Source organism: Citricoccus alkalitolerans (assembly GCF_039528175.1).
Taxonomy (GTDB): domain Bacteria; phylum Actinomycetota; class Actinomycetes; order Actinomycetales; family Micrococcaceae; genus Citricoccus; species Citricoccus alkalitolerans.
Window position 1 is genome coordinate 18,289 of sequence record NZ_BAAALH010000002.1, and the last position, 53,319, is coordinate 71,607.

The window sequence follows — 53,319 nt, forward strand, 5'->3', positions numbered from 1 at the left end:
CCACCACGGAGTCAAGGCAGTGCTCGAGCATGGTGTGCCCGTCACTGAGCGTGACCATGGCCTTGGGGACGCCGGCCTGGAGCCGTGATCCCGAGCCTGCGGCCACCATCAGGACCGTTGTTAGCATCAGGCGGCGAGGGTCTCGTCCAGCAGCAGGGCGGCGTCATCCTCAGAGGTCTTCTGGGCCAGGGCCAGCTCGGACACGAGTACCTGGCGGGCCTTGGAGAGCATGCGCTTCTCCCCGGCGGACAGGCCGCGGTCCTGGTCTCGACGCCACAGGTCACGGACCACCTCGGCCACCTTGATGACGTCACCCGAGGCAAGCTTCTCCAGGTTCGCCTTGTAGCGGCGTGACCAGTTGGTGGGCTCTTCCGTGAACTCGGCCTGCAGCACACCGAAAACGCGTTCCAGGCCCTCCTGGTCCACGACGTCCCGTACGCCGACCAGGTCAACGTTCTCCGCCGGCACTTCGATCGTCAAGTCGCCCTGGGCCACTTTGAGCTTGAGGTACATCTTCTCTTCGCCCTTGACCGTGCGCATCTTGATCTCTTCGATCTTCGCCGCACCGTGGTGGGGGTAGACGACTGTTTCTCCGACCTCAAAAACCATGTGAATGGCCCCTTTCCCTCCGCAAGAGTTTACCACGTCACATTTACGTGACCTGTGTCGTTACTTGAACCCGCGGCCGGAAACGACATAATGTGCCTCCCTCACATCCCGCTCCCCGGCACGGCGTCGCAGACGGCCTGCACGCGGGTGCATACGGTAGTCTCGAGTCAGCACCGCGCCGTGTGATCACCCGTGTCCGCACACCGGTTGAGGCACGGCGCCTGACGTTCGCACCGAGGAGAACCCACCGTGAAGTTCGCCGCTTCCAAGGCCACCACCCGCAACGCCGCCGTGGCCGGCCTGGCCGCCGTCGCCCTGCTGGGCGCCACCGGCTGCAGTGCCGTCAACATGCAGGCCACCACGCTGCAGTACGCGCCGTCCGACGGGATCGTGGCCAACGTGGGCGACGCCCAGCTGCGCAACATCGCCTTGATCACCGCAGACCCCGAAGCGGAGGCCCGCTACATCGGCAGCCTGGCCTCGGCGTCCGGCGAGCCGCTCGAGGTCAGCATCACCGTGGACGGCACCCAGACTCGCTTCTCCGTGCCGGGAGATGACGCCCTGGAGTTGGAGGATCCGGCCAACGAGCAGATCATCCCCGGCGCCGGCCGTCCCGGCACCCTGGTGGACGCCACCGTCGAGGTCGACGGGGTCTCCGAAACCGTGGGCATCACCATCCTGGACGGCACCCTGGAGGAGTACCGGCCCTTCGTGCCCGGCGGCGCCGAGCCCTCCGTGGACGAACACCTGTACGCCACGCCGGCTGCCGAAGAGGGCGGCCACTGAGGCAGCCCCTCACCACGGCATCACGGCGAAGGGCCGGCACCCACTGCGGTGCCGGCCCTTCGTACGTCCGCTCGTTGACTGGCTGACGGCCTACGGCTCGAACTTGTAGCCCAGGCCACGGACCGTCACCAGGTAGCGTGGGTTGGACGGGTCCGGTTCGATCTTGCCGCGCAGGCGCTTGACGTGGACGTCGAGGGTCTTGGTGTCCCCCACATAGTCCGAGCCCCACACGCGGTCGATGAGCTGGCCACGGGTCAGTACCCGGCCGGAGTTGCGCAAGAGCATCTCCAGCAGCTCGAACTCCTTGAGCGGCAGGGACACCTGCTCGCCGCCCACCGAGACCACATGGCGTTCGATGTCCATCCTCACCGGCCCGGCCTGGACCGTGGAGCTGATCAACTCCTCTGGTTCTCCCTGACGTCGAAGCACGGCGCGGATGCGGGCCACGAGCTCCCGGGAGGAATAGGGCTTGGTGACGTAGTCGTCAGCCCCGAGCTCCAGGCCCACCACCTTGTCGATCTCCGAGTCCTTGGCCGTGAGCATGATGACGGGCACGCTGGAGCGCTGCCGAAGCTGCCGGCAGACCTCCGTGCCGGACTGGCCCGGCAGCTGCAGATCGAGCAGCACCAGGTCGGCACCCGCCCGGTCGAATTCCACCACGGCATCGTTGCCGTCGGCCACGACCTCGACCTCGAACCCCTCCTTGCCGAGCAGATAGGACAACGGGTCGCTGAACGACTCCTCGTCCTCCACGATCAGAATGCGGCTCATGATTGGGCTCCTTCCCCGCCTGCCGGGGCCGCGATGCCCCGTTGGTTCACTGGTTGTGCGTGCTGCCCGGCATCGGGCTCCATCTCCGGCAACCGGACCGTGAAGGTCGAGCCGCGTCCCAGCTGGGACCAGACCGTCACTTCCCCGCCGTGGTTCGAGATGACGTGTTTGACGATCGAGAGACCCAGCCCGGTGCCGCCGGTCTGGCGGGACCGGGCGGCGTCGATCCGGTAGAATCGCTCGAAGATCCGGTCCTGCTCCTCCTCGGGAATGCCCACCCCCTGGTCCGTGACGGACACCTGGGCCAGGCCGCGCACCGATCTCAGGCCCACCCCCACGGTGGTGCCGTCCGGCGAATAGCGCACCGCGTTGTCGATCAGGTTGCGCAGCGCCGTCATCAGCTGGTCGTGATCGCCGAACACGGTCGCAGAGACCTCACCCGCCACCCGGATGTCAATGTCCCGGGCCTCGGCCTGCATGCGGGAACGGTCCACGGCCTCGTTGACGATCTTGGTCAGGTCCACCGGCTGTCCGGCCCGGACCGTGTCCTTGCCCTGGAGCCGGGAGAGCTCGATGATGTCCTGCACCAGCGCGGCCAGCCGGGCGGACTCGATGCTCATGCGGCCTGCGAAACGGCGGACGGCGTCCTCGTCGTCAGCGGCGTCGTCCAGCGCCTCGGCCAGCAGCGAGATCGCGCCGACCGGGGTCTTCAGCTCGTGGGAGACGTTCGCCACGAAGTCGTGCCGCATGGCCTCCGTCCGGGTGATCTCCGTACGATCGTCCGCCAGCAGCAGGATGTACTCATCGGCCAGCGGGGCCACCCTCAGCTGGACCACCAGGGTGCTTTGGCCCAGGGGGCCGCGGGGCAGCTCGTACTTGCGGTCCACAATGATCCCGTCCGAGCGCACCCGGTCCGTCAGGTTCAGCAGGTCCTCATGGACGAGATGATGACCACGGACCAGGCCGAAGGCATAGGCGGAGGGGTTGGCCCGGACCACGCCGTTGACGGCGTCCACCAGCACATAGGCGCGGCCGATCACGGAGAGCACTTCAGCTGCACCATCCGGAACGGACGGCTCGCCCACGGTGAGGTGGACCGCACGGCTGCGCTCGGAGGCCCGGAATGCCAGCATGGCGAGCACCCCGAGGATCAAGCCGATGAGGCCGCACACCACGCCTACGACTACGGGATCCGTCACGCAGATCAGACTACCCATCACGGCGCACGGCGTCGTCAGGTGTCGAGGGCCGGCCCGGTGAGACCACCGCCACCTTCACCGCCGGAACCCAGACGTTGGGCGGGGTTCCGGCTCGCCGGGCTGTCCTCAGGGCATAATGTGCACGGGAACGTTCCCGCGGTTCAGACCGCGTTCACCTTGGTCCGCCAGGATGATCGCGGATCCGTGCCTGAAGAGCAGGAACGGCCCGTGGCCACCTGCACCCGGTGGCCCCATCACCGACCAGCCGGATTGAGGATTCATCCATGCGAGAACTGTTCCACGCCGATCTGAAGTCGTTGGGCGACCAGCTCACCGAGATCGCCGGTCTGGTGCGTGAGGCCATGGACAAGGCCCGCGTGTCCTTCGAGGAGGCCGACGTGGAGCTGGCCGAGACGGTCATCACGAATGACGCCCGCATCGACTACCTGCAGACCACCCTCGACGAGAAGGCCATCGAGCTGCTCGCCCTGCAGGGGCCCGTGGCCGCTGACCTGCGCACCGTCGTCGCCGCCCTGCGCATGAGCTCCTCGCTCGAGCGCATGGGGGACCTGGCCCGCCACATCGCCCAACTGGCCCGCCGCCGGTTCCCGGACCTGGTGGTCCCCGCCTCCGTCCGGGAGGACTTCCGCTCAATGGCCGAGCACGCCGTGGAGGTCGCCACCGAGGTGGAGAAGCTGCTCGCGACCCACGACCTCTCTCATGGCTCGACGATCGTGCGGCTCAACGCCACCATCAACGAGCTGCACGCCAAGAACTTCACCTCGGTCGCCGACCCGTCATGGGATGCCTCCGCTGCCACCACCGCGGATGTCACCCTGGCATCGCGCTTCCTCGAGCGCTTCGCCGACCACGGGGTGTCCGTGGCCCGCAAGGTCACCTACCTCGCCACCGGCGAGTGGGAGCCGGTCATCGCGATCGACTGAACCACCCGCCATCAACGACGTCGGGCCGTCACCTTCCGCTGTGGAGGTGACGGCCCGACGTCGTTGTCTGGGGGCTGCGGGCCGCGGGGCTATTTGGAGCCCTGGGCGGCCACCGCGGCTGCGCCGGCGGCCGCGGCCTCCGGGTCCAGGTAGCGGCCGTTCGCGGTCACCGGCTTCAAGCGCTCGTCCAGCTCGTAGTACAGCGGGATGCCGGTGGGGATGTTCACCCCGGCGATGTCCTCGTCCGAGATGCCGTCCAGGTGCTTGACCAGGGCGCGCAGAGAGTTGCCGTGGGCGGCGATCAGCACGGTCTTGCCGGCCTTCAGGTCCGGCACGATCTCGGTCTCCCAGTACGGCAGCAGCCGCGTGACGACGTCCTGGAGGCATTCGGTGCGCGGCAATCCCTCACCGAGGCCGGCATAGCGGGGGTCCTCGGCCTGTGACCACTCGGAGGAGTCGTCCAGCGCGGGCGGCGGGGTGTCATAGGAGCGGCGCCAGACCATGAACTGTTCCTCGCCGAACTCGTCCCGGATCTGGGCCTTGTCCTTGCCCTGCAGGGCGCCGTAGTGGCGCTCGTTCAGGCGCCAGTCCCGCTTGACCGGGATCCACTGCCGATCGGCCGCTTCGAGGGCCAGGTTGGCGGTGGTGATGGCCCGCTTCAGCACGGAGGTGTGCAGGACGTCCGGCAGCAGCCCCTCGGCGGCGAGCAGCTCCCCGCCCCGGGCGGCCTCCTCGCGGCCCTTGGCGGTCAGCGGCACATCCACCCAACCGGTGAACAGGTTCTTCTCATTCCAGTCGCTCTGGCCGTGCCGCAGCAGGACGAGCTTGTAGGGTGTCTCAGCCATGGCCACATCCTAACGGGACGCGGCCGCCCGGCCCGCTGTGCGACGAACTCCTGTCAGTACCCGTAGGGGCGCGAACCGCCGCTGCCGAAGAGCTTCAGCTCGCCGCGCGGGCCGGCCAGGTACACGGCGGCCACGCACAGGGCGGCGATCTGGAACAGGCTGAACCCGGCACCCAGGCTTCCGATGGCCCCGGCCATGGACACCAGGCCCACGAACGCCGCCACCCCGGTGAGGAGCAGCCAGAAGGTCTTGGTCTTCTGCCCGGCCCGTTCGAACTGGTCCTTGCCACGGGTCAGGCAGTCACCGAAGGCCCAGACGGCCAGCACGACCGCCACCAGGGACAGGGCGACGTAGAGCCAGTTCTCGATGGTCGTGACCAGAATCCACGGGTACATGGGGTCAGCCTACCGCCGTGGCCTGCATCCCCGACTGCAGGTCCTCCCACAAGTCGTCCACGTGTTCGATTCCCACGCTCAGCCGCAGCAGCCCGGCCGGAACGGTGGCCGGTTCACCGTCGAAACGCCGGCGGCGCTCGACCAGCGACTCCACGCCTCCCAGAGACGTGGCGGGGACCCAGTGGCGCAGGTTCTGGACCACGGCATCAGCTGCCGCCGCCCCACCCTGCATCACGAGGGTCAGCACGGAGCCGAAGCCGCCCTGCATCTGCACTGCGGCCAGGGCGTGCTGTGGGTGGTCCGGCAGTCCCGGGTAGGTCACGGCGGCCACCGGCAGGGCACCCTCGCGCCGGGCCGCGTCAAGACGGCGGGCCAGCTCGGCCGCGTTGGACTGCGAGCGTTCGAGGCGCAGGGCCAGGGTGCGCATGCCGCGCAGCGCCAGGAACGCCTCCATGGGACCGGCGATTGCCCCGTGCAGCGTGCGGTGGCCGTGCAGCCGGCGGTGCAGGCCGGCGTCGTCCGTCACGGCGGCACCCAGCACCACGTCCGAGTGCCCGGCCAGGTACTTGGTCACCGAGTGGACCACGACGTCGGCGCCCAGCTCGAGCGGCCGCTGGACCAAGGGCGTGGCGAAAGTGTTGTCCACCACCACGAGGGCGCCGGCCGCGTGGGCCGCCTCGGTGAGTGCGGAGAGATCCGCCACCTCCAGCATGGGGTTGGTGGGCGATTCGAGCCAGAGGATGCTGGCAGGATCGCCCGTGCCTCGCACGGCCCGGAGGACGGCCTCCGCGTCCGTGACGTCCACCCGTTCCACGGCCAGCCGTCCGGTCTGCTGCAGCGAGTCCAGCAGGGACAGCCCTCCCTGGTAGGCGTGCTGCGGGGCCACGATGCGGCCACCGTTCGGGGCCAGGTGCAGCGCGGCCGAGATGGCGGCCATGCCGGAGGAGAACAACAGGGCGGGCCGCTTGGCCGGGTCCTCCACGCCCTCCAGGGCCGCCAGCAGCTGCTCCGGACCGTCCCAGGTGGGATTGGACATGCGCCCGTAGAGCCGGCGCTGCCCCGCGGCATCGGGCTCCCAGCCGACGAACGTGGAGGTGAAATGCACCGGATCGTTGACCGGGGCATCCACCTCCCGGGCGGGACGGGCGGCACTGACCAACAGGGTTTCGGGATGCATCCTGAAATCGTACGTCCGGCGGGGGTCCGGGACTGTGGATCGTTGCCGGTTGTGACGGTGCGGGCCGTTAGGCTGGACCGGTGATCGAGCAGCCTTCCTCCTCCGCCGGACCCGTCCTCTCGCCGACCGGTCCGCAGGGGCTCTTCATCGCCTTCGAGGGCGGGGACGGCTCCGGCAAGTCCACTCAGGCTCGGCTGCTCGCCGAACGGCTGACGGCCGAAGGACTCGAGGTGCTGCTGACACGGGAGCCGGGCGGGACGGACATCGGCGAACAGCTGCGCTCCCTCGTGCTGGAGCCGGCCCACGCCCCCATCGACCCGGTGACCGAGGCCCTGATCTTCGCCGCCGCCCGATCGGCTCACGTCCGCCAGCTGATCGTCCCGGCCCTGAGCTCCGGCCGCACCGTGGTGACCGACCGCTACGTAGACTCCTCCGTGGCCTACCAAGGCGCCGGCCGAGACCTCGGCACGGACACCGTGGCCGGCCTCAACGAATGGGCCACCGGCGGGCTGCGCCCAGACCTGACCGTCCTGCTGGACGTGGACACCGGCACGGCCGCCACCCGGCGTGCCGGCCGGGAACAGGCTGCCGGCGGGACCGGACCTGACCGCCTGGAGTCCGAGCCCGAGCCCTTCCACCAGCGCATCCGCACCGCCTTCACGGACCGTGCCGCCCAGGCCCCGGAGCGCTACCTGGTGATCGACGCCGGCCGGCCCGCCGCCGAGATCGCCGCAGAGGTGTGGGGCCGGGTCGCCCCCGTGGTGGCCGGCCGATGAGCGCCACCGCCGTGGCACCCGCGTGGGCCGAGCTCGCGGGCCAGGAGGCCGCCGTCGGGCAATTGTCCCGAGCTGCGACCATGGACTCCCCCACGCACGCCTGGCTCTTCACCGGTCCACCCGGCTCCGGACGGTCCAATGCCGCGCGGGCGTTCGCCCAGGCACTCCAGTGCGAGGTGACAGACCCGGCGCAGCGCGGCTGCGGACAGTGCCACGCGTGCTTGACCGTGCATGCGGGGACGCACGCGGACGTGAAGGTCATGGCCACTGAGAACGTCACCTACAAGATCGACGAGATCCGCGAGCTGATCTCCCTCGCCCAGGACCGTCCCTCCTCCGGGCGGTGGCGGATCTTCATCATCGAGGACGCGGACCGCATGACGGAGCGCGCCACGAACGTGCTGCTCAAGGCGATCGAGGAGCCGCCGGCCCGGACCATCTGGATGCTGTGCGCGCCCTCCCCCGCGGACGTGCTGGTGACCATCCGCTCCCGTTGCCGTCCCGTGGGATTGCGCATCCCCTCGGTGCAGTCGGTCGCGGACCTGTTGGTGGACCGCGATGGCCTGGATCCGGCACTGGCGCTGTTCGCCGCCCGCGCCTCCCAGTCCCACGTGGGCATGGCCCGGCGGCTGGCGCGGGACGAGGGGGCCAGGCAGCGCCGTGAAGCCGTGGTCCACCTGCCCCTGCGGATCCAGGCGACCTCGGATGCGGTGGCCCTGGCCAAGGAACTGGTGGAGGTCACCCAGGAGGAGGCGAAGTCCTCGGCCGAGGTCCGCAATGCCGAGGAGAAGGCTGGTCTGCTGCGCGCACTGGGCCTGGGTGAGGACGAGAAGGTCCCCCCCAAGCTGCGCCACCATGTCAAGCGCCTCGAGGACAGCCAGACGGCACGCAACAAGCGCTCCGTGCATGACACCCTCGACCGCGCGATGATCGACCTGACGGGGCTGTTCCGGGACGTGCTGGCCCTGCAGCTGGGAACCGGGGCCGAGCTGGTCAACGAGCACCTGCGGGACGACCTCGGTTCCTACGCCCACGGGGCCACCGCCGAGCGGACCGTGGCCCGGATCGACGCCGTGGCCACCGCCCGCCGGCGCCTGTCCGGCAACGTGCCCCCATTGCTGGCTCTCGAGGCCATGATGATGAGTTTCCTGCCAGACCGCATCCTGGACCGCCGTCCGGGCGAGCAGGTCTGACCCACTGACCACCGCCTGACCACCGTCCCGAAAGGACACCGCGTGCGCCTGCACCCCCTCCCGTCCAACTCCGGTGCCATCGCCGCCGTCTTCGCGACCGTCCTGGTGCTCACCGGCTGCACTGCGGACGGTGGGCCGGACGCCGGAGGTGCCGAGCCGACATCCGGCACCGCCGCCGTCCCGGCAGGACTGGAGGACCTCTATGCGCAGGAGCCCGCCTGGCAGTCCTGCGAGCAGGATGCCGGCGACTTCGAGTGCGCCACCGTTGAGGCCCCGCTGGACTATGCGGATGCGGAGGGTGAGCGGATCGAACTGGCCCTGGTCCGGACGGGCGGAGCCGAGGATGGTGCCCCGCACCTGCTGCTGAACCCTGGCGGACCAGGAGCGTCCGGGGTGGACATGGTGGTGGACTCCCTGGACTACGTGGTCTCCGGAGCCGTCCAGGACCACTACGCCGTGGTCGGTTTCGATCCGCGCGGCGTGTCCCGCTCGGCGCCGGTGGAGTGTCTGTCCGATGAGGAGATGGATGCGGCCCGCGAGGAGCACATCGATCCCTCCACGGACGACGGCCTGGACCAGGTCCGCGACTCCGCCCGCGAGTATGCGCAGGCCTGCGATGAGAACACCGGTGAGGTCCTCGGCCACGTGGACACCGACTCGGCGGCCCGGGACATGGACCTGATGCGGGCCGTGCTGGGCGATGAGCAGCTGAACTACCTCGGCTTCTCCTACGGCACCGCCCTGGGGGCCTCCTACGCCGAGCAGTTTCCCGCCAACGTGGGCCGGATGGTGCTGGACGGGGCCATGGACCCGTCACTCGACGAGTTCGAGGTCAGCCTGGGCCAGGCCGAGGCGTTCGAGAAGGCCATCACGGCATGGGCCGAATCCTGCCTCGCCGGCCCGGACTGTCCCCTGTCCGGGACTGCTCAGGACGGCGTGCAGCAGCTCCGCGAGTTGCTCGCACAGGTGGAGCAGTCCCCGCTGACGTCCTCCGACGGGCGGCAGGTCCCGGCCGCCACCTTCGTCGCGGGGCTGATCACCCCGCTGTACGCGGACGAGAACTGGCCGATGCTCACCCAGGCCGTCGCCGATGCCATGAACGGCAACCCCGACCTGATGCTCTACCTCGCGGACCTGAACGCCGGACGGGACGAGGACGGCGAGTACAGTTCCAACATCAACGACGCCTTCACGGCCATCAACTGCCTCGACTCCTCCGCGGCCTCCGACACCGATACGCTCCGGAGCCAGGCCGAGCAGCTGGACGAGGCCTCCCCGACCATTGGCCGGTTCCTGGCCTACGGCGGGGCGAATTGTGCCGAGTGGCCCGAGAAGCCAGTGGACGAGCCCGCTCCCGCCAGCGCTCCCGGGGCAGCGCCGATCGTGGTCATCGGCACCCAGGGCGACCCCGCCACCCCGTACGAGTGGGCCCCGGCGCTGGCCGACCAGCTCGAGTCCGGAGTCCTCGTCTCCTGGAACGGTCAGGGCCACACCGCCTACGGCCGGGCCGGGGAGTGCATCGGGGCCGCCGTGGACGGGTACCTGATCGACGGTGTGGTGCCCGAGGACGGGCTGACCTGCGACTGAGGCGTTCTGGCCCGCGGGCCGGTGGGTCAGCAGCCCGCGCGGGTCACCAGGGCCGGGACGTCCCTGATGGAGGGCACGACGGCGGCCGCACCGGCACCGCTGAGCACAGCCTCATCGTGGTAACCGGTCAGCACTCCCACGGTCAGCCCGGCGCCGGCCCGCTGGCCGGCCCGGATGTCCCCGGCCGTGTCCCCGACCGTCATGACGGAGCGGACATCCTCGAGGTCCAGGGCCAGCAGTGCCGTGAGGATCATGTCCGGGTACGGCGCGCCGCGGCCGGCGTCCGAGGGGCACAGGCTGAGGTCAGAGACGCCCATCCAGTCCAGTGACTCCAGGATCATGTTCTGGGTGTGCCGGGCGAAGCCTGTGGTCAGCACGATCTTCATGCCCGCCTCCCGGAGCGCGGCCACCGCCTCCGCGGCACCATCCACCGGGCGGACGCCGCGTTCGGCCAGCAATCGGTCATAGGTGGCCTCGAAGCACGCATTGGCGCGGCGGGCCGCCACCGGGTCCTCAGCGAAGATCGAGCGGAAGATCTCGTGGCGGGAGGTGCCGCGGGCCTCGCGGAAGTACCCCACCATCGCGTCCGATCGGGACCCGCCGGGTTCGATGCCCTCCTGCAGGATCGCGGTGTTGAAGGCCTCGTCCTGGAGACCTCCCTCATCCACGGTGGTGCCGGACATGTCCAGGACGGCCAGCTTCAGCGGACGCCGCGAACGGACATCCCGGTGGGGTTGGGCGTTGGCAGGCATCATCACAACTGTCCTCCCGTAGACAGACGGCCCAGCGGGTGCCGGGCCTGTCATCATATTCGGACCACTCCACCGCAGCGACCTGTCCTGCGGTTGGACGTGAAGTGAACGTCATCTGTGGGTTGTGAACGCCGTGCGCTTCCCCTGATTTTGCCCGGCGGGGCACCGGCCCGCTATCATCGATAGCCGTGGCACCCCCGGGTGTCAGCGTTCGCCTCCTTAGCTCAGCTGGCCAGAGCAGCTCCCTCGTAAAGAGCAGGTCACCGGTTCGAATCCGGTAGGGGGCTCAGAGAGGCCTCCCTGATCCGGCGTCGCGCCGACGGGGAGGTTTTTTGCGCAACGGTGGTGCCGCCCGTCAGTCGGAAGCCACCGCCCGCACCGGCACGTCCGGGCGGGAGACCTCCTGCCATCCCGTGAACGGCGCTTCGTGTCGGTTCGGGACGGTGTTGAGGATGGCCGGCTCGGAGAACCGCTTCCCCGCGATCAGCTGGCGCGCGGCGGCCAGGTGCGCCGAGGTGCACTCCCCGCCGTAGCCCACCGTGTATTCCCTCGAGTCGCGCTGGGCGCCCATCACGTCTGCCATGCAGTCGGCAAGGTGTTCGACGCCGTTGTCGTTGCCGTAGACGCGGTTCAGGTCCCGGTCCATCACGCTCAGCTGCCCGTTCCGATCGGTGGCGTCCAGGTAGCCGTAGGCTCGATACTGCAGCAGGTGCGCGCACTCGTGGAGCTGGATGGCGCGAGAGGAGACGTGGTTGGGATCCGCGATCATCCCAGTGATCTGGAGGCCCTCCTCTTTCTCCACGAGGATCCGGTCGCCGGAAGCTTGGTACCGGAGACGCATGTTGGCATAGGACGTCCGCCCGGAGATCACTGAGATCTGCGGCTTCCAGCACCACGGCGCGATGTTGTTGGCCACTTTCTGCTCGAAACTGCCGTCCCGCGGGTAGGGCTTCGCGGCGGTCCCCGGCTGGCCCGTGCTGAGCATGCCCTTGTTCACCCAGCCTGTTCTGCCACCGACCCGCACCTGCGCCAGGCCGGAGGAGTCCCGGACCCATTCCAGGCCGGTCTGCGCCGGCAGGGTTGACAGCACGGGGGCCGCCCGCCAATCATCCTGCGCATACAGGTTGACGGCAGTCTCGGTCCACAGGGACAGCCCCGGACGGTCTTTGACCACGCCGTTCACCAGGTACAGGAACTTGGAGGTCTCGCCTCTCGTGACATCACGGCCGGCCCGGAAGGTGCCGTCGCTGTAACCCGTCACGCCGAGGGAGCGCATCCAGTGGGCGGGACCGTAGTAGTAGGCGCGCTGCTGCCCAGCCAGATCTGGGAACGGCGCGGGCACCGAAACGGCGGGACGGCCCGCATAGCGGTGCATGAACGCCGCCAGCTCGCCACGGGTGATCTGCCCGGACGGCTCGAAGGTCCCGTCCGCATAGCCGGTGGTGATCCCCCGGGTGGTGGCCCACAGGATGGCATTACGGTGGACGGTGCCGGCCGTGACGTCGCTGAAGCTGCGTGGCGCCCCGCCGGTGTAGCTCTCCCCGGACATCCGATAAAGGAAGGCCGCCACCTCTGCGCGACTGATGGCGCGGCCCGCACGGAAGGTCCCGTCCGCGTACCCGGTGGTCACACATTGGCGGACCATCCACTCCACGGAGTTCCCGAAGCTCGCCAGATCATCCGCGAAGTTCGCCCCGGAGGCCCCAGCCGGGCAGGCCGCCTCAGAGGTGACCGCTTGCGGGGCGGCGTCGGCAGCGGGAGCCGCCAGGGCCGGCATCGGGAACAGGCTAGCTACCAGCAGCGGACTCAGCATCAGTGCCAGTACGCCAGTCAACAGGGCGCGCACGGAACGGCGCCGGGCGGGGTGCACCACGGACGATGGGCGGGCAGAGACAGGGGGCATGCGGGGTGAACCTCTCGGCGGGCGGTGTGGGGGCCGCCGGGCCGCGTCCCTGCCCATATCCTAAGCTCCGAGCGTTTCCGCGGCGGCCTCCTCGGCCTCCTGCACGGCGGCCACGACCTTCTCGGCACGCCGTCCCACCGAGTGCAGGGAGGCCTGACCCAGCCGGAACAATGCCGCGGCCTGGGCGGTGGTCGCCAGGTCGTTCGCGGCCCGGGACAAGATGCGGTGCACGTCGCTGCCCGAGGCAGGCACCTGCAGGCCGGTCTCGGGGTGCTGGCGGTGGGCTTCCACGCACAGGTGACGCACCCGTGGCGCCAGCTCGGCCAGTACGTTGCCAGCGTTGACCAGCCCGTTCAACTCGTCCTCGGGGATCTTGCCCTCGGCGCGGGCCTCCTGGACGACCTGCCAGTACCGGTCCAGCGAACGGATGAACCAGTCATGGCTCCGGCGCCAGAGTTCGGTTCCGAGCTCCGTCTCATCCTTCTTGGCCTGCCGGCGCCGCGCGAACGGTCCGGCCATCAAGGCCTCTCCTCGGTCACCAGGAGGATCTTGCCCGTCCGGTCCGCCTCTTCGAAGCGGTCCTGAGCTGCCGCCACGTCTTCCAGGGCGAACACCGCGTCCGTGGTGGTGCGGATGGCTCCGGAGGTCACCAACGGCCAGACGTGGTCGGCCACCTCCCGCATGATCGCCGCCTTCTCCTCCACTGGCCGTGGACGCAGCATCGTCCCGGTCACCACGGCATTCTTGCCCATGACCTTGCCGATCGGCAGGGTTCCGGAGGCTCCGCCCTGCAGACCGATCACGACCAACCGCCCGCCGCGTGCCAGCGCGGCCACGTTCTTCTCCAGGTACTTCGCACCCATCACGTCCAGGATCACATCCGCGCCATGGCCACCGGTGATCTCCTCCATCCGGGCCACGAAGTCCTCCTCGCGGTGGTTGATGGCCGCCTCGGCACCCAGCTCAAGACTCCGCTGCACCTTCTCCGTGCTGCCGGCGGTCGCCACCGGACGGGCGCCCAGCACCTTCAACAGTTGCAGAGCGAACGAGCCGATGCCGCCGGTGCCGCCGTGCACGAGCACCCAGTCGCCTCGGCCCACAGCGGCCTGCTGGATCAGGTTGGACCAACAGGTGGCCGCTACTTCCGGGAGGCCGGCCGCATCGGTGAGGGAGACGCCGTCGGGCACCGGGACCACCTGTCCGGCGGGGACCACCACGTACTCCGCATAGCCGCCGCCGGCCAGCAGGGCACACACCGGCGTGCCGAAATCCCAGTTCCCGACGCCGGCCCCGGTCTCCTCGATCGTTCCGGAGACCTCCAGTCCGGGCACCTCTGAGGCCCCCTCTGGGACCGGATAGTTGCCCGCCCGCTGGAGTAGGTCCGCGCGATTGATGCCTGCGGCCGTCACCTTGATGAGGACCTCACCGGGCCCTGGGACAGGGAGGGCGACATCCTCAACGGACAGGACCTCGCGACCGCCGGCGCCGGTGTACGTCACGGCCCGCATGGTGTGGTGATGAAGCTCCTGGGACATGGTCCTCCCCTTGTCTGGTGGCTGGCCAACGACTTTCTCAGCGTTGCTTCTAGGCTACTCGCGTGGCTTGGTTGCATGGATGCGCGCGCTGTTTCCCGACGCAACGTTGACCTCAGCGCCGATCCCCTACTCCGTGGCGTCGCTCTTGGACGCATCGAGCCGGTTGGCGAACCGACTGGCACCTCGTTGGAGGTGTTGTCCGGCAGGGTGGCGGTCACCGCGGTGTTCGTGGAGCAGGCGATCACCCGTGACTGTCCAGGCGCTCTCAGCGGTGGTTCTGCCGGTGAAGGTCCTGTCGATGCGTGTTCTGGCTCCGGTGGTGGGGTGAGGGGCCGGGGGTGATTGGTGTACTCATGACCGGTGGGGGTGGTGACGCGGAGTTCGTCGGCGGAGGCGTGGTGGGTCCAGCCGGGGTTCTCTTTGGTGTGGTTGCAGCGCACGCACAGCCCGGAGGCGTTGTCCCAGGCGGTGCGCCCGCCGTCACGGTGGGGTGTGGCGTGGTCGATGTGCCGGATCGGGGCATCGCAGTAGGGGGTGCGGCAGATCCCGTCCCGCAGGAGCACCATGTGCCGCAGCAGTCCGGAGAAGACGCGGCGGTGGGAGTCCATCGCGACGAGCTGACCGGTGGCAGGTGCGGTATAGAGCCGGCGGATGAAGACCTCGGCCTCGGTGTCCGTGATCGTCCGGCGTGCCACAGGTGCGGGAATCGGACCGTGACCGGGCAACCACGCCGGGAGATCGGCATTGGCGCCGGCGCTCGCTTCGGTCCCCGCCTCTGAGTCCTCACCGACTGATCCGCTTGCGTTGCCGGTGGCCTTGAGAAGGGCGGTGTCGGTCATGATCAGTTGAATCTCGACGGGGACGGCTTCGGCGGTGGCCTGTCCGGTGAGGCGTTGAACGAAGAGGTCGGTGAGGACCTGCTGTGGACTCCTCTCAACGGCGTCACCTTCGGCGATGGTACTGGCGGCGGCCGTGGTGAGGTTTTGATAGCAGGCGGCAGCCTGGGCGATCGGGAGCAGGGCGGTGAGGTAGGCCATGCCCGGGTTGGTCTCGGCGGGTTTCAAGCTCAGGTGCCGTTCGCGGCAGGATTGTTCTTGGCGTTGCAGGGCAGTGGCGGGGTCTTGTCCTTGGGCGGCGGCTTGGGCTTCCTGGACGAGTTCGCGGCGGCCGAGGAACTCGATCCGGTCGGCCAAGGCGGAATCTGCGGTCTGGCGTTGGCGTGGGGTGAGCCAGTGGGTTTGGTGGTCGATCGCGGCGGCTTGATCCTCGCTGATGCGCCCAGTGGTCAGAGCCTCCAGGGTGTGGGGCAGGTCCGCCACCAGGTTCAGGGCCAGTCGGAGGTGTTTGGAACCCCGGGCCCCGGTGCGTCGGGCCAGGCCGACCTCACCAGGCAGGCCACGACCCCGACGAGCCTCGGGGATACCCTGGGCGGCTTCGGACTGGGTGCGGCGGGAATGCAGGGCGGCGGTCTCACGGGCCTGGGCGGCAGCACAGGCTGACTTCAGTGCTTCCAGAGCCTGGATCCGGTCAATGGCCTCGGCCTCAGGCCCATCCGGAGACGCAATAGCCGGACGCGTATATAGGGCGTCAGGGGTGGGTCCCGCAGCAGGGGCCATCAGGGCCAGGGCGTGGCGCAGGCCGATGAGGTCGAGCGCGTTGACCGGCACCGCGATGACCGGCACCCGCGCACCGGCAGATCCCGCAATGGTGGTAGCCGGGGTATTGGTGTGGGTGTACGCAACTGGGGCGCGACTGGGACCGGCGGCTGCAACGCTGCCGTTGGCCCCGCCGTCGGGCTGGGGCATGTCACCTTCGTTCCACTGGCTCCGCCGATCTTCGAACATGTGTACTACTCTACGAAGGTGGTCGGACACGATAAGCAGGGGCGACCCGAATTGTGGATGGCGTTTGGACGAGGCCCGCCTGTGCAGGACGGGGGCACTGGGGCACGCGCGGGTCAGGCCCCGCCATGGAATGACGCGGGACCGGTAGGCTGATCGAGGCCTTTAGAATGGTCCCCCTGGGATGGTTGTCCGAGCGGCCGAAGGAGCTGGTCTTGAAAACCAGTGTGCGGTAACCCCGTACCAAGAGTTCGAATCTCTTACCATCCGCGTGAATAAAGGGAAGCGGTCCCACTGAGTGGGGCCGTTTCCGCGTTGCCGGGGACCGTCTAGGTCCGATTTGTGGCCGGACTGTGGCCATTGGTCCTGGACGCCGCCCGGGGAATCATGCCGGCGCGCTGCTCTGCAGCCGCCTCCCCGACGCCCGGCAGCAGGTGGCCGTAGGTGTCCACGGTGAGCTTGATCGTGCTGTGCCTCAACACCTTGGACACCACGGCGACGTCCACGCCGGCCGCGATCATCAGCGACGCGGTGCCGTGCCGCAGATCGTGCAGCCGGACGCGCCGCAGTGGCTTCTGAGCGCCTTGGGGCTTCTGTGGGCCCACCGGCACAGTCACGCCGTCCTGCAGGAGACCACCCGATGAACACAATGCAGGTAGACCTCAACAATCTCCGCCCCGTCGTCGCTGCCATGGTCCGCCAGTACGGCGGACCCATCCAAGACATCGACGCCCTGTTGCAAGAGACCTGGCTGTCCCTTCAGAGCGTGAGGTTCGACCCGACCCGCGGCGACTGGCCCACGCTATGCCGCGTAGTGGCCCGACGCCGAGCCCATGACTACTACCGGAAGACCGCGAACAACGGATCACAATGCAACGGAGGCAAAGCTGACAGCCTCGAAGCCATCACCGCTACTCGAGGAGACCCACACTTCGGCGGCAGCGTGGACGACGACACCAGGCGCGTGGACGACGCCGACGAACTCCGGCACGTGCTCGAAGTCCTACACCTCGTCCAGAACGCGCTCGGAATGGACGAGGGACGGGTCCAGACCTTCCTGCGCCTGCACCTGATCTACGACGGAGACACCACGGCGGCCAGCACAGACCTCGGCATCTCAGCCAATGCCCTCCGGGCATCCTCTCGGGACGTCATCGCCTTGGCCCAGGTCGTCCGCGCAGCTCTGGACTCCACCGACCGGACCCCGTCCATAGTCGCCACGGTGGCCAGTGTGCCCAGCGCGATCGGCCGGCATGCTCCGGCATATCTCAGCACAGCGCAGAGGGCCGGTGGCGTCACCGCGGTGGATGCGCACACGCTGGCCAAGGCCACCGGGTCGCCGTTCAACACCGTCCGCCAGTACTGGGCTCGGCTCCGGGAACTCTCGCGGGCGGCGGCGTGGACCTTCGAATACCAAGGCCGGCCCGCCATGGACCATGACCAGCTGTTCCCCGGGGGCCTGTGATGCTCCGCCGGTTCCGTCGGTCCCTACGGGTCTCTGGCCGTCGCATCCGTAGGGCCCGCAGGGTATGGGTCCGTCAGTCCGTGGACGCCAACCTGCCCGATGCTGTGACAAGCCGCGTGCCCGGGTGGGCGTCCAATGCCCGGGGGCGGGTCGTGCTGTCCGTGCTGGCCGTCGTCGTACTGCTCGGCTGGCTTCTGCTGATGCTGCTCATCACCCTGTAGACCCCCACAGGCATCTAGTCACCAGACCTCAGAAGGCACCGACCGACGCCCCGAACATGACTCCCAGCCCTGCCCCTAAAAGCCGGACCTGCGGCCCTACTTTTAGCAGGCACCACCAACACCAAGATTATTCAGCACACGTCTGGCACCAAGGTGCACTCCGTCTCGTTTTGTCCGCGACGGTGTAACGGGTGCCCGTTACGGAAGGACCCCATGGCCAAGGCCCGCCGCTCCTCTCCCCGTCGTCCTCTCGCCGTCCGCTGCGCGTGGTGTGACGAGCCATTGCCCGACCCGTCCATGGGCCGCCGGTACTGCTCCGACGCACACCGCCAAGCGGCGTACCGGGCCCGACGCCGGTCCGTCCTCCAGGGATCCGAAGTGGACCAGCTGCGGGCACAGCTCCGGTCCCTAGAGGACGACCGGCGCCTGTTAGAGCTCCAGCTGCAGGGCGCCGAGTCAAGGGCGGCAGAGGCGGCCAGAGACGCGGAGCAGTACGCCACCATATGGGAGGGAGTGGTGCGGTCAAACGGCCAGCTGGTGTCCTCCCTCGCGGCCTCGGAAGAGCAAGCCGAGAAGCTACGGACAGAACTGGAGACGTCGGGCGTCCGGCACGCCTACCGCTACGGATACGAGAAAGGGCACATGGACGCTGGGAAGCAAATGTCCCGGCGGGAGGACGTGGACGACCTGACCGCCTACGCGCAGCTGGCCGGACATGTGGAAGGGTACGAGGACGGATCCCATGGGCGGCCGAAACTGACAATCAAGGACATGCTCCCAAGAGGCTAGAGCGGCTGCCGCAGGGGGCGTAAGCGTAACCTCTCGCTACGGGCCGCAACACCACAAGAGGGAAACTGCCCTCGGTCAACCGGCATGTCTCGGCATTGACCGAACCTACGGAAAAACGATACCTACCCGGTGGTCACCGAGACACTGAGCTGCCGGGCACACCCAGCGCGATGATCGCGTCATTTGCGTCTCCCGTGGGCACCAATCACGCTCAATTGCTCGCTTCTAGGAAGCCCAATGTCGGAAGACGGCTTGGACCTCCGCATGCCACGGCCTGTCCCCGTCCTGCCAGCCTTGACCAGGTGCGCCCGTGCTTTGATTAACGACCAGGGCGGCAAGCGAATGCTCGTTGCGAAACTCGCAGTCGGCGGACAGGGCGTCGAGGATGTGGCGCATCTCGTTGCGTAGCGCGATGCCGTCGATGCCGAGGGCCTTCCCGAGCTCCTTGTAGGTCACGATGGAGCGCCGCATCGCGGCAACAATTAGAGCCGCTCGTGCCTGCTGCACGACTTCCGTTCTGTCCTTCTTAGCCATGAGCACACTATGCCCGACCACAGCCCGTCGGGGCGAAAGCGCCGCCACGAGCGGAAGGATGCGCTCAGCCGCGTGAACGCGCGCCAGGCAACTCAGCTCGCCCCGTACGAGGAACCCCTCCCGGTCCGACGATGGCCAAGACACAGTTCTCCAGGACCGGCCCGGCGAGGGATCGTCTTCCGCGTCTTTTCTTCTCCGGTCCTCTGTAGATCGTGGGTGAGGCCCATCGGCATTTCAGTTGGCCATCGGGAGAATCGCTTCGTCGTATACGGCTCGATGGATGGACCATCCTTGGGCGATGTTGTAGCGCACCACCGTCACGTTCCTCAGTGTGCCTTCGCCACGGAATACATAGGCGTCCAGCCAAAGGTCGGTGAGCCCCGCTGGCAATGCCATCGGGGTTGAGGGCAAGGCGTCGGCGAGGGTCGAGTACAGGAAGTCGTCGTCTTTACCTCGCCCCCAGAGGTAAAGGTGAGTTTCAGCGGCGTTCACTGCGCGTAGTTTATTCAGGTTTGGTTCCATCCATGGTTCGGCAAGTCGCTTCGACAGTAGCTCTACAAGCTTGTTCAGGTTGACGGAGCCGCTGTGATGGGTAGTCTCACCGCGACGCCGGGCACGCACTTCGGCACCGATCTCCTTAGAGGCCTCACCTGCGGTGACTTCGAGGGCGGCCCGGCGACCATCCGGATAAGTCCAGAGCCCGTCCACCATGCCGTCCCCACTTCCGGCATCGGCGTGCTCCACGCTGATCCCGAGGACCTGGCCAACGACGGCGAAGGCGATTGCCTCATCGCTGCGAGGGGGTTTGCCGTGGGGATTACCCATGGATCGTCTTCACCTCCCGTCCCGGATGAGGCCAAACCCGACAAAGGAGCTCCGTGAGTCTGACCGATCGGGTGCGAATGTCGGCTTCTGTCCAGCCAGCGGGGTGGTCATCGATGATGTCCCGGCTCAGGAGCAACACGCTGTATTTGTTGAGCAAGGATCGCTTTCCAAGCCCCCGGTTCCCGCCCGTGGTCTTCAGCCCGGCGGTCTCCGCATCAGTCCAAGGCCGATGCGACAACGTGCCATTGAGCTCAGAGGTAACCAGTGTGAGATTACCGAGGGTGTTGACGAGCTTGTCGCGTTCAGCTGCTTCCTCGACGGGGAGCCTGGGCTCGGGATCCCAGTGACTTCGCCAGGCTTGCGGCATGACATGCTCCACCGACAGCTTGGGCGGGACGGTAACCGCTTCGTGGCGCTGAGTGCGCATCTGGAGCTCGATGGCTTCCAGGACGACCCGGAGCCGGGACTGACGGACGTTGCCATACAGCCTGGTCGTCGGCAGCCCTTCCAGCATCTCGGCATCGGTAGGCCATAAACGTGCATCGGAGGACTGCCCGACCAGGTAGTCACGGACAGCCACTCCCACATTCTCGACGGGAGTCCCCTCGAGGGTCGCCAAGACGGCAACCATCATCTTGTTAACATCCTTCATCGTGCTGCGCAACAAAGTGCGCCGCACCACCCAACTCTCCAACGCGCCCAGGGCGATAGCGATCTGATCCCCGGGCACCTTGTGGTTCTTCGACAGCATCCACAACAGTAGCGGCGTCGTCGAGGCCTGCTCCAGGGCTTCGACCACACGCCCGTAGAACCTGCCTTCGACCGTGTCCTTGGACAGCTGGGCGAAGTTCCGGAAGGTATCGGCGTCCTGACGGAGCTCACCGAGCAGCCTCTCGGCCGATGCGGCATCGGCCATCAACGGCTTCGCATAGGCAACAAACACGCGGAAGACCTCGTCGGTCAGGACCTCCTCGCGCCGGCGCATCGTCAACCAGTACTGCAGGAAGATATCGATCCGGGAACGAGTGTGCCGCCCCTGGGTGATCTCATCCCTCCACCAGGCCTCGTCGAAGTCGGCCCAGTACTGCTCCGGCCAGGACTCCACATCGGCGTGGACCTGCTCGCCGATCTGGAAGATCCAGTTTTTAATCAGGTCGGCCTTCAGCAGCGGGGTTCCCCGGTCGTTGAGGGTCTCGAAAATGACCTGGTCGTCGTCATGGCCGGCCAAGTTGATCGCGACAACATAGAGCCGAGACTGGACCACGTCGGCCAAGGCCGAGACGCGCGCCTTCTGGTCGCCTACGACATCCTCTCCCTCGTCGAGAACGCCGTCGAGCCACTTGCCGACTTCGGTACGGAAGAAGCCATGAGCCTCAACAATTAGATGCTCGCCCGGGGGCGGTTCCTTGCCGTCCATGGCGGATTCGAAGGCCACCCGGTCCGCCCGCGACGGCCAGAGCTTAAACCGTTCCGGCTTGCCGGCAAAGCGCTTGGCCTGGTTGAGAATCAGTTCTTCGATGGCCTCCGCTTCCTCCTCGTGGCCTCGCTCGAAGATAGCCTCGTGAACGGCATCGAGCATGATCTGCAACGTGGTGCTGCGTTGTTGGCCATCGATGACCGACTGGCGCGTCACGTCTCCAGCAGCCGCGGACTTGAGTTTGAACACCACAGCCCCCAGGAAGTGCCCACCCAGCCCGTCGAGTGCTGCTTCATCATTTTCGGCGCGGATAACCTTCTCAGCTATGCGTCGCACGTCCTGCCACAGGGGTTGCCACTGTTCCTCCCGCGTCCAGACGTAAGGACGCTGAAATGCCGGAATCTCGTAATGCACGGTGGTTCCGAACAACTCCCGCGGGTTTAACGCATCAGCCTTCATCGACCAGTCCCTTCGCCCATAGCATTCAGGCCAGACTAGTCAGCACGTAGCGACTAATGGGAACGCGGATCCAGAAGGATACCGGTGCCCGGCCGAGGAACGGCGTACGGTCCCGCCTCCTTTAGGCAGGCGAACGCGGCGTGTGTGACAGTTCTTGCCCGCAAGCGGATCGACAAGGGGAACGTGCACACAGAGATCTCCGTCGCGATCTACATAAAAAAAGCTCCAAGGGGCTCGATTCCGACGTGATCGCGTGCCGATGACGCGAAGGGTGACTTCACTGCTTGCACCGTTACCGGTCCAGATCGCAGACGCGCTCTAGGACAGAGTCCGGACATCCCAAGAGGCGCAGAGCCTGTGCGCGCACGATGCGCTCGAGCACCCGAACCGCCTCATTGAGGTCGTAAGCGTCGAAGCCCTTGTTGCCGTGTGCCAGATCATTGCGGACTCGACTCAGCGCGTATGCGACGCGCTGTATCTCTGGGCCCTGGGCCTCGGACAGGTACTCCGCCAACAGATTGCAGTCGGATAGACGCGGAGTCAGATCCACAGGCAATCTCCCCAGCAGGTGGCGCAGCGCTTCGTCGAGCCCGCGCAGCGGCTGCTTGGCCAAGTTCCTCTTGACGAATTTCAATTGACGAGAATCCAAAGTGTCGGCACCCTTGAGCGCCTCGATCAGCGCCTTGCGTTCCTCGGTGTGACGTTCCTTTCGCTCGGCGTAAGCAGCAGCGGTCTCATGCCCGTGCAGCCCCTCCAATGCCTGTATCAGTAAAAGGAAGCGGGAGCGGGGGTGCTCGTCGGTCGCCGATAGCATCGCCCCGTAGGTCTCGATGAGCGGATGGTGATCGTCTTCAAGTTTTTGCCAACGTCTGATCATGTCGAGCAGGGATAGGCCATCGACGGCGATATGCACTGATGTCGAAGCCTTGCGCACCGATGTTTGGTCGGACTGATACGGCTTCTGCGTGATTCCGGACCCGTAGACCTGGCGACCACGGTGTTTCCGTGTACCGCGTACATCACCGCTGGTCGGATGGACCGCCAGATAGGTCAGCGGTTGCGCATCCCCCGTTGCGATCGAAGCGATACGTCGAAGAGGAACGATCCACCGGTCCACCCATTCGCGCACCGAGAGTGCCTCTCGCGACTCGATCCGCACGACCGGGCTCACGACGAACCTGAACGCATATGGGTTACCGATGCTGACGCCTGCAACGTACTCCAGCAAAACGGTGACATCGTCATCTCTCCACTCCTGAGACGATTCAGGATTGCCAGACACGGTCCACTCACCGGCCAGGTGTCGAGCCTCGCTATCTTTCGGAAACGTCCACCCTGAGAAGGGCGAGGCGCCTGCAACTGCATCGAGCGCGCCAACCTGCGCGGTCACACGCGTGTAGGTCGGGACCACGGATTGGTTAGCTGCTTGCTCCTCATCCCGCGGATCCCCACCGAAGTTCCAACCGAATCCTTGGGACCCCGAGGGCACGCCAACAGTGGCCGAGCCCGCGTTGATGCGGCCATGCTCCGCAGACCAATAAGTGATCGAGACATCGACCAGGTCCACGTCGTAACCATTGGCGAGACGAGCACGTAGATGGGGCAGCTGGACTTCCTGAGGGAAGCCGGCACTACGCCGCCCCGCATCAGTCTCGGTCCAACGAATCGGGAGGTCTCCGTGAACCGAACCAGTGGGGGGACGATCCCCCTGGAGATCAAGAGCCCCGGCGCACTCGCTTTCGACCTCGCCAAGGCCAGGCAGTAGCCATGTGCACAGGTACTCGTCAGGCTCCACGAGTAGTTTTAAGGGCGGCTTCTCTTCTACCATCCGGTTATCTTAAGAGCCCCACGGCTGTGCCCCTCTGTGCTTCCTCGAGGCAGAACTTTGCAATCCGATCGTCTACGTCGTGATCGCTCGCGTTCAAATGCGAAAACAAGGGGCACCAAATCGGGGCCACTTTGGTGTGAGGAGCAGATCCAGACCGATTTCAACTGACTCTGCGCCCACTGGTCGACACCCACGGTGAATCCCTGGTCGAAGGCAGCGCATCCGGGACACTAGGAGTTCATAAGACGCCTTGATCCGGCAGGACTATAAACCTGACGGTTGCACAACGAAAGTAGATCTAGCACTAATGGGTTTTTTTCTGTTTCGCCCGCGGCCGTCAGTTCTTCATCTGCAGAGAGCAGTACAGGACCTAGAAAGAGCCGCATCCGAGCTGGATAGCGCCAAACAGGCCTTTATCGACGCAACGCCTAAGCCAGTCGCAAAGATGAGCTGGTGGTGGGGAGTGGCAACTTTTGCCGTGTTCGGGGGAGCCATTATCTTAATGGGCCATGTCCTAGGGGGAGTGCCGCCCATTTTAGGAATCAATCTCGGCTACGAGGCAGCTGGCGCTTGGCTTGGCCTGCCCTTTGCGTTCGTGGGCATCATGGCTGCTATCTTCGATATCTTCCACACGCAGGCTCCTCACCGAGTGCCCGCTGTCCTGCCCAAACTAGTCCTATACGTTGCCGCACTGGTCGGATTGATCCAATTGGTCGTCGCTGCAATTTTGGGTGAAGCTTAGACAGCGGGGTGACGCTGGGAAAATAGCCTTCAAAGCGTAAGCGTCGCTGAGTATTTCACGACGACACTTTTAGCATTTTCATGACTTTTCGTCGGGTCAAGTGCGAACGCTCACCGGACACACCCGCAGCCAACATGAATGAACGTAGGCACGCCACTAGGGGCGTCCCGTATTCCCCGTTCGATGGCCCGTCTCGAGACGGGAGGGTATACGGCACCCTGGACCTGTCGGCCGTAGCTGCCGCTCCACCTACCGAATGGTTCATCAGCTGATCCTGCTCCCACCCTGTCCGGCGATGTTCCATGTACGCAGCTTGCGTGCAGCGGTCTGCGTAGTAAGCCCGGGTCGACCGCTCGACGGGCCTTGGTTATGGGTCCTATCATAACGGGCACCTGTTACACCGTCGCGGATAATACGAGACGGAGTGCAACTTGGTGCCAGAGGTGTGACGACTGATCTGGTGTTCCGGCACTTCGCGCAGACTGGGACGTCTGAGTCATCCGGCTGCGATCTCACCGAGGTTCAGGCTGACGGTGACCGAGAGTGAACCATGTATTGGCCCGCTGACTCGCATGGCCGATCCTGAAGACGCCCGGTTGCCCATTTCTACAAAGCGCGGCCCCGAGCTGGGTTGCACCGTTGCCGCAGCGGCACCAGTGGCGAGTCGACGGGCCGAGTAAGACGACGTGAAAGAGTCACCATAGGGCGTCCAGTTCCACTCACACGTTCTCGACACAGCCTGTCCGCCGTCATTTTTCCCACACGCTCGGGGACATTTGAGAGCAGCGCTACCGCGGCTGAGGTGCGGATTCGGTCCATTGATTTGTGGCCGGACTCGCCGCGCCGAGAAAATCCATGCAGTACTGCCGTCCGTGATCGGCGTACGTCACCGAGCGATCCAAACGTCTGGCGCAAGCCGTCAACCAACGGTTGGCAGATAGGGGCTGGCCTCCTTGTTCCACGAGATCGCCAACATGTCGCGCGCGCGGGTGGCACCCACGTAGAGGAGCGATCGTTCCCGCAGACCGCTCTGCTCGCGGGCCTGCTCGTCATAAGTGCTGCCGTCGAAGAACTTGGGGATCGAGCTCTCGCTGACACCGAAGAGCACCACGCGGGAGAACTCGGTGCCCTTGGCCCGATGCAGCGTCATGACCGCCGGTGTGGAGTCCGGGACATCCTGTTTGTCCACCGGCGCGACGGCGACGCCGCGCTCACCCATGGCCCGCACAAAGTCGTCGCGCTCCCTCTTGGTGCGGGTGAGGATACCGAGTGTGCCGGCTTTCAGCCCGACCTCTTCCACTTCGGTGATCCAGGTCTTCAGCAGGCCGGCCACCAGGCCGTACTCCTGGGCCAGATCCGGGGCCGGAAGAAGAAGCGGCCGAGGACCGCTTCGGCTGGAGATGTAGCGGTCGCTATCGCGCTCGATGGGGCGCTCCGGATGGTCGCCCTCGGCCTCGTCGAGGTCGTAGGAACCCCCGGTAAGCACCTTCAAGGCCAACTGCAAGTTCTGCTCGGTCGTGCGGTAATTCAGGCGGAGGCGGCGGGATCGACCCACGATCCTGATGCCGTAGTGTCCGAGCACGATGCGGTTGCCGTAGATGCGTTGGTTCGAGTCTTCCGCGATGAACAGGTCGTCAGGTCCCTCGGCCACGACCGCCCGGGCCAGCAGCCACCGCGCAGGCGTGAAGTCCTGCCCCTCGTCGATGAGGACGTGGTCGGCCGGAAGAGTGCCCTTTTCGATGGTGAGCAGTTCGGCTGCGACCGTTGCGGCCTCGTCCCAGTCGATTGCCTGGGCGACCAGGCCGTCATCACGGTATTGAGTGACGGCCTGCCAGACGGCGCGGCGCTGGTTGCGGCCCAGGCGGGACCCTCGGCCCGTCCGGGGAGCGCGGAGGTAGTCGATCTCCTTCGTATTCCCTCCCGGCAGCACGACCTCCTGGTATTCCGACTGGAAGAAGTGCACGCTGCGCAGGTTCTCGGGCAGGGCGCCGCCGGCGGCCTCGATCGCCTCACCCCAGGGACTGGCTCCATAGGCACCAGTACTGCGGTATTCGGGCACGCGCCGAATGCCCCACCCGAGCACGGCCTCCATGGCGGCGGGAAGACGCCCGGAACGGGCACCGTCGTCGAGCACGCGATGGGCCACTTGGTCGAGGGTGAGCACGCTGATGCCGGGGCGGCCCAAGCTCTCTGCCATGCGGACGTCGGGCCCTAAGGAGCGGATCTGCTCGTGGATCATCTCCACGAGGTTCCGTGTGAAAGACACGACCAAGATCCGGGCATCCGGTCGCTGCCGGGCTAGGCGTACGGCCCGGTGCACCAGGACGACTGTCTTACCGGTGCCAGCGCCACCGGAAAGCCGGAACGGCCCGGACGTCTCCTTGTCCACGTACTTCTGCTGGTCGGGGTGCAGGAACAGACGCCAGGCGTCGAAGTTTCCGTTGGTCAGAGCCCTCGCGAGTGCCTCGTCGTCTTCGATGAGGTGGAACTGGGAAGCGGCACGCTCGTCGGTTGCGGCGCGGACCACGGCCTCGGTTGCGGAGGGCACACCGATCGCGGTGCCGCCGGTCGACTTGTCACCGTCAGCGATGGCATACGACGAACGCACCTCCTCGAGAGACGTGCCGCTGGCAAGATCCATGAGCGCATCGGCCTGCCAACCGCCCACACGCCCCAGGACGGTCAGCAGCTCCTCATCGGAAGGAGCGTTCACGGCGTACTCGGCCACGGGGCCGTCGATGCCGAGCCGGCCGGTCAGCTGCTCCGCCGCATAATCGGCTAAGGGATTGGCGCTCGGCCATGCCGGCTCAGGCATCTCTTGCTCTACCGCGACCGGTGATTCCTGGCTGCCTTGCCGCTCTACGAGCAACTCGGCGGCCCGTGCCTCGACGAGCGCCTTGAGCTCGGAATCGGTGTACCGGCCTCTTGTATTGCCGTCGGCGCCCTCGGACTGGCGGATCTCCGCCGCGCCGCTGGTGGGATTCACGCGGGCGTAGGCCTTGGCGGCGACGACGTAGGCATCGTCGTGCGGGTAGACACCGTAAAGCAGTAACCAGCTGCCCAGGTCAAAGAGCACCATGCGGTGGAAGTCGTCGACACGAGCAGTGCGGACACGCTTGTCGGCGCAGTTCTGGATCGGCTCGACGTGCAGGCCGTTGGTGCTGGTGCCCTTAAAGAGCTTTTCGATGGTCGCAGTGACCCTGCCGGCGATCGACCGGTCGTAGCTCGACGGGAAGCCGCGGTCCATAAGGAGCTGCTTGTGTTGGGCGGTCACGGGTCCACCATCTCTCGCTTTTCGGTCTGCAGGAACTCCCGGAGGGCCTGCTGGGCGCTCTGCACGTCCGGGTCGAGCACGGTCCACTCACCGGGAGCGTTGCGGGTGAGTTCTTCGGCGAGAGACGCCTCGCTGAGCCATGCGATGCCCAGGTCAGGCCAAGCCAAATCTATCGGGATCCCGGCAAACTCCTCGCCGACCTCGGGCAGGGGCATACCCTGACGCCCGGCGGCCTCAAGCATGTGCCGCTCCGCGGGAGTGAGAGCATCCTCTATAAGCGCTATCCAAGCGGAGCCCAGCCGGATTGTGTTGGAGACCGGCACTACATCCACGGCGTCAGCAGACCTTGGCGGCGCGTTCTCCGAGCCAGCACGGGGCTGCTGCCCTGCCTGGACCAGGAAGTCCACCCACGAGTCCTGTTCGACCGTGTGCTCATCAATCCACTCCGGCAGCGAGCTCCACGTCTCGATCAGCGTGGTAGAGGCCGAATGCAGCTCTTGGCGCAGATTGGCCAGCGCGAGCCATCTCCGCCACGCGAGGTCGAAGTCCTCGGAACGCAGAGCGTCCTCCCGGTCATCGAGCACAATTGCCAACCAGTTAGGCGGCGGTGAAATCGTACCGAGGACCGTCAACGGACCGGAGCGGCGGATGAAGCCTCCGGGGTTCGGTCCCTCCGGGGCAGGGGGCAGCGGCCCTTGCACGGGCGCCTCGACGACGGAGAGCGCGTGGCCGCCCAGATCCTCGGTGCTGACCGCTTCGGGCTTGCCGTCAAACAGCAGCAGGTTCAGGTACTGGGAGACCGCGCGTTGCCGCTTAAGGGGATCACGACCGGTTCTTTGGAGCAGTTCCAGCAGTTGCTCAACGGGGTTCGCAGTCAGGTAGTGGCGGTCCCCGGCGTCGATGAGCCCCCTTGACATCACGGCATCCGCGAACTGGGGGGCCATGAGATCGTCGAGCACGTTCTCCGCGGCTGAGTCGCCACGGCGCTGGGCCTCGAAGGCAGTCAAGTCGCGGTCCGTCACTGCGAAGACGAGGTATCCCTGGTCGCGCAGCGCCGCTCGCTTCTGCGCGTCCTCGCCGAGCCGGTTGTGCTGCACAGTGGCGTGGTAGGCCTTGCCGTCCAGGTAGATGGCGACGCCGCGGACACCGGGCTGGCCCGACCAGCTGAGGAGAGCGTCGGGCTGAGTATGCCCCAGAGTGACCTGAGGGGTGTAGGTGTACTTGACGTCCCCGACGACGGCGGAAAAGCCATCGCCGCCGTCGCTGACCGTGTCCGTCACTCGGGCGCCAGGGATCTCGGCCACGGCCGCGCGGAAGACGCGGCGGAATCGCTTCTCCAGCTGGGACTCGAAGTCCTCTTCGGCGGGCGCGTCCCCGTCAGTGATGCGCCAAGTCATGTCCGCCGTAGGGTTGGTGGAGTTTAGCACCGTGGTGAGAATCTCGACGGCGCGGGCCCGGCTGAGGCTCTCCCGGTGGGACGCGCGCACGTGGGGCATGAGGCACCGGAAGCACGCGAACCGCTCCTCGTGCCGGCAGGGGCACTCGGCCAAGCGCCGCAGCGCGGCGTGGAACAACTCCCACAGCGATTCAGGAGAAGCGAACTCGGCCAGGTAACCGGTGCCGCCAGGCACGGAATCGTAAAGCAACAGGGAAGGGGCGTTCTGGCGGCTGGTGTCCGGGATGGTCTCCATCCGCAAGTGGCTGACCTCCCCGCCGAAGCGTTCGCGCAGTCCCAGCATTAGCGCGGCGTAGAAGCTCCACAGTGAAAGCCCTGAGCTGTCCTCGCCGATGGACGGCGGCAAGCTGATCACCACGGTTTCAGTGACGAGCTCCCGCGAGAGTACAACCGTGGCCGACTCGGGCTGCTCGGCCCGGCGCTGAGAGCACCAGGCCTGGTGGTTCTGAGGCGTGTTGGTCTGCAGATCCTCGTTCAGGTGTCCGCATTCGGCACAGATCGTGAAGCCGCCGATGCGCTGCTTCTGCCCGGCCAGCACGGTCTCCGGGGCGCCTTCCCGCGGGCGGCCCACGTTGAGTCGAGTCAACCGGGTCCCGCGGCGGAACGCCACGCCCACGCCGGTGCCCTCGATGGACCAGCGAGCCCGAGTCTCGGCGTCCGTAAAATCGGGCACGGTTAGGGTCTCGAAGTGCAGGCTTGTGCGGTCGTCAGAGGAGTCGCCGATCTTGGCCCGGTGCAACTCCATGGTCGAATACACCTTGTTCAGCTCGACCACGTGCAGGTGCTGTCCCTCGTCGGCGATGCCAGGGTGCCGACACTTGGGACAGGTGGTGAGCCGCTCGGCGACGGAAACCTCATGGCTGGACCCGCAGTCAGGGCAGAACGCCAAGCGGCGTACTCCGGCGCCGTCAGTGCCGAGGTCCACGGCATCAATTGTGAGCTCATGGCCGCCAGCGTAGAAGTGGTTGCCGGGCGCCAACTCAGTGAGCGCGGTGAAACCCGAGCGTTCGTAGTCGGCAGGGATGTGCTGCCACTGGTTGTCATCGTCCTGGTAGATCAGTGTGACGTCTAACCTTACGGCGTCGTCGAAGAGCGTGAAGTTAGGCAGTAACCCGAAGCGTTCGAGCACACCGATCCAGTGCTCGTGACTCATCTGGGATTCTTCGGCGCGCAACCGAAATTGACTGCCGGTGAGGCGCTTCTCTTCCCGCGCGCGGGCCTCGGCATCTTCGACTTCCCCGAGTTTGCGCTCCTGGTGGTCGAGCAGCTCCTGCTGCCCTCTAAGCTGCTGGGCTGTCGAGTCGTCGTCGGCGGTGATAACGATCTTGCCCTCGGCGATGTCCCGCAGCAGCCGAGCGATCCGCTGGCGACGGTGCCGCAGGGCGTCCTTCTCGTGCCGCCACCGTTGTACGGCCTTGCTGACGACTGACTGGAGTCCGCTGGCATCATCGTCCGTCCAGGTGGCCCATTGGCGCAGGGCGTCCGCAGCCTCCCGGGTGATCCCTCGACGGGGGTCCTCGGCCGTATCGTAGTCCGAGAGGAACTCGTCAAGCCGATCCTGGGAATGGGCGCGTGCATCGGCGAGCATCTCACCTAGGAAGGTCCCGGAGTCGCTGGAGCGCATGACGGACGCGCCGCGGGCCGGTACGGGCATGTCATCGTCCCCAGCCATCCGATCCATGAGGAAGGCGATGTACTGACGGTGGAGGATTTCCTCCGCGGACAGGTAGGCCGCCGGCGGGCGCACGGAGCCGTTGACCATGAACTCGGGCTCGATGTACGCGGAGCCCCTGCCGCGCGTGGACATGAACGCAAGGTCCAAAGAATTCCCGGTCAGGCGCCCGGCACGCCCCACGCGTTGCAGATAGGAGGCCACGGTGTCCGGGATGGAGGCCAGGATGACGGTCGAGAGGTCACCGATGTCGATGCCCATCTCGAGCGTGGGCGTAGCCACCAGGACATTGGGCGCGCCGGGCGGGGAATCCCTCGCCTTGAAGGCGTTTTCATACTCCAGACGAGTGTCGGTCGGGAGTAGAGAGGTGTGCTCACGGGCGATCACCCTGCGCATGTCCCCGGTGTAGAGACTGCGGTAGTAGCTCTGCTGCAGATCCGCCCACTGCAGCCGGCCGGTGCAGCGGTAGGCCGTGCACGGGCCCTCGGAGAAAATGTCTAGGGCCTGAGGGATCCCGGTGACGGTCTCGCCACAGGAGGTGCAGCGCAGCACGCGCGTCTCGGCCGAGACGCGGGCCATGACTACCCGCTCCGGCTCCAGGCCGTAGCTCTCGGCGCTGGTGCGCCCGTGCTCGGTGACAGGGACGGTGTCCGTGAGACCGGCCCGGGTCAGCGCCGCGAACAGCGGCTTCATGAGATGCCCGGCAGTACGGCGGTCCGTATGGAGGCACCGAGCGGTCCAATCCGCGAACCAGCTCTGCCGGTTCCCGGGATCCCGCAATTCGCTCCTATCCTTTAGCTTTCCCGTGGCCGGGAAATGGGGTGAGCGCCGACCAGGCGGAAAAGCCGGCATGACGTCCTTCTGCGGGCGGCCGCCCCAGATCTGGTAGCGCATCCCACCCTTCTTGCGGTACGGGATCAGCCACTCGTGCGCGATGGCGCCGTCGGCCCGCAGACGCTCGAGCACACCGCGAATCCAAATCTCGATCCGGTGGTCGTCCACCGTGTCGTTCTTCACGGTGTGGATGCTGAACTGCTGCGCCGCCCGGTCCAGCACCCGCTGCCCGATCGCAAGTGCTTCCTCCGCGGAGACCTCCACGGAGGCGGCCGCGGTGCCCGTGGTGGCCAGGGTACGCCCGTAGGAGCCGACCAGACCCGCCTCGAGCTCCAGGTCGAACTCGAGCCGCTTGGCGACGTGCTCCTGTGCGCGTCGTCGTTGCCGAGCGGGCTGGGAGTCCTCCCAGTATCCGCGGACCGAGGAGTTCTCCGCGATGGACGGGTGCAGCAGACGGTACCGGTCCTCCGGGGAGCCGGCGGCGACCATCATCCGCTCGACGATTTCCCGCACCCGCAGTGGTTGGTCGTCCAACGAGGACTCGATGGCCGAGCGCAAGGCCAACGAGTGGGAGCGTGCCTCCACGAATCCTGATCGGTGGGCGGCGTCCTGGACGGAGTCGGTGAAGACCAGTGATTTCTTCTCATTGGGATCCAAGCCCGCTGTGCCGAACAAACTGGACAACGCCACGGACAGCAGCGTCGCGGTGCTGGCGCCTACGAACCGGATGCCGTCCTTCTCCCGGCACGCCGGACAGGTATCGTCCTTTGATTCCCCCTCCGCCTCGAGCCCCACGTGCATCAGCACGGGCAAGCTGTCCACGTCGGCCGCCTCCTCCGATGGCGGGCGGGGATCCAGGCTCCGCCGCTCGGGGTCCAGGTACCGCAGGCGGTCGTCGCCCGCTGGATCCGCTCCGGGGCCGGAGATCAGGGCGCGGAACCGCCCCGTGTAGCGTGCGTGCTCCTGGCGGATCCGCTGGGGCTTAACGATCAGGTCGTCGGTGCCGGTCAGCGCCACGCCCCATCCAGAGCGGCCGCAGTGGCGGCAGTAGACTGCGGGCAGGAAGCTGCCGTCGTGGACGGTGCGATCATCGCTCCATGCGAAGGCCGGCACGGGCGAGGTCGCCCGGTCCACGCGCGAGACCTCCCGAGTCCACAGGTGGACTTCGATATTGGGGAAGCTGTTGCGCTCGGCTCGCGACCGCACGTGGGAAAGCGCCGCACACAGCGCCTCGACGAACCGACCCCCGGTGCGGAGCGGATCCAGGTGGGGGACCAGCGCTCGGCTGAGATCCGCCACGGTCGTAGCCGCGGTGGTCCGCTCCAAGAACTGTCCCACGAGCGGGTGGGCGAGGAACAGATCCCGTACGGCTGCATCGTCGACAGCCTTGGTTTCTGACACGGGCTCGCCGTCCGCGGTGGTCCACAAGACGTCGACGACGGCGGCCGTCAGCTCACCGGGGTCCGGAAGGAGGCCATCGGTGCTGCCTGGAAGCAGGCCGAGAACCGATTGCAGATGTCCGGCGGTCGGTCGTTCCTCAGCCTCCATGTCGAAGCTATCTAGACGTCCGTGCGCCTGCGCTTGCAGGGTCGTCTGTTGCATACGTCGCTCGGTGACCACGGCGTCGGTGGAGAACGTCGTGCCGAAGATCGTGGTGGCAAACTCGGCCACGGGCGCGATATCCCGGTCGTCACCGAGCGTCGCGGAGGTGGCCACGGGGATGACCACGGAGCGATTCGGGGCCAACCGTTCCAGCAGCAGCCGCAGACGCCGAATCAGCAGGGCCACGTCTGTACCTTGAGCACCGTTGTAGGTGTGGAACTCGTCAAGCACCAGGTAGCGCAACGATTCAGCGGACAGCTCCCACAACGGACGGTCGGCCTTCCGGAGTAGCAGTTGGTCCAGCATTTTGTAGTTGGTTAGCACAATGTCCGGCACGGAAGATCTGATGGTGTGCCGGTCCTCGATCAGCCCGTCCGCGCTCATCGCCGTCCGCGGGGCGCCGGAGTGCTCGCCCGTATACAGCGCAGCCGTCACACCGTGCAGCCCAGGGTTCTCGTGAATCATACGCGCCAAACGCCCCGCCTGATCGTTGGCCAAGGCGTTCATGGGGTAGAGGATGATCGCCTTGATCCCGTGCACCCTCTGCTGCCTGGCCCGTACGGCGTAGTCCAGCAGCGGATAGAGAAAAGCCTCAGTCTTACCAGAGCCCGTGCCGGTGGTGACGATCGTGGGCTCCGGAACCCGCAGGCCGGCCCGATCCCGCTTCCCAGCAACGTCGGGCGAGGTGGTAAGCCGGCGGAATGCCTTGGCCTGGTGCGCGTAGGGCCGGAACCCGGTCGGCAGCACCGCCAGTGGCGGCTCGCTCGCATCTGCCTCGAACGGAAGGCGGGTACGCAAGAACGGGCCTCGGAAGATTCCGTGGTCCGGATCCGTCAGGAACGCGCTGAAAGCGTCCCTTGCGTACTGGTCCGAGAACTCGATCGCCGTGGTGATGTATTCGACCAGCGCGGATTGGGTCGCCTCCGCCTGCAGGGCGGGCAGCAGCTCGCTCATGCCCGGCCGCCCACGCTTTCCAAGCGCTCGGCGAAGGCGGCGTAGGCCTCCCGCAGGTCTGCCTCGCGGTCCAGTATGCGGAATGGCTCCGACGCGGTAATTTCCCGGCCGGACGGGTTCGTGTATGTCCGATCGATCTCGCGCAGACCGAACTCCGGTCGCCCGGCTTTATTCCACGCGGCGCGCACTGCGGAAGGGATCAGCCGCCCGTCGTCGTCATAGATCTTGGCGCGCTTGTCCTCCCCAAGGTCGTATCTATACAGCACGCCAAACTGGGTCCGGTAGATCGTGCACAGCTCGTCGATCGGCACTCCGGTCACGTGTGCCATTATCGCGTCGATCTCCACCAAGGCACGACGACGGTCCTCATCCACGCGGAGCGGCGTCCCGGCAGTCCATATGCCGGCGACGTCCCCCAGGACCGGTCGATTCAGGCGCACGCGGCCGCCTGTCCAGAAGTCCTGCGCCATGACTGGATCCCAGCACTCCTCCCAGAGCGATCCGTAAGCCGCGGTGAGGCAGCTCAGCCGCAGGATGCGGAGGATGGCGGCCGAGGCCAACGGATGATCTTCGGGGATGCGAGGAAGTCGCTCCACTTCCGTCATGCGGATATCGCTACCAGCAGTAGACCGAACCATGAAATCTGTAATGAGGGAACTCATGCTTGCGGCTGCCTGAGCAATTTGAGTAGTCGGGCCGCTCGGGAATCCAATGCTGGATACTCCATCAATCGTTCCTGTTCCTGGAGGAAAAATTGCTGGAATCATAGTTCTTTCACCTGTGGTGGCGGCCATACGGCGCCACATGATGCGGAAATGGTCACGCACCGGCATTTGCCCGGTGTCGCCTACATGTTGCGGGTTTGGAATCTTCCAGAGACCGTAGGCGCGGTCGTAGCGGGCCATGGACACCGATCCGTCGACATCCGTCTGGTGGATCGGCTTGTACTCGGTGACCGGCAGAGCGTCAACGGGCAGGGTTTCAAGGTCCACCGACGAGTAATCCTGGTTGCCGCGCATGGTCGCGTTGCGGGATGCATAGAATGGATTGCCCACGTGGAAGTTGGGGCCCTGCAGGATAACGTCGTCCCAGGACTCCGCCTTGCCCCATCGCGTCTCGAAGTAGCCGTCGCGACGACCGCCCGTTTCGTGCCAGCCACTGCTGAACTGCGGATTGCATTCGTCGAGTGTGGGCGTCGCTGTCAGACGTTGGAGCACGTCACTTGCAGAACGGTTGATGGTGAAGACCATGCGAGTTTCCTCCACGGGGATCTCGGCGGAACCGGACTCCATCAACGTGTGCCAGGTGCTGAACACGTCATAGTTGACGTGTTCGATGCGGGACGCGTGGGGACGCAAATCCCACTTGCCGTCTTCATTCTTGAACCCTGGCTCCGGGCCGTCACCGTTGTGCGCCAGCGAGCCAATGGCCGTGGAGGGGTGGTACATGGAGATGGCATTGAGAAATCCGGGACGCTCTTCCTGCCCGTAGACATTGACGCTGTAGGGCTTGTGGTGGTCGACCTCTTCGAACAACAGGAGCTCGTTTAGGAAGTTCCAATGTCGCCGCAGATGGCGATAGGTGTGGCGTCGCAATGAGTAGCCACGGGCATCGGTCAAATGTGTTGGGGGGTGGATAAGAGCCGTGTGACCTCGCCCCGACGCGTGACGCCACGTCTGCGCCATGAAGGCGCGGTAGAGATCGGGCTGGGTGCCCTGGAGCTCCGGGTACTCGCTCACGGCGCCAACGTACTTGGCCAGCCCGGTGGAATCCCGTGCACCGAGCAGCAACACCTCCGCTGCTCCGGGAATGTCTAATGACCGGTTTCGACGCTCCTTCTTGGCTGCCTCGGAGGGCTTGTCGGTGAGTGCCCACCATGGGTCGCTCTCGCCCAAAAGTGCGGCGACATTCAAGGCCGGTCTAACCCACGGCGGGTTGCCGACTTGGAGATCAAAGCCACCGCGGGCGAAGACCGCCGCGAAGTCCAGTTCCCAGTGGAAGAAACGCTGCTCTTTGGCGATCGCCTGTGCGGCGCGTAGCCACGGGGTCTCCTCGAGCAGGTGGTCGATGTCGACGGCGTTCTCCGCCGGGAACATCGCTTCAATGTTTTCGAGCGTCTCCCACTCGGCGTCGTCCTGGCCGAAGTGCTCAAACTGTCGTCCGCGGCGTCCGACGAACTTCTGCCCCACGATCTGTCGGATTATCGTGAGCCACTCGTCGAGCTCGGGGGGAGCGGGGTGAGCCGCGTCTTGAGTGACTGGCCAGAACCACATGGCGCACCAGGCGTCCATGACTAGGCGGAGTCGGCGGTAGGCGGAGCTGGAATCGCGCAGGGAGGCCTCGATCTCCTCGCGCGTAACGCCGCCGCCGGGCGTGGGCTCAGCGCCCCACACCTCGATCGAGCGGCGGGATTGCTTCTCGGCCTCGACCATGCGGCGACGGGCCAGCTGCCACAGGTCGTCGATGCGCTCGGTCAACGACAGCAACTCGGTGAGTTGCGTCTTGGACGGCTTCTTCTGGACCCTCGAGGCCCAGTCTCGCAGCGCCTTGGCCTGGGCGGGGGCGATCGTCTTGATCTCGCTGTTCGCGCCGGCTGCACCCCAGCCCTCGGCGGGCAGTAGAAAGTGGAAGATACTTGTGGAGGCGTCGACGGTGTGCTCCAGCGGCACGTGACGGGCCGGAGTCTGCATGCGGTCCTTCGGCCTAGCTTTCTGGACCATGCCCGCGTCGTAGACCGCGTGACGGGCACCGATCAGCGAGTTGCCAGCGCGCAGCCGCAGGCCGAACCACGGGGCCTTGAGCCCGCGGGCCATGGTATCCAGCCACAGGGAGACCTCGGCTAACTCCACAGCAGTGGGGTTTAGATCCACGCCGTAGACGTTGTGCAGGGCGATGTACGCCTTGGTCCTCTGCAGCTCGACGGGGTAATCCTCGGGGTCGATCTTTCGTCCCAACTCTTCCTGGCGCTTCTCCAGGTAGGCCTTCGCCAGCTGTCGGACGGCCTCGATGGCGAAGGCACCAGAGCCGAGCGCTGGCTCGCACACCGACATGCCCAGAATTGCCTCAGCCGGCGGATTGTCAGACAGCAGCTCCGTCAGTCCTTGTTGCACAGTGAACTCAGTGAGCACTTCGGGGGAATAGTAGGAGGCCGACTGCTGCCGCTGTCGCCCGGAGAGCCGGAACACGAACTCGCCGTGGTGGTACGTGCGGGGAACTTCCCTGCCCAACTCGTCGTGGACCAGCACCAGATGCTCGCGCAGGTCGTCGTCCAGGCACTCCTCCGGCACCACCCACGAGCCGTCCGACGCCTCGCCCCGCCGAGCTACCTCGACGAGCGTGCCACTGGCAAAGGAACCCGTGTAGCTCATCAACGACTCGTATACGGCACCGAGCTGGTTGATGCCCAGTGCAACGTAACTGATGAAACCGCGTTCCCGGCCACGGCGCTCTTTAGTCAGCAACAGGCGCTTCAGCACCTGCTGCAGCGCCTTGTTGCCAAGCTGCACCTCGTTGATGAACGCCGTGCGGTTCGGGCGGAAGAGATCCGAGCGCAATGCCTCGAAGATCAAGCCCTCGCGCGCGGTGTCGTCGCTTGTCCCATCCGACCTTCTTTCCCCGGCATGCCCGCTCTCCACGAGGTCGAAGAGCAACTGGAGAGATTCATAGAAGTGTGTGCCGGTCTCCGAACGCGTGGTCAGCTTCTTGAGCGTCAGCTCCCGCAGACGGTCCATCGAGTACCCGGCTTCGTATTCCGGGTCGCCCGTGGGAACTACACCCAACTCCGGGCTGGCCTCCGCGTAGAGCAGGAACAGGATGCGGTAGAGGTAGCGTAACGACTGCACTGCTAACGGCTGGGCCTGACCGTCCGGCAGCGGCGGCAGACCTCGTGCCTTGCGCCGCGCCACCACCTCATTGGCGATGATCTCGATGGATTCGCGCACGCCCTCGCGCAGGTCCTTGGACACGCCCACCGCGTTGCGCACGGACTCCTCGCGCCGGGCGTCCCACCAGATCGTCCCAGTCGGGTCCGGCGCCAGGGAGGTCGCTGACAGGCACGCCAACATGCGTTGGATTTCTCCACCGGAGCGGGCGTCACCGCGCTCGGCCACGGTTTGCAGGTCGATCGCCAGGTACCGACCCTGCGGCCAGGTGTCCTCGCTGGTGAGGACCGCCGTACGGCCGGCCAGTACCAGCATGTAGCGCGGCGGTTGCTCCCTGGAGACTAAGGCGGACAGCAACGCGCTTACTGAGCAGATGGGGTCGCGCGGATCTCCGTCGTCGTCACCGCGGTGGAGGAGGACGTCCTCGGTAAGCAGACCACTCTCCTTGGACAGCAGCTCCTCCGGGGTCTCGGCGGCCACGGCATCGATCAAGGCGATGGTGGGTTCGTCCATGTCCAGCGCCGAACACCAGCGCAGCGCCTCGTCACCGTGCTGGGGGGCCAAGTCGAATCCGAGGATCGCTCGGATCCGAGCGGAAACCTCCGCGGACGGACGGGCCAGGGCCTCACGGCGCTGCTGGACTGTGGCGGACTCGCCTAAGTCCCGCCCGCGGGCGTGCAGGTCGATCAGCTGCGAGAGAAGCGCTTGCCGGGAAGTCGTGAAGCGCTCGAGCGGGTTCTCCGCCGACGTGGACTCCTCGGAGTCCTCCTTCCACTGCTTCACCAGGTTCTTGGTCGCGGTCAAGAAGGTGCCGGAAGTCTCATTGGCCGTGAAGTAGTACTCGCTGATCCAGTCGTTGACCACCACGAGGGCATCGTTTGCGGGCATAGCTCACTCTCCTTCTTTGGGCACGACGACGAGTAGCGGACGTACATAGGTCCGGTCCGGCAGCATCTCCCGCGCCAATCTGCGCTCCGCCTCCACCGCGGAGCGGGACCGGCGGAACAGCTGCGTCCTGAACAAGCCCTCTTCGGCGTCGTCCTCCCACCGGTCCATGCGGTCCACCCAGGCTTGTGCCCGCTCCTCTGCCTGCTGCCGGGCGCCGCAGGTGACGACATCCTCCATGAAAGCCCGGGCCGTTCCCACCACTGAGGGGATCAGCGGTTCATACTGCTGTGGATCCTGTACCGGCACGCCCACGGTCTCCGGGTTCAGGCCCAAGTCGCTGAATAGCTCGGACGGGTCGTCATAGGCCTGCGGCACAGGAACCACGCCCATTAAGCGGACGGCCAAGTGCGCCACCGCGATGTTCTGACCTCGGCGGTTAGTCACGATGCCCTGCACCACGACGGTGGGGGCCGTAACGTCGGCCTGCACCGCGAAGATCTCCTCGCGGCTCAGGTGCGCCAGCGACCGATCCGCGACCCAGTCCAGCACGGGATGAAGCGGCGAGAGATAGTGCGTGTCCGGCCAGGAGCTACCTTTGGTGTCGTTGAGCGCGGCTTGCAGCCGTGCCTCGGCGGTGACGCGGTCGGGGGTCAACTGCATGCGGTCCAGCACCTGGCGTTCCTTGAGGTACGCCTGCGGCAGGGCCACCAGGCGCTGGCGCAGATCCTCGCTCGGTTCGAAGGACACTACCTGGATCTGGTCCGCGTTGTTGCGCTCGATTCGCAGCCCCACGCCACCTTGGGCGGGTTCACGTCCCGGTTCGCCGTAGTGCGCAGTCAGTCCAGCCAGCAGGTAGTCCACGTCTGAGCCGAACAGGGCCGTACGGGCGGGTTCAGCCTTCTCTCCGGCCGCGTGTGCGGGAGCGGGGGCTCCGGCGATTCCCTCCTCCTGCGTCTGACGGTGCAGGGCATCGGCCTGGAGCAGGAAGGAGACCCAGTCGTCCTGCTGGGCGAGGGCCTGTTGCGGGGCGGGAACCGCATCATCGAAGTCCTTGGCGCCGCGCAGGACCTCGATGATAGCGGCTTCCTCCGCTCTGCCCGAGTACTCGCCCATCAGCGAGGCGGCGTCGCCGAGTTTCTCGTGGGCTTCCCGCTCACGCTCGACCAGGCGGGTCAGGACACGCACGTCCCCCGTGAAGCCCTCCACTCCGGCCAGGTCCAACAGCAGTGTGGTGATCTGCGGAGGATGTTCCTGCCCGTATCGGTCGATGCGGCCGTTGCGCTGCTCGATCCGGATCAGCGACCACGGAATGTCGAAATGGATCAGCTCGTGGCACTGCTTGTGCAGGTTAACACCCTCGGAGGCCACATCGCCCGTGACCAACACGCGGACGGGGTTCGAGGCCTGCTTGAACGACTCCACGATCTCCTGCTGCTCCACGTCCGTGAGGGCACCATGCAGAATGCGGATTTGGTTTTCCTTGAGCTTTAGGTCCCGCAGCAGGTTCTCGCGCAACCACTTTAAGGTGGGCACGCGCTCGGCGAAAATCACCGCGCGTTCCGAGGAGCGGGGCCCGATATTCTTGGTCTTCAATTGGTTTAGCAGCTCCTCGTACTTCCCGGAGCGCGGCCTACTGTCACCCAAGGGTAGGCAGGCGGCGTTGAGCTCGAGGAGCCGGACGAGGGCCTCTCGCTCGCGGCCGGCCGCCATGTTGCCCTCAAGGGTGCTCAGGCGGGCGGTGATGGTGTCCTTCAGCGCCACCGGGGAGGAGAGGAATGCCTTGGCCAGCGTCCAGGGGAAGAGCCGGGAGCCCGCGCCGGTGATCGGCGCTGAGCCCAGCGGGTGCGTCCAGGTAGCGGCAATCTCCTGGGCGACCGCCAGCTCCTCCGTGCTGGGCATCGCGAGAACGTGCCGCGGCGGTCTACGCTCGGCCCACTTGTCTCCCACCTCGTTTTTAACCGATTCCGAGTACCGGTGACGACGGATCATGAGGTGGGCGACCGCTGCCGTGCTGATGCTGCGGTCGGCCCCCACACTCGTGGGCTCCAGCAAGGTCAGGAGCTGGGCGAAAGATTCGTTGCGGCCGTTGTGCGGAGTGGCCGAGGCCAGAATCAGGGCGTCTGTATTCGGCGCGAGGATGTGGGCTAGCTGATTGTTCTGCGTGGACTGGTTGGTCACGTTGTGCGACTCGTCAATGACCACTGCGTCCCAGTGATGCCGCCGCAGGTCGTGGACAAAGCGGTCCTGCTTGAGCGTGTCGATTGAGATGATGACCTTCTCGAAGAACGTGAACGGGTTTCGTGTGGCTGGCAGCTTCTGCCTGACCTGTTGCACGCCCTCCGAGTCCAGGCGGACGAACGGTATGGCGAACCGTGTCCACATCTCTTGCTGCATCTGCTCCAGCACATGGCGCGGGGTAACGACCAGAATGCGGCGGCCCCGGCCGCGGCGCATCAGTTCCGAAAGGATCATGCCGATCTCGAGAGTCTTACCCAGGCCAACGGCATCGGCGATCAGGAGACGAGTGCGGAGCCGGTCCGGTTCCAGAGCCTTCTCTACGGCCTCCCGCTGATAGGAGAGCGGGTCCGCCAGCGCCTGCGAGGCCATCACCGGACGTGGGTCCGAGATGGGCAGGGAAGTCTTGCGCAGCGTGGACTCCAGCCACAAGCGGGACTTGACGTAGTGTGAGCTCTCATCGGCGACCACGCGGGTGTTCGCCGGGTCCGTCGTCGATACCGTGTCGATGCTCGTGTAGAACTGAGCGGTGGTGCCCTCAACCAGCTCGCTGACGCCCCGGACCGTCAGCAGGTCGCCGTCTGCAGTCTGCTCCACCGAGGAGACCAGCCACTGCTCATCCCTGACGACGACGATCGCGCCTGGGGCAATATCGAGTACTTGATCAGGCATGATGGTCTCCGGGGTGGGGGCTAGAGCAATAGCAGTCTATGTAATGAAACGCATAGCGCAGGCTCACGACATCGGTCCCCGGCGACCGGAGAGATCCTTGCACGAGTACGCACGCTCTAGCCGGAGTAGCCGACCCAGGTGATAACCGAAACGTGCGAGCGCCCAAACTTCCGGCCTTCCAGCGTCACCATGCCGAGTACGGGGACACGTTCCGACGAGACCACCGCGCCCTCACTCTGAGCGACCCGGAAAAATTACGGTCCCGACTGTGGCCATTCTGTGGCCACAGGCGCAGTAACGTCGCAGCACGAGGAGACACGAGACAGACTCAAATCCGCGTGATTCCGGGGAAGTCGGGACACACCGAGACTGCCCGAAGCCCGCCATTCCGGGGTCGCCCAAACTTGAAAACCAGTGTGCGGTAACCCCGTGCCAAGGGTTCGAATCCCTTACCATCCGCCCTGCACCACCCACGACGCCGTGGCAGCCCGAATCGGCCGCCACGGCATCGTGGTTTCTTGGATCTGGCCTTCTCAGATCCTGCCCTGTACCGTTCCCTCAACTGTTACCGGAATTTCACCCGGCGGTGATCAGATGACTGTGCTGCCACTTCAGTGGAAGTCGACCAGCGCCGGTCCATCCCCATCGCCGGCGGGTTCGCACCGTTCAGGGGAATCACGAGGGAAATACATGTCGCTGCAGTCAAGGAAGTCCTTGCTGGCAGGTGTACTGACCGCCGGGCTCGTCGCCGCCCCGGCCGTCGCACTGCCAGCCTCCGCCACCACCACTTCACCCGCGCCGGACTCCACAGGGGCCGGCGCCTCCATCTCCTCTGACGAGGCCGTGCAGGCCGCCGCAGAGCCGGCAGCCGAGGGCACCGAGAAGATCTCGATCCTCAGCTTCAACGACTTCCACGGCGCACTGTCCGAGGAGTACTCCGGCACCCTCTTCTCGCACACGGTGGACGGCTACCGCACGGCGTTCGAGGCTGCCAACGGCGAGGGTTCCACGTTGCTCACCGCCGCCGGTGACCTGATCGGCGCCTCGGCCTCCGTGTCGAACGTGCAGCAGGACGAGCCCACCCTCGAGATTATGAACCAGCTGGGCCTCGCCGCGTCCGCCGCCGGCAACCACGAGTTCGACAAGGGCCTGGACGACCTCACCGGACGCGTGTCCGACATCGCCGACTTCAACTTCCTTGCTGCGAACTTCGTGGACCCGGAAACACAGGAGCCGGTCATCACCGACCACGAGATCTTCGAGGTCGACGGCGTTGACGTCGCCGTGATCGGCGCCGTCCCGAACAACCTCTATGCCACCACCACGGGATCGGGTCTGCAGGGCAACGAGGTCATCGACCTGGTCGAGGCCGTCAACGGCGTCGCCGAGGAGATCGAGGCCGCCGGCACCGCGGACGTGATCGTGGCCTCCTACCACGACGGCGCCTCCGGGAACGGCGACCTGGCCACCGAGGTGGAGAACTCGGAGGTCTTCGACTCCATCGTCAACGGCACCGATGAGTCCGTGGACGTGATCTTCAACGGTCACACGCACCAGACCTACAACTACGAGACCACGGCCGGAGAGACCGAGCGCCCCGTGGTACAGGCCGGGCAATCCGGCAACCTGCTGGCCGCCGTGGAGCTGACCATCGACGCCGAGACCAAAGAGGTCGTGGACTACGACTCCGAACTCATCGAGCGCACCCCCACCCCGATGACCGAGGCCCCAAATCCCGCCTTCGACCCGGAAGCCATGGACACCCTCGTGTCGGACTCCACCGAGACGGTGCAGGCCGTCTACGAGACCGAGAAGGCCGCCGTCGCCGAGTTCGAGGAACTGAAGAACACCGTGATCGGCGAGATGGATTCCTCCATCACCACCGACTACCAGACCCGCATCGAGGAGTCCGGTGAATGGCGCGCCGGCGGCACCCGCCGTCAAGAGACCACCCTGGGCAACTGGGTCGCCAACGCTCTCAAGGACCGCATCTCCCTGAGCAACCCCGAGGTGGACCTCGGGGTCACCAACTCCGGCGGCCTGCGTGCCGAGCTGCTGGTCGACCAGCTGACCGGCGGCGGCAAGTTCCCCAACAAGGCGGCCGACATGGTCGGCAAGGTGAGCCTCGGCGAGATCCTGGACCTCGCCCCGTTCGGCAACACCCTGACCTACTTCGACATTCCGGGCTCCTCCATCAAGCAGGTGCTCGAGGAGAACTGGCAGAAGGGTGCCAAGACCCTGCACCTGGGCTGGTCCGAGGAACTCACGTGGACCTACGACGAGTCCCGGCCACAGGACGACAAGGTCACCGGCATCTGGATCTCCGGCGAGCCGGTGGACCAAGACGAGATGTACACGATCGGCACCCTGTCCTTCCTCGCCGATGACTCCTGGGTGGGCACCGAGAACTCCGCCCCCGACGGTTACGAGGGCTTCGCCACGGGCCAGGAGAACAAGGTCGACCTGGGCATCATGGACAACCAGGCCCTCCAGGAGTACGTGCAGGCCGAGACCGCAGCCTCCGGTGACATCCGCCCGGACTTCGCCAAGAAGGCGGTGGAGGTCCAGAACGCCACCGGCACCGCCCAGCCCGGCGAGAACCTGACGCTGACGCTCGGCAACCTGGAGCTCGACTCCGACGGCGCCGGCGACGCGACCTCCGTGTCCGTGGTCTTCCAGCCGACCGAGGGCGAGGCCGTGGAGGTCGGCACCGTGGAGGTGGCAGCAGACGGAGAGTCCGCAGACCTGTCCACCCTGCAGGCACCCGAGACCACCGGCGTGGGCGAACTGGTCATGACCGTGGCCTACGACGACCAGTACGAGACCACCACCGAGGTCCGCTCGGCCCTCACGATCGGCACCGATGTTCCGGAGGACTTCTCGGACAATCAGCCCGGTTCGGTGTACTACGCACCGGTGCGGTGGATGCAGGCTGCCGGGGTGACGACCGGCTACGCGGACGGAACCTACCGCAAGGCCGCGGAGGTCACCCGCGGGGAGTCCGTGGCCTTCCTGCAGCGCTACCTGGCCCCGGACTACACCACCGACCCGGCCGAAGCCGTGTTCCCGGACGTGCCGTCCGGGGCCCCGCACTTCACCCCGATCGCCTGGGCCGCCGACGACTCCGACGGCACCCCCGTCTCCGAGGGCTACACCGACGGCAGGTTCCGGCCCGGCCAGGACGTCACCCGCGCGGAGTTCGTGACCTTCCTCTACCGCGCCGTGGATCCTGAGGGCTTCACCGCCCCCGAGGTCTCGGTGTTCCCGGATGTCCCGTCCTCTGGCTCGTACTACGAGGCGATCTCCTGGGCTGCCGCTGAAGGACTGGTCAACGGCTATAAAGGCGGCGAGTACCGCCCGTACGACCCGATCAGCCGCGGCGAGGTCGCCAAGGTCATGTACCAGTACGACCTGACTGACAACGACTGACCGAGGCCTTCGCCGCCCTCGACCTCTCCACCCACACAGTGGCCCCTCCCCCGCAGCAATGACGGGGTGGGGCCACTGTGTGCCGGGCATCATCCCAACGTCACTCTCACCGAAAGTAGTCACCATGACGTTCTCTTCACGCCTGACAGCAGTCGGAGCCTCGATGGCGCTGCTGTCCGCCACCCTCGTGGTACCGGCGCAGGCTGCCACGGCCGCCCCCGATACCGACGCCGTCATCATCAACGAGGCCTACACCAACGGCGGTTCCGCCAACGCCGTCTTCACCCACAAGTTCGTGGAGCTCTACAACCCGAGCGATGCCGACGTCTCCCTGGACGGCTGGTCCATCCAATACCGTTCCTCGGGCGGCACCGGTGACCCGACCGGGGTCATCGAGCTCTCGGGCACCATCAAGGCCGGCGGCTATTACCTGGTCCAGGGCAATGCCAACGGCAACGAACCGAACGGAGAAGCCCTGCCGCCCGCCGATGCCGGAATCGGCACCAGCGTGGCCTTCGCCGGCACCAACGGGACCATCGTCCTGGCCGACCAGACCGAACGGGTCTCCCTACCGGTCGGCTCGGTGACCGCCGAGACCGGTGCGGCCGGCGTCGTCGACCTGTTGGGCTACGGCACCTCGAACACCTTCGAGACCGCTGCCGCCACCGGCCCCTCCGCGAACAACGACCCGAAGTCCATGACCCGCACGGACGGCGTGGACACGGATGACAACTCCGCCGACTTCACGGCCACCGGAACGATCACCCCCACCAATGCCGCGGGCGAGACCGCAGGCGGCGGCACCGGTGAGCCGGAGCCTGAGCCCGAGGTCCCCACGGAGTTGACCCCGATCGCCGAGATCCAGGGCACCGGGGCCGCCTCCGAGATGGTCGGCGAGAACGTCATGACCCAGGGCGTGGTTACCGCCGTCTACTCGACCGGCGGCTTCAACGGGTACTACCTCCAGACGGCCGGTTCCGGAGGCGATGACTCCACCCCGGGTGCCTCCGACGCCGTCTTCATCTACTCCCCAGACACGGTCGGTGACGTCGCCCTGGGTGATCACGTGCAGGTCGTCGGCGAGGTCTCCGAGTACTACGGCGGCACCCAGCTGACCGTCCGCGCCGGTGGCGTGGAACAGCTCGACGAGGCCGCCGAGGCCGTGAAGCCCACCGTCCTCGAATTCCCCGCTGATGAGGAGACCAAAGAGGCCCACGAGGGCATGCTGCTCGACCCCTCCGGGATGGAGTGGACGATCACGGACAACTACGACGTGAACTCCTACGGTTCACTCGGCCTCGCCCCGGGCACCGACCCGCTCCCGAACCCGACGTCGGTCGCCAACCCGGGCGCCGAGGCGCAGGCCGTGATGGCGGAGAACGCCGAGAAGCTCATCGTCCTGGATGACGGTGCCACGACGAACTTCATGCGTTCGCCCGGCAACCAGAACAAGTTGCCGTACCTGAACATCGACGATCCAGTGCGCGTCGGTTCAGCCGTGACGTTCACGGACCCGGTGATCCTCGACTACCGCTTCGAGGCGTGGAACTTCCAGCCGACCCAGCACCTCACGCACGAGAACGCCGATGAGGTCCAGCCCGCGACCTTCGAGAACACCCGTGAGGCGGAGGCCACCCCGGAGGACGTGGGCGGCAATGTGCAGCTGGCCTCCTTCAACGTGCTGAACTACTTCACCACCCTGGGTGAGGAGTTCGAGGACTGCGATGCCTACGAGGACCACGAGGGCAACCCGATCGCCACCGACTACTGCGATCCGCGCGGCGCGTACAACGAGGAGAACTTCCTGCGCCAGCAGGAGAAGATCGTCGCTGCCATCAATGGGCTTGATGCCTCCGTGGTGGCGCTCGAGGAGATCGAGAACTCCGCCAAGTTCGGCAAGGACCGTGACGAGTCCCTGGCCGCTCTCGTCCAGGCCCTCAATGCCGACGCGGGCTCGGAGAAGTGGGCCTACGCCGCCTCGCCGACCGAGCGTCCCTCCGCCGCAGACGAGGACTACATCCGCAACGCCTTCATCTACCAGCCGGCCGCAGTGGAGACCGTCGGCGAATCCACCATCCTGACCGGTGATCCCGCCTTCGGCAATGCCCGCGAGCCTCTGGCCCAGACCTTCCGCGTCCTTGGCGAGAACGGTGGAGTCGAGGGCACCGAGTTCGTGGCCATCACCAACCACTTCAAGTCCAAGGGCTCGGGAACCGGTCCCGGCAACAAGGACTCCGGCGACGGCCAGGGCAACTCCAACGCGGACCGCGTGGCCCAGGCCGAGTCCCTGGTGGACTTCGCCGAGGACCAGAAGGACTCCGAGGACACGGATCGGGTGTTCCTCATGGGCGACTTCAATGCCTATGAGAAGGAGGATCCGATCAAGGTCCTCGAAGCCGCAGGTTACGTCAGCCAGGGGGCGAAGGCCGAGGGCGAATACACCTACGCCTATGACGCCGGCGTCGGCTCTCTGGACGGGATCTTCGCCTCCCGCTCGGCCGACGAGACCGTCATGGGCACTGACATCTGGATGATCAACGCCAATGAGTCCGTGGCCATGGAGTACTCCCGCTACAACTACACCCCGGAACAGCTCTACGCACCCGACCAGTGGCGCTCCTCCGACCACAACCCGATCCTCGTCGGCGTCCAGCTGGACGGCGAGGAGGAGCCCGGAGGCCCGACCGACCCGGAGCCGGTGGAGGACTTCTCGGACAATCAGCCCGGTTCGGTGTACTACACACCGGTGCGGTGGATGCAGGCTGCCGGGGTGACCACCGGCTACGCCGACGGAACCTACCGCAAGGCCGCGGAGATCACCCGCGGGGAGTCCGTGGCCTTCCTGCAGCGCTACCTGGCCCCGGACTACACCACCGACCCGGCCGAATCCGTGTTCCCGGACGTGCCGGCAGGGGCCCCGCACTTCACCCCGATCGCCTGGGCCGCCGACGACTCCGACGGCACCCCCGTCTCCGAGGGCTACACGGACGGCACCTTCCGGCCCGGCCAGGACGTCACCCGCGCGGAGTTCGTGACCTTCCTCTACCGCGCCGTGGACGGCGCGGCCGTGGAGAACGAGCCGGGCTTCGAGGATGTCCCGGGCACCAACCCCTACTTCGAGGCGATCTCCTGGGCTGCCGCCGAGGGAATCGTGAACGGGTACACGGATGGCAGCTACCGTCCGTACGATCCGATCAGCCGTGGTGAGGTCGCCAAGGTCATGCACTACTACGATGCCGTGGCCACCGACTGATCAGCGGCCACATCATCCAGAGGGCCCCACCCTGCCAGCGCGGCGGGATGGGGCCCTCTGGGCGTCACGGAGAGATCAGCCGGTGGCGAGTGACCAGATCGCCCGAGCCGCGGCGTCGGCGTCGCCCAGGGTGCGGGCCCGTCCGTCCGGGTCGCGGCCGGCCTCCGCGGCGATCGCCGTGCCCCACTGGACGGAGGCCAGTTGGAGCCCTAGGACGAACACTCCCTCCTGGACCACTCCCCCGGCCCCCTTCAGGCGGTGGGGACGCCCGGTCACGTCGAAGCCGCGGCCCGGCACCGGGTCCCCCTCCTCGTCCTCCACGGTGTACGGCACCGCGGTGCCATCGGCCAGGAGCGAGGACACCAGGGCCGACGTGGAGAGCAGCACACGGTTCGGCGGCATCATCGCCTCCATCATCCACGTCCCCCGGTGCACGTCCTGGGCCTCATCCGAACCACCCACCTGCGGGGAGGCCACCGTGAACCGGGACCGGCCGGCGTCGGGCTCGAATTGCGGATCCGGGCCCACGAACCGGACCAGGCCCGCCCGGGCCACGGCGAGCAGCTGTTCCACGCGCGTCAGCGGCGGACCGGACGCCAGCCCCTCCACGAGGGTCTCGAACCAGCCGGAGACGTCCCGCCGCCGGGAGGCATCGGTGAGCCGCTGCTCGGCCACCAGCTGCTTCACCAGCAAACGCGCGGCATGCAGGGTCCCTATGGCCACCATGAGCGGGGAGTCCTCACCGGCCGCGGCCTCGGCGCTGATCCCCTCCAGGAATCCGGCGACCTCCCGCTGGTACTCCTCGCCCGTGCCGTACACCCGGCCCTCGAAGGGACGGGCCAGGGCACGGATGTCCAAGAACGGCATGCCAGGCGCATACGCATGGAGCAGTTCCTGCGCCTGGTGCGCCGTGACCGGTTCGCCGCGGCCGGCCGACTCCAACAGGCCCACGAGCGAGGCCAGGAACTCGGTGGCCGGGCCGGAGCCGCCGAGGATCTCCGGCCGATTGCGCGCCAAGGCGTTGTAATACGCGCGCACCACGTCCCGGTGGATCAGCGGCCACAGGTGCATCATGAAGTCGAGCGGACCGTGCTCGGCCTGCAGCGCCTCCACCACCTCCGGCACCAGGTACTTCAGGGCCACCGCATGGGGGACGAACGCATCCAGTTCGGCCTTCGGCAGGTAGCAGACACCCCGCCGTGAGGCCGGGTGCAGTACGGGCTCGGCGCCGGACGGCTCATAGCGCAGGGCCTGGCCAGGGCGCTTGCCGGTGTCCACGAATCGACCGCCCCGGCCCAGGGTCAGCTGGGCGAGCGCGTCGAAGAAGTTCAGGCCCATCCCCCGTACCAGCACGTCGGCCCCGGCAGGCACCGCCTCCCAATCGAGATCACAGGGGATGGATGGTCCGCGGTATTCCAGCCCCAGAACAGCCGCCGCGGTGGCCAGACGGTGCTGTTCGCTCGTCAGGCGGGCGGGGACGTGCCCCACGGCCAGCACGACGGCGTCCGCCGCCAACGTGCCCCCGTCACCCAGGGTGAGGATCGTCTGCCGGTGCGCGGCGCCGTGGGCACCGTGCACCGGGGTCACCGTCCGCGCAGGCTCCAGGTGAACCACCTCGGTCTGGCGCCATTCCAGGGTCCCGACGGCGGCCGAGGCGGCCAGCGCGTCCGTCACCTCGCGGTACATCTCGGCAAGGTATCGGCCGTAGACCGCCCGCGGAGGGTAATCGGTACGGTCCAAGACCTGGGCCCGGTCCGGGTGGGCCATCCGCCACTGGTCGAAGGTCAGGGCCGCTGAGGAGGGCCGCAGGCCGGGGGTGCCGGCGGCAGCCACGGTCGGGAAGAAGGACGGGGTGTTCATCAGGAACAGCTCCGACTGCCCGGTCCGCCACACGTGGCCGGGTCCCGGCTCCTCCGGATCCAGCACCACGATGTCCACCAGCGGAACCGGTGCCGGCCCTCCGGCCTCCTCCACCACCGCCAGCAACCGCTCCAGGAACGAGGTCCCCCGCGGGCCGGCTCCCACCACGGCGATCGTGAACCGGTCTCCTGGGACGGCGTGGATCATGGCGGGGGGTCCTCTCGCGGTGCGGTGTGTTCGTGGCCATCAGCCTACGGCCGGACCAGGGCGTGTGCTTCGATGGTGGCATGCAGCAGAACCCACACCCCGTTCCCACCGTCACACCCACCGGCCTCGCCACGGAGGCCGAGGACGAGTTCCTCTGGCTCGAGGACATCCACGGCGAGCGCCCCCTGGACTGGGTCCGGGAGCAGGATGCCCGCACGGAGGCGCTGCTGGCCTCAGACGGTTTCGATGCGTTGCAGCGGGACCTCACCGCCATCCTCGATTCCCCGGACCGGATCCCCCACGTCACCAAGCGTGGCGACTGGTACTACAACTTCTGGAGGGACGGCGAGCACCCGTGCGGGCTGTGGCGGCGGACCCGCTGGGAGCCGTACCTGGCCGGGGACCCCCAGTGGGAGGTCCTCCTGGACGTGGACGCCCTGGCCGCCCAGGAGGGCACCGATTGGGTGTTCGCCGGCGCCCGGCTGCTGCGCCCGGACTGGGACCGTGCCCTGTTGCGCCTCTCCCCCGATGGCGGTGACGCCGTGGCCGTGCGCGAGTTCGACCTCGCCACCCAGGCCTTCGTGCCGGCACCCGAGGGCTTCGACCTTCCGGTGGCCAAGACGCAGACTTCGTGGATCGACCGCGACCGGCTGCTGGTCGGCACGGTGACGGACCCGGATCCCGACGCCGGCGATGCCACCCGGTCCTCCTACGCCCGGACCCTGCGGGTCCTGCAGCGCGGCCAGACGCTGACTGCGGCGCCCACCGTGTTCGAGGTGGATGCCGCTCACGTGGCCGCCTTCGGCGGGCACGATTCCACACCGGGCTGGGAGCGGACGGTCGCGATCGACGCCGTGGACTTCTACCGCTCCACCACGTGGCTGCGTGACCCGGAGACCAGTTCCGGCTGGCGGTTGCTGGAGGTACCCCTGGACGCCGAGGTGGACGTGCACCGGCAGTGGCTCACGGTGTTCCTGAAGTCCGAGTGGGAGCTGCCGACCGCCGTACACCCGGCCGGCTCCCTCCTCGTCTGCACAGTGGACGGCTTCCTGGACGGTTCCGAGGAGCCACGGGCCGCGTTCCTGCCCGCCCCGGACCGTACCCTCTCCGCATGGACGTGGACCGCGTCCCACCTGGTGCTGACCGTGCTGCAGGACGTCGCCTCCACCCTGTACGCCCTGCCCCAGACCGCGCTGGCGGCCTCCGAACCCCGCGGGACCCCGCAGACCAGCGCCGGACGACCACCGGCGCTGGAGGCCACCCGCCGGATCCGGCTGTCGCACCCGAATCCGGCGGACCCCTTCCTGACCCTGGGGGTCAGCGCCGTGGACGACGAGGATCCGGACTGCGGCAACGACCTGTGGATCACCGCCACCGGCGCACTCACCCCACCCACCCTGTTGCGGGCCACACTCCCGGCGGACCTGGAGGAGACCAGCCGACCGGACGACGTCGTTCCCGATCTGGTGACCGTACGCACCGGACCGGAGTACTTCGACGCCACCGGGCTGGCCGTGCGCCAGCACTTCGCCGTGTCCGACGACGGCACCCGGGTCCCGTACTTCCAGATCGGTCCCGAAGACCTCGAGGATGATGGTGCCAATCCCGTGGTGATGGACGGCTACGGCGGATTCCTCGCCTCCAAGCTGCCCGGCTATTCCGGCGTGTACGGCCGCGGCTGGCTGAGCCGCCGGAACCACGCCGGCCGCCGGGGCGTCCACGTGATCGCCAACATCCGGGGTGGCGGGGAGTACGGGCCCGACTGGCACCGGGCCGCCCTGCAGGAGAACCGGCACCGCGCCTACGAGGACTTCGCCGCCGTGGCCCGCGACCTCATCCGGCGCGGCGTGACGGACCGGTCCCACCTGGCCGCCACGGGCCGCTCCAACGGCGGCCTGTTGATGGGCAACATGGCCACCGCCTACCCCGAGCTGTTCGGTGCCCTGAGCTGTGGGGTGCCCCTCCTGGACATGCGCCGGTACACGGTGCTCTCCGCCGGACACAGCTGGATCGCCGAGTACGGTGACCCGGAGGATCCCGAGCAGTGGGAGTACATCCGCACCTTCTCCCCCTACCATCTGCTGCTCGAACGGCCGGTAACAGGTGCCGAGGCCGGACGCGACGCCGAGGGCCCGGGCACGGGCTACCCGGATCTCCTCGTGTGGACGGCCACCTCGGACGACCGGGTCGGCCCGGTCCAGGCGCGCAAGATGGCGGCCCGGATGATGCGTCTGGGTGTGCCGAACGTGTGGTTCCACGAGGATCTCGAGGGCGGCCACGCGGGTGCCTCGGACAACCGGCAGGCCGCCGCACTGCACGCGCGGTCCCTGGAGTTCCTGTGGAGGAGCGTCGCACACGACTCGCTTTGAAGTCCGGGGCCCCCGGCGGCTACCATGTCAGGGTTACCATCTCACCGATGGCAACAGTGGAGACGTGCCAGAGCGGCCGAATGGACTTCACTGCTAATGAAGGGTCCGGCGAAAGTCGGACCGGGGGTTCAAATCCCCCC

33 protein-coding genes and 2 tRNA genes are annotated in these 53,319 nt (G+C 66.8%); 14 read left to right on the forward strand and 21 right to left on the reverse strand.

The window, feature by feature from the left end; translation table 11 throughout:
• Positions 1–126 precede the first annotated feature (126 nt).
• Positions 127–609 (reverse strand): CarD family transcriptional regulator, encoded by a 483-nt coding sequence (locus ABD134_RS06090; protein ID WP_115932950.1) that lies wholly within the window; start codon positions 607–609, stop codon positions 127–129.
• 249 nt (positions 610–858) lie between these two features.
• Here ABD134_RS06090 and ABD134_RS06095 point away from each other — a divergent pair, with 249 nt between their 5' ends.
• Complete coding sequence (locus ABD134_RS06095) at positions 859–1,395, forward strand: hypothetical protein (protein WP_344227775.1); 537 nt, start codon at positions 859–861, stop codon at positions 1,393–1,395.
• A 90-nt stretch (positions 1,396–1,485) separates the two neighbouring features.
• On the opposite strand, the gene ABD134_RS06100 is transcribed toward ABD134_RS06095, so the two are convergent.
• Together ABD134_RS06100 and ABD134_RS06105 are read right to left on the reverse strand one after the other, a co-directional pair.
• Positions 1,486–2,166 (reverse strand): response regulator transcription factor, encoded by a 681-nt coding sequence (locus ABD134_RS06100; protein WP_159548968.1) that lies wholly within the window; start codon positions 2,164–2,166, stop codon positions 1,486–1,488.
• A complete protein-coding gene (locus ABD134_RS06105) occupies positions 2,163–3,299 on the reverse strand; it encodes a sensor histidine kinase (RefSeq protein ID WP_245952494.1) in 1,137 nt (378 codons plus the stop codon). The genes ABD134_RS06100 and ABD134_RS06105 overlap by 4 nt, the downstream gene beginning before the upstream one ends.
• A gap of 350 nt (positions 3,300–3,649) precedes the next feature.
• Between ABD134_RS06105 and phoU the strand changes: the two genes are divergently transcribed.
• Positions 3,650–4,309, forward strand: a complete 660-nt coding sequence (phoU, locus tag ABD134_RS06110) for a phosphate signaling complex protein PhoU (protein WP_344227780.1) — start codon at positions 3,650–3,652, stop codon at positions 4,307–4,309.
• 89 nt (positions 4,310–4,398) lie between these two features.
• On the opposite strand, the gene ABD134_RS06115 is transcribed toward phoU, so the two are convergent.
• The 3 genes from ABD134_RS06115 to ABD134_RS06125 are packed head-to-tail and all read right to left on the reverse strand — an operon-like array spanning position 4,399 to position 6,726.
• Entirely contained in the window at positions 4,399–5,154 is a 756-nt protein-coding gene (locus ABD134_RS06115; protein WP_344227782.1) for a phosphoglyceromutase, read from the reverse strand.
• Between the two features lie 53 nt (positions 5,155–5,207).
• A complete protein-coding gene (locus ABD134_RS06120; protein WP_344227783.1) occupies positions 5,208–5,549 on the reverse strand; it encodes a DUF2516 family protein in 342 nt (113 codons plus the stop codon).
• A gap of 4 nt (positions 5,550–5,553) precedes the next feature.
• Positions 5,554–6,726: a trans-sulfuration enzyme family protein gene (locus ABD134_RS06125; RefSeq protein WP_344227785.1), complete on the reverse strand. Its 1,173-nt coding sequence runs from the start codon at positions 6,724–6,726 to the stop codon at positions 5,554–5,556.
• A gap of 80 nt (positions 6,727–6,806) precedes the next feature.
• On the opposite strand from ABD134_RS06125, the gene tmk reads away from it, so the two are divergent.
• The 3 genes from tmk to ABD134_RS06140 are packed head-to-tail and all read left to right on the forward strand — an operon-like array spanning position 6,807 to position 10,282.
• Positions 6,807–7,502: a dTMP kinase gene (tmk, locus tag ABD134_RS06130; protein ID WP_344227787.1), complete on the forward strand. Its 696-nt coding sequence runs from the start codon at positions 6,807–6,809 to the stop codon at positions 7,500–7,502.
• On the forward strand, positions 7,499–8,695 hold the full coding sequence (locus ABD134_RS06135) for a DNA polymerase III subunit delta' (RefSeq protein WP_344227789.1): 1,197 nt from the start codon (positions 7,499–7,501) through the stop codon (positions 8,693–8,695). The genes tmk and ABD134_RS06135 overlap by 4 nt, the downstream gene beginning before the upstream one ends.
• 42 nt (positions 8,696–8,737) lie before the next feature.
• Positions 8,738–10,282, forward strand: coding sequence for an alpha/beta hydrolase (locus tag ABD134_RS06140; protein WP_344227792.1), 1,545 nt, complete (start codon positions 8,738–8,740; stop codon positions 10,280–10,282).
• Between the two features lie 26 nt (positions 10,283–10,308).
• Here the strand turns inward: ABD134_RS06140 and ABD134_RS06145 are convergent, their stop codons facing one another.
• Positions 10,309–11,037 carry an HAD family hydrolase gene (locus tag ABD134_RS06145; RefSeq protein WP_344227794.1) on the reverse strand — a complete coding sequence of 243 codons (729 nt, stop codon included), beginning with the start codon at positions 11,035–11,037 and terminating at the stop codon, positions 10,309–10,311.
• 210 nt (positions 11,038–11,247) lie between these two features.
• Here ABD134_RS06145 and ABD134_RS06150 point away from each other — a divergent pair.
• Positions 11,248–11,321 (forward strand) — tRNA-Thr (locus ABD134_RS06150).
• A 68-nt stretch (positions 11,322–11,389) separates the two neighbouring features.
• On the opposite strand, the gene ABD134_RS06155 is transcribed toward ABD134_RS06150, so the two are convergent.
• Genes ABD134_RS06155 through ABD134_RS06170 form a run of 4 tightly spaced genes read right to left on the reverse strand, consistent with a single transcriptional unit; the run spans position 11,390 to position 16,277 of the window.
• Complete coding sequence (locus ABD134_RS06155) at positions 11,390–12,937, reverse strand: S-layer homology domain-containing protein (RefSeq protein ID WP_344227796.1); 1,548 nt, start codon at positions 12,935–12,937, stop codon at positions 11,390–11,392.
• 60 nt (positions 12,938–12,997) lie between these two features.
• Positions 12,998–13,456, reverse strand: a complete 459-nt coding sequence (locus ABD134_RS06160) for a hypothetical protein (RefSeq protein WP_344227798.1) — start codon at positions 13,454–13,456, stop codon at positions 12,998–13,000.
• Positions 13,456–14,445, reverse strand: coding sequence for an NAD(P)H-quinone oxidoreductase (locus ABD134_RS06165; protein ID WP_378108322.1), 990 nt, complete (start codon positions 14,443–14,445; stop codon positions 13,456–13,458). The genes ABD134_RS06160 and ABD134_RS06165 overlap by 1 nt, the downstream gene beginning before the upstream one ends.
• Positions 14,433–16,277, reverse strand: coding sequence for an HNH endonuclease (locus ABD134_RS06170; RefSeq protein ID WP_344227802.1), 1,845 nt, complete (start codon positions 16,275–16,277; stop codon positions 14,433–14,435). The genes ABD134_RS06165 and ABD134_RS06170 overlap by 13 nt, the downstream gene beginning before the upstream one ends.
• A 218-nt stretch (positions 16,278–16,495) precedes the next feature.
• Between ABD134_RS06170 and ABD134_RS06175 the strand changes: the two genes are divergently transcribed.
• A tRNA-Ser gene (locus ABD134_RS06175) sits at positions 16,496–16,583 on the forward strand.
• A gap of 59 nt (positions 16,584–16,642) precedes the next feature.
• Here the strand turns inward: ABD134_RS06175 and ABD134_RS06180 are convergent.
• On the reverse strand, positions 16,643–16,930 hold the full coding sequence (locus ABD134_RS06180; RefSeq protein WP_344227804.1) for a tyrosine-type recombinase/integrase: 288 nt from the start codon (positions 16,928–16,930) through the stop codon (positions 16,643–16,645).
• A 23-nt stretch (positions 16,931–16,953) separates the two neighbouring features.
• Here ABD134_RS06180 and ABD134_RS06185 point away from each other — a divergent pair, with 23 nt between their 5' ends.
• The 3 genes from ABD134_RS06185 (at position 16,954) to ABD134_RS06195 (ending at position 18,788) form a co-directional block, all read left to right on the forward strand.
• Positions 16,954–17,778 carry a sigma factor gene (locus ABD134_RS06185; RefSeq protein WP_344227806.1) on the forward strand — a complete coding sequence of 275 codons (825 nt, stop codon included), beginning with the start codon at positions 16,954–16,956 and terminating at the stop codon, positions 17,776–17,778.
• A gap of 80 nt (positions 17,779–17,858) precedes the next feature.
• Entirely contained in the window at positions 17,859–17,999 is a 141-nt protein-coding gene (locus tag ABD134_RS06190) for a hypothetical protein (RefSeq protein ID WP_344227808.1), read from the forward strand.
• Positions 18,000–18,212: 213 nt separating this feature from the next.
• Positions 18,213–18,788 carry a hypothetical protein gene (locus ABD134_RS06195; protein ID WP_344227810.1) on the forward strand — a complete coding sequence of 192 codons (576 nt, stop codon included), beginning with the start codon at positions 18,213–18,215 and terminating at the stop codon, positions 18,786–18,788.
• Positions 18,789–19,013: 225 nt separating this feature from the next.
• On the opposite strand, the gene ABD134_RS06200 is transcribed toward ABD134_RS06195, so the two are convergent.
• From ABD134_RS06200 to ABD134_RS06215, 4 genes are all read right to left on the reverse strand, one after another.
• Positions 19,014–19,322, reverse strand: a complete 309-nt coding sequence (locus ABD134_RS06200; protein ID WP_344227812.1) for a hypothetical protein — start codon at positions 19,320–19,322, stop codon at positions 19,014–19,016.
• A 234-nt stretch (positions 19,323–19,556) separates the two neighbouring features.
• Positions 19,557–20,147, reverse strand: coding sequence for a hypothetical protein (locus ABD134_RS06205; protein WP_344227814.1), 591 nt, complete (start codon positions 20,145–20,147; stop codon positions 19,557–19,559).
• A complete protein-coding gene (locus tag ABD134_RS06210; RefSeq protein WP_344227816.1) occupies positions 20,140–22,023 on the reverse strand; it encodes a DUF262 domain-containing protein in 1,884 nt (627 codons plus the stop codon). The genes ABD134_RS06205 and ABD134_RS06210 overlap by 8 nt, the downstream gene beginning before the upstream one ends.
• A 292-nt stretch (positions 22,024–22,315) precedes the next feature.
• Entirely contained in the window at positions 22,316–23,590 is a 1,275-nt protein-coding gene (locus tag ABD134_RS06215) for a HEPN domain-containing protein (protein WP_344227818.1), read from the reverse strand.
• A 511-nt stretch (positions 23,591–24,101) separates the two neighbouring features.
• Here ABD134_RS06215 and ABD134_RS06220 point away from each other — a divergent pair.
• On the forward strand, positions 24,102–24,593 hold the full coding sequence (locus ABD134_RS06220; protein WP_344227820.1) for a hypothetical protein: 492 nt from the start codon (positions 24,102–24,104) through the stop codon (positions 24,591–24,593).
• A 919-nt stretch (positions 24,594–25,512) separates the two neighbouring features.
• On the opposite strand, the gene ABD134_RS06225 is transcribed toward ABD134_RS06220, so the two are convergent.
• Genes ABD134_RS06225 through ABD134_RS06240 form a run of 4 tightly spaced genes read right to left on the reverse strand, consistent with a single transcriptional unit; the run spans position 25,513 to position 42,061 of the window.
• Positions 25,513–27,867, reverse strand: a complete 2,355-nt coding sequence (locus ABD134_RS06225) for a UvrD-helicase domain-containing protein (protein WP_344227822.1) — start codon at positions 27,865–27,867, stop codon at positions 25,513–25,515.
• Complete coding sequence (locus ABD134_RS06230; RefSeq protein WP_344227824.1) at positions 27,864–34,385, reverse strand: DEAD/DEAH box helicase; 6,522 nt, start codon at positions 34,383–34,385, stop codon at positions 27,864–27,866. Before ABD134_RS06230 ends, ABD134_RS06225 begins: the two co-directional genes overlap by 4 nt.
• Positions 34,382–39,154, reverse strand: a complete 4,773-nt coding sequence (locus ABD134_RS06235; protein ID WP_344227826.1) for an Eco57I restriction-modification methylase domain-containing protein — start codon at positions 39,152–39,154, stop codon at positions 34,382–34,384. Before ABD134_RS06235 ends, ABD134_RS06230 begins: the two co-directional genes overlap by 4 nt.
• Positions 39,155–39,157: 3 nt before the next feature.
• Positions 39,158–42,061: a helicase-related protein gene (locus ABD134_RS06240; RefSeq protein ID WP_344227828.1), complete on the reverse strand. Its 2,904-nt coding sequence runs from the start codon at positions 42,059–42,061 to the stop codon at positions 39,158–39,160.
• Positions 42,062–42,775: 714 nt separating this feature from the next.
• Between ABD134_RS06240 and ABD134_RS06245 the strand changes: the two genes are divergently transcribed.
• On the forward strand, positions 42,776–45,490 hold the full coding sequence (locus ABD134_RS06245) for a 5'-nucleotidase C-terminal domain-containing protein (RefSeq protein WP_344227830.1): 2,715 nt from the start codon (positions 42,776–42,778) through the stop codon (positions 45,488–45,490).
• Between the two features lie 124 nt (positions 45,491–45,614).
• The gene (locus ABD134_RS06250; protein WP_344227831.1) at positions 45,615–48,743 is read left to right on the forward strand and encodes an ExeM/NucH family extracellular endonuclease; all 3,129 of its coding nucleotides are present in this window, start codon (positions 45,615–45,617) and stop codon (positions 48,741–48,743) included.
• Positions 48,744–48,818: 75 nt separating this feature from the next.
• Here the strand turns inward: ABD134_RS06250 and ABD134_RS06255 are convergent, their stop codons facing one another.
• Positions 48,819–50,810 (reverse strand): FAD/NAD(P)-binding protein, encoded by a 1,992-nt coding sequence (locus tag ABD134_RS06255; RefSeq protein ID WP_344227832.1) that lies wholly within the window; start codon positions 50,808–50,810, stop codon positions 48,819–48,821.
• An 80-nt stretch (positions 50,811–50,890) separates the two neighbouring features.
• On the opposite strand from ABD134_RS06255, the gene ABD134_RS06260 reads away from it, so the two are divergent.
• Positions 50,891–53,179, forward strand: a complete 2,289-nt coding sequence (locus tag ABD134_RS06260) for a prolyl oligopeptidase family serine peptidase (protein ID WP_344227834.1) — start codon at positions 50,891–50,893, stop codon at positions 53,177–53,179.
• Positions 53,180–53,319 lie beyond the last annotated feature (140 nt).

What these genes read in the sequence shown, in the direction of transcription:
- ABD134_RS06090 (WP_115932950.1), bottom strand. Translation starts at nt 609, where the DNA reads ATGGTTTTTGAGGTCGGAGAAACAGTCGTCTACCCCCACCACGGTGCG.
- ABD134_RS06100 (WP_159548968.1), bottom strand. Translation starts at nt 2,166, where the DNA reads ATGAGCCGCATTCTGATCGTGGAGGACGAGGAGTCGTTCAGCGACCCG.
- ABD134_RS06105 (WP_245952494.1), bottom strand. Translation starts at nt 3,299, where the DNA reads ATGCTGGCATTCCGGGCCTCCGAGCGCAGCCGTGCGGTCCACCTCACC.
- phoU (WP_344227780.1), top strand. Translation starts at nt 3,650, where the DNA reads ATGCGAGAACTGTTCCACGCCGATCTGAAGTCGTTGGGCGACCAGCTC.
- ABD134_RS06115 (WP_344227782.1), bottom strand. Translation starts at nt 5,154, where the DNA reads ATGGCTGAGACACCCTACAAGCTCGTCCTGCTGCGGCACGGCCAGAGC.
- ABD134_RS06120 (WP_344227783.1), bottom strand. Translation starts at nt 5,549, where the DNA reads ATGTACCCGTGGATTCTGGTCACGACCATCGAGAACTGGCTCTACGTC.
- ABD134_RS06125 (WP_344227785.1), bottom strand. Translation starts at nt 6,726, where the DNA reads ATGCATCCCGAAACCCTGTTGGTCAGTGCCGCCCGTCCCGCCCGGGAG.
- ABD134_RS06135 (WP_344227789.1), top strand. Translation starts at nt 7,499, where the DNA reads ATGAGCGCCACCGCCGTGGCACCCGCGTGGGCCGAGCTCGCGGGCCAG.
- ABD134_RS06145 (WP_344227794.1), bottom strand. Translation starts at nt 11,037, where the DNA reads ATGATGCCTGCCAACGCCCAACCCCACCGGGATGTCCGTTCGCGGCGT.
- ABD134_RS06155 (WP_344227796.1), bottom strand. Translation starts at nt 12,937, where the DNA reads ATGCCCCCTGTCTCTGCCCGCCCATCGTCCGTGGTGCACCCCGCCCGG.
- ABD134_RS06160 (WP_344227798.1), bottom strand. Translation starts at nt 13,456, where the DNA reads ATGGCCGGACCGTTCGCGCGGCGCCGGCAGGCCAAGAAGGATGAGACG.
- ABD134_RS06165 (WP_378108322.1), bottom strand. Translation starts at nt 14,445, where the DNA reads ATGCGGGCCGTGACGTACACCGGCGCCGGCGGTCGCGAGGTCCTGTCC.
- ABD134_RS06170 (WP_344227802.1), bottom strand. Translation starts at nt 16,277, where the DNA reads ATGCCCCAGCCCGACGGCGGGGCCAACGGCAGCGTTGCAGCCGCCGGT.
- ABD134_RS06185 (WP_344227806.1), top strand. Translation starts at nt 16,954, where the DNA reads ATGAACACAATGCAGGTAGACCTCAACAATCTCCGCCCCGTCGTCGCT.
- ABD134_RS06195 (WP_344227810.1), top strand. Translation starts at nt 18,213, where the DNA reads ATGGCCAAGGCCCGCCGCTCCTCTCCCCGTCGTCCTCTCGCCGTCCGC.
- ABD134_RS06200 (WP_344227812.1), bottom strand. Translation starts at nt 19,322, where the DNA reads ATGGCTAAGAAGGACAGAACGGAAGTCGTGCAGCAGGCACGAGCGGCT.
- ABD134_RS06205 (WP_344227814.1), bottom strand. Translation starts at nt 20,147, where the DNA reads ATGGGTAATCCCCACGGCAAACCCCCTCGCAGCGATGAGGCAATCGCC.
- ABD134_RS06210 (WP_344227816.1), bottom strand. Translation starts at nt 22,023, where the DNA reads ATGAAGGCTGATGCGTTAAACCCGCGGGAGTTGTTCGGAACCACCGTG.
- ABD134_RS06230 (WP_344227824.1), bottom strand. Translation starts at nt 34,385, where the DNA reads ATGAGCGAGCTGCTGCCCGCCCTGCAGGCGGAGGCGACCCAATCCGCG.
- ABD134_RS06235 (WP_344227826.1), bottom strand. Translation starts at nt 39,154, where the DNA reads ATGCCCGCAAACGATGCCCTCGTGGTGGTCAACGACTGGATCAGCGAG.
- ABD134_RS06240 (WP_344227828.1), bottom strand. Translation starts at nt 42,061, where the DNA reads ATGCCTGATCAAGTACTCGATATTGCCCCAGGCGCGATCGTCGTCGTC.
- ABD134_RS06250 (WP_344227831.1), top strand. Translation starts at nt 45,615, where the DNA reads ATGACGTTCTCTTCACGCCTGACAGCAGTCGGAGCCTCGATGGCGCTG.
- ABD134_RS06255 (WP_344227832.1), bottom strand. Translation starts at nt 50,810, where the DNA reads ATGATCCACGCCGTCCCAGGAGACCGGTTCACGATCGCCGTGGTGGGA.
- ABD134_RS06260 (WP_344227834.1), top strand. Translation starts at nt 50,891, where the DNA reads ATGCAGCAGAACCCACACCCCGTTCCCACCGTCACACCCACCGGCCTC.